The 44,659-nt window shown below is 74.2% G+C and carries 44 protein-coding genes; 26 read left to right on the top strand and 18 right to left on the bottom strand.

Going from position 1 to position 44,659, the window contains the following annotated elements; translation table 11 throughout:
* The 5 genes from KK617_RS11725 to KK617_RS11705 all read left to right on the top strand — a co-directional run.
* On the top strand, positions 1–1,254 hold a 1,254-nt coding region (locus KK617_RS11725), incomplete at its 5' end, for an MFS transporter (RefSeq protein ID WP_346813025.1).
* A 42-nt stretch (positions 1,255–1,296) separates the two neighbouring features.
* Positions 1,297–2,340, top strand: coding sequence for a tryptophan--tRNA ligase (gene trpS, locus KK617_RS11720; protein ID WP_277500201.1), 1,044 nt, complete (start codon positions 1,297–1,299; stop codon positions 2,338–2,340).
* 10 nt (positions 2,341–2,350) lie between these two features.
* Positions 2,351–2,872, top strand: a complete 522-nt coding sequence (locus KK617_RS11715; RefSeq protein ID WP_277500200.1) for a 2'-5' RNA ligase family protein — start codon at positions 2,351–2,353, stop codon at positions 2,870–2,872.
* Between the two features lies 1 nt (position 2,873).
* Positions 2,874–3,923, top strand: coding sequence for a YihY/virulence factor BrkB family protein (locus KK617_RS11710; RefSeq protein WP_277500199.1), 1,050 nt, complete (start codon positions 2,874–2,876; stop codon positions 3,921–3,923).
* A gap of 41 nt (positions 3,924–3,964) precedes the next feature.
* A complete protein-coding gene (locus KK617_RS11705) occupies positions 3,965–4,207 on the top strand; it encodes a hypothetical protein (RefSeq protein WP_277500197.1) in 243 nt (80 codons plus the stop codon).
* A 167-nt stretch (positions 4,208–4,374) separates the two neighbouring features.
* Here the strand turns inward: KK617_RS11705 and KK617_RS11700 are convergent, their stop codons facing one another.
* From KK617_RS11700 to KK617_RS11685, 4 genes are all read right to left on the bottom strand, one after another.
* On the bottom strand, positions 4,375–5,118 hold the full coding sequence (locus tag KK617_RS11700) for a succinate dehydrogenase/fumarate reductase iron-sulfur subunit (RefSeq protein WP_277500196.1): 744 nt from the start codon (positions 5,116–5,118) through the stop codon (positions 4,375–4,377).
* Positions 5,115–7,139: a fumarate reductase/succinate dehydrogenase flavoprotein subunit gene (locus tag KK617_RS11695; protein WP_277500195.1), complete on the bottom strand. Its 2,025-nt coding sequence runs from the start codon at positions 7,137–7,139 to the stop codon at positions 5,115–5,117. Before KK617_RS11695 ends, KK617_RS11700 begins: the two co-directional genes overlap by 4 nt.
* Positions 7,140–7,152: 13 nt before the next feature.
* On the bottom strand, positions 7,153–7,866 hold the full coding sequence (locus KK617_RS11690; RefSeq protein WP_277500194.1) for a succinate dehydrogenase cytochrome b subunit: 714 nt from the start codon (positions 7,864–7,866) through the stop codon (positions 7,153–7,155).
* Positions 7,867–8,016: 150 nt separating this feature from the next.
* Positions 8,017–9,108 (bottom strand): glycosyltransferase, encoded by a 1,092-nt coding sequence (locus tag KK617_RS11685; RefSeq protein ID WP_277500193.1) that lies wholly within the window; start codon positions 9,106–9,108, stop codon positions 8,017–8,019.
* 137 nt (positions 9,109–9,245) lie between these two features.
* On the opposite strand from KK617_RS11685, the gene KK617_RS11680 reads away from it, so the two are divergent.
* The 11 genes from KK617_RS11680 to KK617_RS11630 all read left to right on the top strand — a co-directional run bounded on the left by KK617_RS11680 (position 9,246) and on the right by KK617_RS11630 (position 23,644).
* Entirely contained in the window at positions 9,246–11,033 is a 1,788-nt protein-coding gene (locus tag KK617_RS11680) for a methylmalonyl-CoA mutase family protein (RefSeq protein ID WP_277500192.1), read from the top strand.
* A complete protein-coding gene (gene scpA / locus KK617_RS11675) occupies positions 11,030–13,198 on the top strand; it encodes a methylmalonyl-CoA mutase (RefSeq protein WP_277500191.1) in 2,169 nt (722 codons plus the stop codon). Before KK617_RS11680 ends, scpA begins: the two co-directional genes overlap by 4 nt.
* 6 nt (positions 13,199–13,204) lie before the next feature.
* Positions 13,205–14,185: a methylmalonyl Co-A mutase-associated GTPase MeaB gene (meaB, locus tag KK617_RS11670; RefSeq protein WP_277500190.1), complete on the top strand. Its 981-nt coding sequence runs from the start codon at positions 13,205–13,207 to the stop codon at positions 14,183–14,185.
* Between the two features lie 25 nt (positions 14,186–14,210).
* Positions 14,211–15,386: an amidohydrolase gene (locus tag KK617_RS11665; RefSeq protein ID WP_277500189.1), complete on the top strand. Its 1,176-nt coding sequence runs from the start codon at positions 14,211–14,213 to the stop codon at positions 15,384–15,386.
* A 145-nt stretch (positions 15,387–15,531) separates the two neighbouring features.
* Positions 15,532–16,584, top strand: coding sequence for a BMP family ABC transporter substrate-binding protein (locus KK617_RS11660; protein ID WP_277500188.1), 1,053 nt, complete (start codon positions 15,532–15,534; stop codon positions 16,582–16,584).
* Between the two features lie 171 nt (positions 16,585–16,755).
* Positions 16,756–18,327, top strand: a complete 1,572-nt coding sequence (locus KK617_RS11655) for an ABC transporter ATP-binding protein (RefSeq protein ID WP_277500187.1) — start codon at positions 16,756–16,758, stop codon at positions 18,325–18,327.
* A complete protein-coding gene (locus tag KK617_RS11650) occupies positions 18,324–19,454 on the top strand; it encodes an ABC transporter permease (RefSeq protein ID WP_277500186.1) in 1,131 nt (376 codons plus the stop codon). The genes KK617_RS11655 and KK617_RS11650 overlap by 4 nt, the downstream gene beginning before the upstream one ends.
* Positions 19,451–20,710 (top strand): ABC transporter permease, encoded by a 1,260-nt coding sequence (locus KK617_RS11645; RefSeq protein ID WP_277500185.1) that lies wholly within the window; start codon positions 19,451–19,453, stop codon positions 20,708–20,710. Before KK617_RS11650 ends, KK617_RS11645 begins: the two co-directional genes overlap by 4 nt.
* A gap of 71 nt (positions 20,711–20,781) precedes the next feature.
* Positions 20,782–21,147 carry a cytidine deaminase gene (locus KK617_RS11640; protein WP_277500202.1) on the top strand — a complete coding sequence of 122 codons (366 nt, stop codon included), beginning with the start codon at positions 20,782–20,784 and terminating at the stop codon, positions 21,145–21,147.
* Positions 21,119–22,351, top strand: a complete 1,233-nt coding sequence (locus KK617_RS11635) for a cytochrome P450 (protein WP_277500184.1) — start codon at positions 21,119–21,121, stop codon at positions 22,349–22,351. The genes KK617_RS11640 and KK617_RS11635 overlap by 29 nt, the downstream gene beginning before the upstream one ends.
* Positions 22,352–22,360: 9 nt before the next feature.
* Entirely contained in the window at positions 22,361–23,644 is a 1,284-nt protein-coding gene (locus KK617_RS11630; RefSeq protein WP_277500183.1) for a thymidine phosphorylase, read from the top strand.
* Between the two features lie 47 nt (positions 23,645–23,691).
* Here KK617_RS11630 and KK617_RS11625 read toward each other — a convergent pair whose 3' ends face one another.
* The 3 genes from KK617_RS11625 to KK617_RS11615 all read right to left on the bottom strand — a co-directional run bounded on the left by KK617_RS11625 (position 23,692) and on the right by KK617_RS11615 (position 25,414).
* Positions 23,692–23,871 carry a hypothetical protein gene (locus KK617_RS11625; protein WP_277500182.1) on the bottom strand — a complete coding sequence of 60 codons (180 nt, stop codon included), beginning with the start codon at positions 23,869–23,871 and terminating at the stop codon, positions 23,692–23,694.
* A 13-nt stretch (positions 23,872–23,884) separates the two neighbouring features.
* A complete protein-coding gene (locus KK617_RS11620; protein ID WP_277500180.1) occupies positions 23,885–24,865 on the bottom strand; it encodes an SPFH domain-containing protein in 981 nt (326 codons plus the stop codon).
* A gap of 96 nt (positions 24,866–24,961) precedes the next feature.
* Positions 24,962–25,414, bottom strand: coding sequence for a MaoC family dehydratase (locus KK617_RS11615; protein ID WP_277500179.1), 453 nt, complete (start codon positions 25,412–25,414; stop codon positions 24,962–24,964).
* Between the two features lie 101 nt (positions 25,415–25,515).
* Between KK617_RS11615 and KK617_RS11610 the strand changes: the two genes are divergently transcribed.
* Positions 25,516–26,622 (top strand): adenosine deaminase, encoded by a 1,107-nt coding sequence (locus tag KK617_RS11610; protein WP_277500178.1) that lies wholly within the window; start codon positions 25,516–25,518, stop codon positions 26,620–26,622.
* Here the strand turns inward: KK617_RS11610 and KK617_RS11605 are convergent.
* From KK617_RS11605 to KK617_RS11595, 3 genes are read right to left on the bottom strand one after another with little or no spacing between them, the layout of a single operon-like run.
* Positions 26,594–27,883, bottom strand: coding sequence for a hypothetical protein (locus KK617_RS11605; RefSeq protein ID WP_277500177.1), 1,290 nt, complete (start codon positions 27,881–27,883; stop codon positions 26,594–26,596). The two genes, KK617_RS11610 and KK617_RS11605, sit on opposite strands and share 29 nt — an antisense overlap.
* A 57-nt stretch (positions 27,884–27,940) precedes the next feature.
* The gene (gene deoC / locus KK617_RS11600) at positions 27,941–28,627 is read right to left on the bottom strand and encodes a deoxyribose-phosphate aldolase (protein WP_277500176.1); all 687 of its coding nucleotides are present in this window, start codon (positions 28,625–28,627) and stop codon (positions 27,941–27,943) included.
* Positions 28,628–28,673: 46 nt separating this feature from the next.
* Complete coding sequence (locus KK617_RS11595) at positions 28,674–30,353, bottom strand: phospho-sugar mutase (RefSeq protein ID WP_277500175.1); 1,680 nt, start codon at positions 30,351–30,353, stop codon at positions 28,674–28,676.
* 33 nt (positions 30,354–30,386) lie between these two features.
* On the opposite strand from KK617_RS11595, the gene KK617_RS11590 reads away from it, so the two are divergent.
* Positions 30,387–31,322: a GNAT family N-acetyltransferase gene (locus KK617_RS11590; protein ID WP_277500174.1), complete on the top strand. Its 936-nt coding sequence runs from the start codon at positions 30,387–30,389 to the stop codon at positions 31,320–31,322.
* Positions 31,323–31,325: 3 nt separating this feature from the next.
* On the top strand, positions 31,326–31,793 hold the full coding sequence (locus KK617_RS11585; RefSeq protein WP_277500173.1) for an SRPBCC family protein: 468 nt from the start codon (positions 31,326–31,328) through the stop codon (positions 31,791–31,793).
* A gap of 4 nt (positions 31,794–31,797) precedes the next feature.
* On the opposite strand, the gene KK617_RS11580 is transcribed toward KK617_RS11585, so the two are convergent.
* Genes KK617_RS11580 through KK617_RS11570 form a run of 3 tightly spaced genes read right to left on the bottom strand, consistent with a single transcriptional unit; the run spans position 31,798 to position 34,228 of the window.
* Positions 31,798–32,838, bottom strand: coding sequence for an aldo/keto reductase (locus KK617_RS11580; RefSeq protein ID WP_277500172.1), 1,041 nt, complete (start codon positions 32,836–32,838; stop codon positions 31,798–31,800).
* Between the two features lie 34 nt (positions 32,839–32,872).
* Positions 32,873–33,268, bottom strand: a complete 396-nt coding sequence (locus KK617_RS11575) for a MerR family transcriptional regulator (RefSeq protein WP_277500171.1) — start codon at positions 33,266–33,268, stop codon at positions 32,873–32,875.
* Between the two features lie 33 nt (positions 33,269–33,301).
* A complete protein-coding gene (locus KK617_RS11570) occupies positions 33,302–34,228 on the bottom strand; it encodes a LysR family transcriptional regulator (RefSeq protein WP_277500170.1) in 927 nt (308 codons plus the stop codon).
* 64 nt (positions 34,229–34,292) lie between these two features.
* Here KK617_RS11570 and KK617_RS11565 point away from each other — a divergent pair, with 64 nt between their 5' ends.
* A complete protein-coding gene (locus KK617_RS11565; RefSeq protein WP_277500169.1) occupies positions 34,293–35,219 on the top strand; it encodes an EamA family transporter in 927 nt (308 codons plus the stop codon).
* A 111-nt stretch (positions 35,220–35,330) separates the two neighbouring features.
* Positions 35,331–35,864, top strand: coding sequence for a hypothetical protein (locus KK617_RS11560; protein ID WP_277500168.1), 534 nt, complete (start codon positions 35,331–35,333; stop codon positions 35,862–35,864).
* 33 nt (positions 35,865–35,897) lie between these two features.
* Here KK617_RS11560 and KK617_RS11555 read toward each other — a convergent pair whose 3' ends face one another.
* Together KK617_RS11555 and KK617_RS11550 are read right to left on the bottom strand one after the other, a co-directional pair.
* A complete protein-coding gene (locus KK617_RS11555) occupies positions 35,898–36,443 on the bottom strand; it encodes a hypothetical protein (RefSeq protein ID WP_277500167.1) in 546 nt (181 codons plus the stop codon).
* A 33-nt stretch (positions 36,444–36,476) separates the two neighbouring features.
* On the bottom strand, positions 36,477–37,046 hold the full coding sequence (locus KK617_RS11550; RefSeq protein WP_277500166.1) for a dihydrofolate reductase family protein: 570 nt from the start codon (positions 37,044–37,046) through the stop codon (positions 36,477–36,479).
* A 224-nt stretch (positions 37,047–37,270) separates the two neighbouring features.
* Here KK617_RS11550 and KK617_RS11545 point away from each other — a divergent pair, with 224 nt between their 5' ends.
* Positions 37,271–37,807: a VanZ family protein gene (locus KK617_RS11545; protein ID WP_277500165.1), complete on the top strand. Its 537-nt coding sequence runs from the start codon at positions 37,271–37,273 to the stop codon at positions 37,805–37,807.
* A gap of 83 nt (positions 37,808–37,890) precedes the next feature.
* Here the strand turns inward: KK617_RS11545 and KK617_RS11540 are convergent, their stop codons facing one another.
* The 3 genes from KK617_RS11540 to KK617_RS11530 are packed head-to-tail and all read right to left on the bottom strand — an operon-like array spanning position 37,891 to position 40,618.
* On the bottom strand, positions 37,891–39,096 hold the full coding sequence (locus tag KK617_RS11540) for an MFS transporter (RefSeq protein ID WP_277500164.1): 1,206 nt from the start codon (positions 39,094–39,096) through the stop codon (positions 37,891–37,893).
* A 10-nt stretch (positions 39,097–39,106) separates the two neighbouring features.
* Positions 39,107–39,925 (bottom strand): NAD(P)-dependent oxidoreductase, encoded by an 819-nt coding sequence (locus KK617_RS11535; RefSeq protein ID WP_277500163.1) that lies wholly within the window; start codon positions 39,923–39,925, stop codon positions 39,107–39,109.
* Between the two features lie 27 nt (positions 39,926–39,952).
* Complete coding sequence (locus KK617_RS11530; protein ID WP_277500162.1) at positions 39,953–40,618, bottom strand: biliverdin-producing heme oxygenase; 666 nt, start codon at positions 40,616–40,618, stop codon at positions 39,953–39,955.
* A 347-nt stretch (positions 40,619–40,965) separates the two neighbouring features.
* Between KK617_RS11530 and KK617_RS11525 the strand changes: the two genes are divergently transcribed.
* From KK617_RS11525 to KK617_RS11510, 4 genes are all read left to right on the top strand, one after another.
* The gene (locus KK617_RS11525) at positions 40,966–42,033 is read left to right on the top strand and encodes an ABC transporter substrate-binding protein (RefSeq protein ID WP_277500160.1); all 1,068 of its coding nucleotides are present in this window, start codon (positions 40,966–40,968) and stop codon (positions 42,031–42,033) included.
* Positions 42,030–43,118, top strand: coding sequence for an iron ABC transporter permease (locus tag KK617_RS11520; protein WP_277500159.1), 1,089 nt, complete (start codon positions 42,030–42,032; stop codon positions 43,116–43,118). Before KK617_RS11525 ends, KK617_RS11520 begins: the two co-directional genes overlap by 4 nt.
* Positions 43,115–43,975, top strand: a complete 861-nt coding sequence (locus tag KK617_RS11515) for a heme ABC transporter ATP-binding protein (protein WP_277500158.1) — start codon at positions 43,115–43,117, stop codon at positions 43,973–43,975. The genes KK617_RS11520 and KK617_RS11515 overlap by 4 nt, the downstream gene beginning before the upstream one ends.
* Positions 43,960–44,659 (top strand): hypothetical protein (locus KK617_RS11510; protein ID WP_277500157.1); only part of this gene is annotated, 700 nt, incomplete at its 3' end. The genes KK617_RS11515 and KK617_RS11510, both read left to right, overlap by 16 nt.

Genomic DNA, 44,659 nt, shown 5'->3' with positions numbered 1-44,659 from the left:
GGCACCGTCGTCGACGCCGGCCCCGCCGGGCCCGCCGGGCCCGCCGGCCCCGCCGCGGCCGCCCCCGCGACGGACGTCGCGCTGTCCGGTGGGCGTCTCGCGCTCGCCATCGTGGCGCTGGCCATGGGCGGCTTCGCGATCGGCACCACCGAGTTCGTGACGATGGGCCTGCTGCCCGACATCGCGCGCGGCATCGACGAGTCGATCCCGACGACGGGGCACATCATCACGTCGTACGCCCTGGGCGTCGTCGTGGGCGCCCCCCTGATCGTCGCCCTCGGCGCCCGCCTGCCGCGGCGCGAGCTGGCCGTCGGCCTCGTGCTGGCGCTGGGCCTGGGCAGCGCGTTGACCGCGCTGGCCAGCGGCTACCTGCCGGTGCTGCTCGCCCGGTTCGTCGCCGGCCTGCCCCACGGCGCGTACTTCGGCGTCGCCTCCCTCATCGCCGCCTCGCTGGTGCGGCCCGACCAGCAGGGCCGCGCGATCAGCGGCGTGATGGTCGGCCTGTCGGTCGGCACGGTGGCGGGGGTGCCCGCCAGCACCTGGCTCGGCCAGGAGGTCGGGTGGCGCAGCGCCTACTGGTTCGTGCTCGCCCTGACGATCGTCACCGCCGTCCTCGTCCTCCTCGCCGTGCCCCACACCCCGGGTGACCGCACCGCCACGGTGCGCCGGGAGCTGTCCGCGCTGCGCCGTCCCGCGGTCCTGTACGCCGTCGCCACCGGCATGGTGGGCTTCGGCGGCATCTTCGCGATGTACAGCTACGTCGCGCCGCTCGTCACCGACGAGACCGGGCTGGCGGACAGCGCCGTCCCGGCGTTCCTGCTGGCGTTCGGCGTGGGCTCGGTGCTGGGCTCCTGGTTGGCCGGCGTCCTGGCGGACTGGGACGTGGAACGGTCGGTCGTCGGGGCCTTCGTCGCCTCCGTCGTCGTGCTGGCCCTCGTGGTGCCGCTCGCGGGCAGCGTGGTCGCGATGGTGGCGATCGTCTTCGTCGTCGGCCTGCTCGGCTCCGTGCTGGCGATCAACCTGCAGGTGCGCCTCATGCAGTCGGCCGGCGACGCGCAGATGCTCGGCGCGGCCCTCAACCACTCGGCGCTCAACATCGCCAACGGCCTGGGGGCCTTCCTCGGCGGCCTCGTGATCGACGCGGGCCACGGCTACCGCGCGCCGAGCCTCGTCGGCGCCGGTCTCGCGGCGGGCGGGCTGCTCATCTTCTGCTGGTCCCTGCTGGCCCGGCGCCGGGCGACGACCGCCACCTGACCCGGTGCGGGCCGCCCGCGCCCGGGTGGTTGAATCGTGCGCATGTCTGCGCAGACCCAGGAAGCATCCTCCTCGGGCGGGTCGCTGCCGCGGGTCCTCTCGGGGATCCAGCCGACGGCCGACTCGTTCCACTTCGGGAACTACCTCGGTGCGCTGCGGCAGTGGGTGAGCCTGCAGGACGACCACGAGCCGTTCTACATGGTCGTGGACCTGCACGCGATCACGGTCGAGCACGACCCGCGGCTGCTGCGCGAGCGCACCTACCGCTCCGCCGCGCAGCTGCTCGCCATGGGCGTGGACCCGGCGCGCTCGTCGCTCTTCGTGCAGTCGCACGTGCCCGCCCACGCCCAGCTGGCGTGGGTGCTCAACAGCATCACGGCCTTCGGCGAGGCGCGCCGCATGACGCAGTTTAAGGACAAGTCGGCGAAGGGTGGCGAGGGCGCGGCCAGCGTCGGCCTGTTCACCTACCCGATCCTCCAGGCCGCTGACATCCTGCTGTACCGCCCGGCGTACGTGCCGGTGGGGGAGGACCAGCGCCAGCACCTCGAGCTGACCCGCGACCTCGCGCACCGGTTCAACACGCGCTACAAGAAGACGTTCCGCCTGCCGGAGCCCTACATCCTGCGCGAGACCGCCAAGATCTACGACCTGCAGAACCCGACCGCCAAGATGAGCAAGTCGGCCTCCTCGCCCGCCGGCATCATCGACCTGCTGGACGAGCCGCGGGTCAGTGCGAAGAAGATCCGCTCCGCGGTGACCGACTCCGAGGCCGTCGTGGCGTTCGACCCCGAGGCCAAGCCGGGCGTGTCGAACCTGCTGTCGATCTTCTCCGCCCTGACGGGGCGCGGCGTGGCCGAGATCGCCGCCGACTACACGGGGCGGGGGTACGGCGACCTCAAGGGCGACCTGGCCGACGTCGTCGTCGACGTGGTGACGCCGCTGCGCGAGCGCACCCTCGAGCTGCTCGACGACCGCGCCGGGCTCGACGAGGTGCTCGCCGCCGGTGCGCGACGCGCCCGCGAGGTCGCGGACCGCACGCTCGCGGACGTCTACGAGCGCGTCGGCTTCGTGCGCCCCCTCGGCTAGGGTCGACGCCGTGCCCACGATCGGAGTAGCCCTCGCGATCCCGGAGCCCTGGGGAGCCCAGCTCCAGGACTACCGCCGCTCCCTGGGGGACGCCACCGCGGACCTCATCCCGACCCACGTCACCCTCATCCCGCCGACCGAGGTCGCCGAGGACGAGCTGGCCGCGGTGTCGGCCCACCTCGCCGCCGTGGCGACGCAGCACCACGGGTTCCGGGTGCACCTGCGGGGCACGGGCACCTTCCGGCCGGTCTCGCCGGTCGTGTTCGTGACGGTCGCGGAGGGCATCGCGGAGACCGAGCAGCTGGCCGCCTCGCTGCGGCGGGGCCCGCTCGAGGTGGACCTCAGCTTCCCCTACCACCCGCACGTCACGGTGGCCCACCACCTCGACGACGACCGCCTCGACCGGGCGTTCCAGGAGCTGGCGGCCTTCGAGTGCGTCTTCGAGGTGGCGCGGTTCCACCTCTACGTCCACGACGAGGGCACCGGCTGGCGCCGCACCGACGACTTCGCCCTGCAGCGGCGGGAGGGCTGAGGTGGCCGGCCCGAAGGAGCGGGTCGTCGTCTGGTTCGCCGAGCAGCGCACGGCCCACCCGTGGCTCGACCACGTGGTGCGGATGCAGCAGCACTACGGGGCGGTGAAGGGCAACACCCAGGCCGGCGCGGTCACGTTCTTCGGGTTCCTGTCCTTCTTCCCCCTGCTGGCGCTCGCGTTCTTCCTCGTCGGCTACCTGGCGCGGATCTACCCCGACGCGCAGCAGGACCTGGTCGACGCCATCTCGAGCATCTTCCCCGGCATGATCGGCTCGGACGAGGGCCAGATCTCCATCGCCGACTTCGAGGAGGTGGCGGGCACCGCCGGGGTCATCGGCCTCCTCGGTGTCCTCTACTCGGGGCTGGGCTGGCTGTCGGGGCTGCGCGAGTCGCTCGTCGTGGTCTTCGAGGAGCCCGCCAAGGAGCAGCCCAACTTCCTCAAGGGCAAGCTGCGGGACCTGCTCACCCTCCCGGCGATCGGCATCATCCTGCTCACCAGCGTCGCGATCTCCAGCGGCGTCAACGCCTTCTCCTCGCAGGTGCTCGACCTCGTCGGGCTCGGCGACGAGCTCTCGTGGCTGCTGCGCGTCATCACGGTCGTGATCGGCATCGGCGCCAGCTCGCTGCTGTTCTCGGCGATCTTCACGCTGCTCGCCAAGCCCGACATCCCGCGCTTCGACCTGTGGAAGGGCGCCCTGCTGGGCGCCGTGGGCTTCGAGGTGCTCAAGCAGGTCGCCGGCGTGCTCCTCAGCTCGACCAAGGGCCAGCCCGCCTTCCAGGCCTTCGGCATCGCGCTGATCCTCGTGGTCTGGATCAACTACTTCTCCCGCGTGGTCATGTACGCCGCCTCCTGGGCCCACACGTCCACCTCGGCCCGGCTGCGGCGCGAGCACCTGGCCGCGCTCGAGGAGGCGCGCCTGGCCGCCCTGCGGGTGGACCTCGACAAGGACGACGAGGTCGAGCTGACCACCAACCAGGTCGCGGCGCGCTCCTTCGCCCTCGGCGCCGGCACCGTGCTGGGCTTCCTCACCCTGCTGCGGCGCGCCCGCTGACGCGTGGGAGGATGGCCCCTCCGACGAGGTGAGGGGTCCGGGTGAGGTTCGAGCGCAAGCACGCGGTGCTGCTGCTGGCGGTGGCGGTGTGGAACGTCGTCACGTTCGGCAACTTCGCCCGCAACCTGGCCTCGGCGTGGTCCGCGGGGGAGGAGCGCGCGACCGGCTACTGGGTGGCCCACTCCGTGCTCGTCGTGGTGAACGTGCTCATCGCGGTCGTCCTCGGACGCCTCGGACTGCAGGCGCTGCGCGCCACCCGCCGCGACGCCGTGACCTCCTCGTGACCTTCGTGACCGTTCCGTGACCTGAGCGTCGCCACACGGCGGCTGTGCGCGCGCCGCACGAGGCACGCCGTACCCCACGAGGCGCCGTACCCCCCCGGGACGCCGAACGGCCCGCCCGGGGAGTCCCGGGCGGGCCGAACGTCACGTCGTACGACGGGGGAGCAGGCTCAGCGGCCCTTGACCATCGCGGTGCGGAGGTCCTTGTTGAGCTGGCTGATGACGTCCAGCGGGATCTCCTTGGGGCACGCCGCGGCACACTCGCCGATGTTGGTGCACCCGCCGAAGCCGTCGTGGTCGTGCTGGCCGACCATGCCGACCACGCGGGAGTAGCGCTCCGGCTGGCCCTGCGGCAGCTCACCGAGGTGGGTGATCTTGGCGCCGAGGAACAGCGACGCCGAGCCGTTGGGGCAGGCCGCGACGCAGGCGCCGCAGCTGATGCAGGTGGCGACGTCGAAGGCGCGGTCGGCCTTCTTCTTCTCCACCGGGGCGGCGTGCGCGTCGGGCGCGGAGCCCGTGTTGGCGGAGATGTAGCCGCCGGCCTGCACCATCCGGTCGAGCGCCGAGCGGTCCACGCACAGGTCCTTGAGCACGGGGAACGAGTCCGCGCGCCAGGGCTCGATGGTGATCTCGTCGCCGTCCTTGAAGGACCGCATGTGCAGCTGGCAGGTCGTGGTGACCTCCGGGCCGTGCGCCTGACCGTTGATCATCAGGCCGCACATGCCGCAGATGCCCTCGCGACAGTCGGAGTCGAACGCGATCGGCTCCTCGCCGGACGTGTTCAGCTTCTCGTTGAGGACGTCGAGCATCTCCAGGAAGCTCATGTCCTCGGAGACGCCATCGAGCTCGTAGGTGTGCATCGCTCCAGCGGTCGCCGGGTTGGGCTGGCGCCAGATCTTCAGGGTCAACTTCACTTGTAGCTCCGCTGCTTCATCTCGATGGCGGTGTAGATCAGGTCTTCCTTGTGGAGCACGGGCTGGCCGTCCTCGCCACCCCACTCCCAGGCGGCGACGTAGGCGAACTCGTCGTCGTGACGCAGCGCCTCGCCGTCCTCGGTCTGGGACTCCCCGCGGAAGTGGCCGCCGCAGGACTCGCGGCGGTTGAGGGCGTCGACGCACATGAGCTCACCGAGCTCGATGAAGTCGGCGACGCGGCCGGCCTTCTCGAGGCTCTGGTTGATGCCGTCCGCCGTGCCGAGCACCCTGAGGTTGCTCCAGAAGTCGGCCTTGAGCTCGCGGATCATGTCGATCGCCTTGCGCAGGCCCTCCTCCGTGCGCTCCATGCCGCAGTACTCCCACATGATGTTGCCGAGCTCCTTGTGGTAGCTGTCGGCGGAGCGGGTGCCGTTCATCGACATGAACGTGTTGATGCGGGCCTCGACCGACTCCCGCGCCGCGACGACCTCGGGGTGGTCCTCGGCGACCTTCGGGAACGGGCCGTCCGCGAGGTAGTCGCGGATGGTGTTCGGCAGCACGAAGTAGCCGTCGGCCAGGCCCTGCATGAGGGCGGAGGCACCGAGGCGGTTCGCGCCGTGGTCGGAGAAGTTGGCCTCGCCGGTCACGTAGAGCCCGGTGATGTTCGACTGCAGGTCGTAGTCGACCCACAGGCCGCCCATGACGTAGTGGACCGCCGGGTAGATGCGCATCGGCACCTCGTACGGGTCCTCGCCGGTGATGCGGGCGTACATGTCGAACAGGTTGCCGTACTTCGTCTCGACCGCCTGGCGCCCCATGCGGGCGATGGCGTCGGCGAAGTCGAGGTAGACGCCGCGGCGGAAGTCGCCCACGACCGGGCCGACACCGCGACCCTCGTCGCAGACGTTCTTGGCCTGACGCGAGGCGATGTCGCGGGGGACCAGGTTGCCGAAGCTCGGGTAGATCCGCTCCAGGTAGTAGTCGCGGTCCTCCTCCGGGATGTCCCGCGGGTCCTTGTCGCAGTCCTCGCGGTTCTTCGGCACCCAGATGCGGCCGTCGTTGCGCAGCGACTCGCTCATCAGGGTCAGCTTCGACTGGAAGTCGCCCGAGACCGGGATGCACGTGGGGTGGATCTGCGTGTAGCAGGGGTTGGCCATGTAGGCGCCCTTGCGGTGCGCACGCCACGTGGCGGTGACGTTCGACCCCATCGCGTTCGTCGACAGGTAGAAGACGTTGCCGTAGCCGCCGGTCGCGAGCACCACGACGTCGGCGAGGTGCGTCTCGATCTCGCCGGTCACCATGTCGCGCGCGATGATGCCGCGGGCGCGGCCGTCGACGACGATCAGCTCGAGCATCTCGTGGCGCGTGTACTGCTTCACCGTGCCCGCCGCGACCTGGCGCTCCATGGCCTGGTAGGCGCCGATGAGCAGCTGCTGGCCCGTCTGGCCGCGGGCGTAGAACGTGCGGGACACCTGCACGCCGCCGAACGAGCGGTTGTCGAGCAGGCCGCCGTACTCGCGGGCGAAGGGCACGCCCTGCGCGACGCACTGGTCGATGATGTTCGCGCTGACCTCGGCCAGGCGGTAGACGTTCGACTCGCGGCTGCGGTAGTCGCCGCCCTTCACCGTGTCGTAGAAGAGGCGGAACGTGGAGTCGCCGTCCTCCTTGTAGTTCTTCGCCGCGTTGATGCCGCCCTGGGCCGCGATCGAGTGGGCGCGGCGCGGGGAGTCCTGGTAGCAGAAGGACTTCACGTTGTAGCCGGCCTCGCCGAGCGTCGCGGCGGCGGCACCGCCGGCCAGGCCCGTGCCGACCATGATGATGTCGAGCTTGCGGCGGTTGGCCGGGTTGACCAGGCGGTTCTCGAACTTGCGGGTGGTCCAGCGGTCCTTGATGGGACCCGTCGGGGCCTTCGCGTCGACCAGCTTGTCGCCGAGCACGTAGTAGCCGTGGGCGTCGTCCGACTTCTGCTCGGACGCGACGTTGAGCGGGGCGAGGCCCTCGTGGAGGGTGGATCCAGCCATGGTCGGGACTCCCTTACTTCTCGATGATGCCGACGAGCACGGCGAGCGGGACGAGCGAGAAGCCGCCGGCGACGACGACGGCCAGCAGCCAGCCGGCCTGCTTCGCGCGGCGGCGCGACGCGGCCGTGTTGGTGAAGCCGAGCGTCTGCATCGCGCTCCAGGTGCCGTGGTGGAGGTGGAGCGCGAGCGCCACCATCGCGACCAGGTAGATCACCGTCAGCCACCAGACCTCGAACGACCCGACCATCAGCGTGTAGGGGTCGCCCGCGGCGCTGCCGGTCTCGCCGGTCGCCACGTTCACCTTCCCGAAGCTGAAGTTCACGAGGTGCCAGATGATGAAGAGCAGCAGCGCGGCCCCGCCCCAGCGCATGGTGCGCGAGGACAGCGAGGACGCCACGTTCTTCTTGACCTGGTAACGGGTGGTGCGGGCCCGGCGGTTGCGGTTCGTCAGCAGCACGGCGGCCACCACGTGCGCCACGAGGGCCACGAGCAGCACGGTCCGGGCGATCCAGAGGAAGCCCTCGTACGGGAGGATCGGCTCGCCGAGCTCGCGCAGGTGGTGCGCGTAGTCGTTGAACTTGTCCTGGCCGGAGAACGCCTTCAGGTTCCCGTACATGTGCGCGAGCACGTACGCGACGAAGAGGAGCCCGCTGGTCGCCATCACCAGCTTCAGCGCGATGGTCGAGCGTGTCGACCGGGGAGGAGAGACAAGGGTCGGGGTTGCCACGACCGGCACGCTACTCCCCCTACCAGGAGGGCAGTAACGAAGGTCGACCTCACCTCGTGTGACATATCCCCTGTTACCGCCACGTTAACGACGGGGTACCGGACGGGCCCTCCCGCGGGTCTCGCCGGGGCGGTGGACGGTGGCGTCCGGTCAGGCCGGCGCGAGGTGCGGGGCGGCCAGCACCGCGTCGTAGTGGTGCTCCACGAGCTCGTCGACGGCGTCGTGCCACGACCGCTGCAGGGCCAGCTCGCGGCCGTGGGCGCCCATGAGTCCCCGGTGCCGGTCGGCGGCGACGGCCTCGACGGCGTCGCGCAGGCCGCGCGGCGTGGCGGGGTCGAACAGCAGGCCCGACTCCAGGTGGGCGACGACGTCGCGGGCCCCGCCGGTCCGCGCGGCGACGACCGGTACGCCGGACGCGGCCGCCTCACGCAGGGTGTGGGCGCACGTGAGGTGCTCGCCCGGGTGCACGAGCACGTCGAGCGACGCGACGGCGGTGGTGAGGTCGCCGGCCGTCAGCGGACCGGCGAGCTTCGCGCCGGGCCCGGCGACCCCGGCCAGGCGGTGGGCGAGCCACTCCCGCTGGGAGCCCTGGCCCACGACGACGAGGCGGGTGCCGGGGACGGCGGCGACCTCGGGCAGCCGCCGTACCCCGTGGTCCTTCTCGAGCGCCCCCACGTAGCCGACGACGACCCGCGGGCCGCCCTTGGCCCGCGCCTTCGCCCACTTGTCGTGCAGCCACGCGTCGCGCAGGGCGGGAGTGAAGGCGGCGGTGTCGACGCCGGGGGACCACAGCCGGGCGTCGACGTCGAGGGCGGCGAGCCGGTCGACCATCCAGCGGGCGGTGACGAGCACGCGGTCGGCACGCTCGGCGACCTTGGCCTGCCACAGGGGCGCGGCCAGGTCGCTCACCGGCGTCTGCTGCACCACGACGGTCGGCACGTCGAGCCGCCGGGCGTGCTTGAGGGCCTTCCGGCCGATGGTCGGCCCGAGCTCGAGGCTCGAGGTGACGTGCACGAGGTCGGGCGCGAAGCCCTCCAGGGCGGCCCGCACCTGGCGGCCCGGCTTGTCCAGGGCGCGCACCCGCACGATCTCGACCCCGCGGTACGACGTCAGCCCCGGCGCCGGCGCGACGAGGCGCACCGTGTGACCCCGGTCGACGAGCCGGTCGAGGAGGTTGCGCACCGTGGTGGTCGTGCCGTCGGTGGCCGGGTAGAAGGACTCGGTCACGAGCGCGATCCGCATGGGTCCGAGGGTGGGAGGACGCCGCGACGGGGGAGTGGCCGCGGCGTGGCCGCCGGGTGAACGGGCCCGCGGGCCGCGGTGCCTGATTCGTGGGACCCGGTGTCGCGACGTCCGTCACACCTTCTATGGTTCGCAGCATGACCGAAGTGGAGGGTGGGCTCGACGAGCCGACCGAGCTGCAACCGGAGCAGGGCGCCCTCGCGCTCGCCGACGCCGCGACCGACCGGTGGACGCGCGCGGACTGGGAGGCCGAGGCCGCCCGCGTGCTGCGCAAGGCCCGCCGCCTTGGCGAGGACGACCCCGACGAGCTGGTCTGGCAGCGGCTGACGCGCCGCACCCTGGACGGCATCGAGGTCACCCCGCTGGGCACCCCGGAGTCGGTGGCCGACCTGGCGACGCAGGGCCGACCCACCCGTACCGGCCCGTGGGACGTCCGGGCCCACCTCGGAGCGGTGGGCCTCGACGCCCGGGCCGGCAACGAGACGCTGCTCGCCGACCTCGAGGGCGGCGTGACGTCGCTGTGGCTCACGCTCGAGCCCGGCACGGACCTCGCGGTCCTGCTGGCCGGCGTCTACCTCGACCTGGCGCCCGTCGTGCTCGACGCCCCGGGCGACCCGGTGGGCGCGGCCCGTGCGTTCCTCGCGCACCTCGAGGCCACGGAGCCGGCTGCCGGCACCAACCTCGGCGTGGGCGCCCTGGCCCCCGAGGACGTGCTCCTGGAGGTCGTCGGCCTCGCCCGGGAGGCCGGCGTGCTGGGGGTCGTCGTCGACGCCACCGCCGTGCACGACCGCGGTGCCTCCGACGCGCAGGAGCTGGCCTGGTCGCTGGCCGCCGGCGCCCGCGTCCTGCGGGTGCTCACCGGCGCCGGCGTGCCGCTGGCCGAGGCCGCCGGCCTCGTCGAGTTCCGCTACGCCGTCACCGACGAGCAGTTCCCCGGCATCGCCAAGCTGCGCGCCGCGCGCCGCCTGTGGGCCCGCCTCGTCGAGCTGAGCGAGGACGTCGAGGGCGAGGCCGCCGCGGTGCAGCAGCGCCAGCACGCGGTGACCAGCCGGCCGATGATGAGCCGCTACGACCCCTACGTCAACATGCTGCGCACGACGGTCGCGGCCTTCGCGGCCGGCGTCGGCGGGGCCGAGTCGGTCACGGTGCTGCCCTTCGACTCCCCGCTCGGCCGCCCGGAGGCCTTCGGCCGGCGGATCGCGCGCAACACCTCCCACCTGCTCATCGACGAGTCGCACCTGGGCAAGGTGGCCGACCTCGCGGGCGGCGCCTACGCGGTCGAGCGCCTCACCGACGACCTGGCTCGTGCGGCGTGGACGCTGCTGCCCCGCCTCGACGCCGCGCTGCAGGACGGCGGGGTCGACGGGCTGGACGCCGTCGTCGGCGAGCTGGTCGCGGCGACGGTCGCCGAGCGCGAGCGGCAGGTCGCGACGCGCAAGCGCCCGCTGACCGGGCTCACGGAGTTCCCGAACCCCGCCGAGGTGCTCCCGGAGCGCGAGCCCGACGGCGCGTGGGAGGGCGTGCGCCCGTACGGCGCGAGCTTCGAGGCGCTGCGGGACGCCCCGGCGCCGCGCCCGGTCTTCCTCGCCACGCTGGGCACGGTCGCGGCCCACACCGCCCGGGCCACCTTCGCGAGCAACCTGCTCGCCGCCGGCGGCATCCCCGTCGAGGTGGCGGGACCGACCGACGGGCCGGACGCGCTCGTCGCGGCGTACACGGCTGCGGGCAGCCCGGCCGTGGTGTGCCTGGCCGGGTCGGACGCGACGTACGCGGAGTGGGGGGAGCAGGCCACCGCGGCGCTGCGGGAGGCCGGCGCCACCCACGTCGTCATCGCGGGGAAGCCGACCGACCACACCGACGACTCCTGCGCGGTGGGCGTGGACGCCCTCGCGTTCCTCACGCGGACGAGGGAGCACCTGGCATGAGCGTTCCGAAGAGCTTCGAGGGCCTCGACCTGCGCGGCGGGCGGGCCGTCGCGCCGCCCACCGACGGCGAGGCGTGGACCTCGCCGGAGGGCATCGAGGTGAAGCCGGCCTACGGCCCCGAGGACGTCGCGGGCCTCGACGCGCTCGACACGTGGCCGGGCCTCAGCCCGTTCCTGCGCGGGCCCTACCCGACGATGTACACCACGCAGCCGTGGACCATCCGGCAGTACGCCGGGTTCTCGACCGCCGAGGAGTCGAACGCCTTCTACCGCCGCAACCTCGCGGCCGGCCAGAAGGGGCTCTCGGTCGCGTTCGACCTCGCCACCCACCGCGGCTACGACTCCGACCACCCGCGGGTGCGCGGCGACGTCGGCATGGCCGGCGTGGCGATCGACTCCATCTACGACACCCGCACCCTCTTCGACGGCATCCCGCTCGACGAGATGAGCGTGTCGATGACCATGAACGGCGCCGTGCTGCCGGTGCTGGCCCTCTACATCGTCGCGGCCGAGGAGCAGGGGGTGGCGCCGGAGAAGCTGGCCGGGACCATCCAGAACGACATCCTCAAGGAGTTCATGGTCCGCAACACCTACATCTACCCGCCGTCGCCGTCGATGCGGATCATCTCCGACATCTTCAGCTTCACGTCGGCGCGGATGCCGCGGTTCAACTCGATCTCCATCTCGGGCTACCACATGCAGGAGGCCGGGGCGACCGCCGACCTCGAGCTCGCCTACACGCTGGCAGACGGGGTGGAGTACATCCGTGCGGGCCTCGAGGCGGGGCTCGACATCGACGTGTTCGCGCCGCGGCTCTCCTTCTTCTGGGCCATCGGCATGAACTTCTCGATGGAGGTCGCGAAGCTGCGCGCGGCCCGCGCCCTGTGGGCCCGGCTCGTGCGGCAGTTCGACCCGAAGAACCCCAAGTCGCTGTCGCTGCGCACGCACTCGCAGACCTCCGGCTGGTCGCTGACCGCGCAGGACGTGTTCAACAACGTGGGCCGCACCTGCATCGAGGCCATGGCCTCGACCCAGGGGCACACGCAGAGCCTGCACACGAACGCGCTCGACGAGGCCATCGCCCTGCCCACCGACTTCTCCGCGCGCATCGCGCGCAACACCCAGCTGCTGCTGCAGCAGGAGTCGGGCACGACGGGCACGATCGACCCGTGGGCCGGCTCCTACTACCTGGAGCGCCTCACCCACGACCTCGCGGAGCGGGCCTGGGCCCACATCTCCGAGGCCGAGGCCGCCGGCGGCATGGCCCAGGCCATCGAGCAGGGCATCCCGAAGATGCGCATCGAGGAGGCGGCGGCCCGCACCCAGGCACGCATCGACGCCGGCGCCCAGAAGGTCATCGGCGTCAACACGCACCGCCTCGCCGCGGAGGACAGGCTCGACGTCCTCAAGGTCGACAACGACGACGTCTACCGCCGCCAGGTCGCCAAGCTCGAGCGCCTGCGCGCCGAGCGCGACGACGACGCGGTGCGGCGCTCGCTGGAGGCGCTCACCAACGCCGCCGGCTCGGAACCGGGCCCGGCGCTCGAGGGGAACCTGCTCGCGCTCGCCGTGGACGCGGCCCGGGCCAAGGCGACGGTCGGGGAGATCTCGGACGCGCTCGAGAAGGTCTACGGGCGCCACCAGGCCGTCATCCGTACGATCTCGGGCGTGTACCGCGACGAGTCGACGCTGGGCGAGGACGGCGGCGGGCCCGTGCGGCGCGTGCTCGACGAGACCGCCGAGTTCGAGGAGGCGGAGGGCCGCCGCCCCCGCATCCTCGTCGCCAAGATGGGCCAGGACGGGCACGACCGCGGCCAGAAGGTGATCGTCTCCGCGTTCGCCGACATGGGCTTCGACGTCGACGTGGGGCCGCTGTTCTCCACCCCCGAGGAGGTCGCCCAGCAGGCGGTGGACGCCGACGTGCACATCGTCGGCGTCAGCTCGCTCGCGGCCGGCCACCTCGTGCTCCTGCCGGCGCTGCGCGCAGCGCTCGCCGAGCAGGGCCGCGACGACATCATGGTCGTCATCGGGGGCGTCATCCCGCCCGACGACGTGCCGACGCTGAAGGAGATGGGCGCGGCCTCGGTGTTCCTGCCGGGCACGGTCATCGCCGAGTCGGCGCTCGACCTGCTGGCCCGGCTGCGCGAGCAGCTCGGTCACGGCTGAGGCGGCGTGCCCTCCGTCGAGGAGCTGCTCGAGGGCATCCGCTCGGGGCGCCGCGCCGCGGTGTCCCGGGCGATCACCCTGGTCGAGTCGTCCCGGCCGCAGCACCGGGAGCAGGCGCGCGAGCTGCTGACCGCGCTCGCCGGCGAGGCGGGCGCGGCGGGTGCGGGCGTCGTACGGGTCGGCATCTCGGGCGTGCCCGGGGTGGGCAAGTCCACCTTCATCGAGGCGCTGGGCTCGCGGCTGACCGCCGCGGGCCACCGCGTGGGCGTGCTGGCGGTGGACCCCTCCAGCGTGCGCACGGGCGGCTCCGTGCTGGGGGACAAGACGCGCATGGGGCGCCTCGCGGCCGACCCGGGTGCCTTCATCCGCCCGTCCCCGTCTGCCGGGACGCTCGGTGGCGTCGCGCGGGCGACCGTGCAGGCCATGGCCGTGCTGGAGGCGGCCGGGTACGACGTGGTGCTCGTCGAGACGGTCGGCGTCGGGCAGTCCGAGATCACCGTGGCGGGGATGGTCGACACCTTCCTGTTCCTCACCCTCGCGCGCACCGGCGACCAGCTGCAGGGCATCAAGAAGGGCATCCTCGAGATCGCCGACGTCATCGCGGTCAACAAGGCGGACGGCGACCGCGAGCAGGAGGCCCGTGTCGCGGCCCGCGAGCTCGCCGGCGCGCTGCGCCTCGTGCGGGGGCACGACGAGTGGGCGCCCCCCGTCGTGACGTGCTCCGGCCTGACCGACGTGGGCGTGGACGACCTGTGGCAGCGGGTGCTCGGGCACCGCGACCACCTGGGCCCCGACGGGCTGGGGCGCAAGCGCGCGGAGCAGCAGCTGGAGTTCACGTGGGCCCTCGTGCGCGACGAGCTCGAGCAGCGGCTGCGCCACTCGCCGGAGGTCCGGGCCGTGCGCGACGACGTCCGCGCGGCCGTCCTCGCGGGCGACCTGCCGGCCACCGTCGCGGCCGACCGGATCCTGGCGGCGTACGACGCCTGAGGGCGCGACGCTAGGGTCAGCCCTCGTGCACGCGACCTCCCAGATCCTGACGGCCCTCGCCGACGAGCTGGTGGCACTGCGCCGGGACATCCACGCCCACCCCGAGCTCTCGTGGAACGAGCAGCGCACGACCTCCCTGGTGGCCGACCGCCTGGCCGCGGCCGGCATCCGCCACGAGCGCCTGTCCCGCACGGGCGTCATCGCCGAGGTCGGCAGCGAGGGCCCCGTGGTCGCGCTGCGCGGCGACCTGGACGCCCTGCCGCTGGAGGACCGCTCGGGCCTGCCGTGGGCCAGCACCGTCACCGGCGTCGCCCACGCCTGCGGCCACGACGTGCACACCTCGGCCCTGCTCGGGGCGGCCCTGACGCTGCAGGGGCTGCACGAACGCGGCGAGCTGCGCGGCCGGGTCCGGCTGTTCTTCCAGCCGGCCGAGGAGGTCATGCCCGGCGGTGCGCTGGAGGTGGTGGCGGCGGGCGGGCTGGAGGACGTGGTCTCGGTCTTCGCGCTGCACTGCGACCCCTCCGTCGACGTCGGCCAGGTGGGGCTGCGCGAGGGGCCCGTCACCGGGGCGGCCGACTCGCTCGTCGTGCACCTCAGCGGGCGCGGGGGCCACAGCTCCCGCCCGCACCTCACCGAGGACCTGACCTTCGCGCTGGGCAAGCTGCTCACGGAGCTGCCCGCCGTCCTCTCGCGCCGCATCGACCCCCGGGCCGGGGCGAGCGTCGTGTGGGGCCACGTCGAGGCCGGCGTCGCACCCAACGTGATCCCCGTCGAGGGCCGGATGTCCGGCACGGTCCGGATGCTCGACGTGCAGGCGTGGGCGAGCGCCGAGGAGGTGGTGCGCCGCGCCGTCGGCCAGCTGGCGGAGCCGTACGGCGTGGAGGCGGTCGTGCACTACACCCGCGGCGTCCCGCCCGTCGACAACGACCCGGCCGCCACCGCCGTGCTGCGCCGGGCGGCGCTGACCGTGCTGGGCCCCGACGGGGCCGTCCCCACCGTGCAGAGCCTCGGGGGAGAGGACTTCGGGTGGTACCTGCGCCACGTGCCCGGCGCGCTCGCCCGGCTCGGCACCCGCACGCCCGGCGGGCGCACCTACGACCTGCACCAGGGTGACCTGGTCGTCGACGAGCGCGCCATCGGGATCGGCGCGGCGCTGCTGGCCGAGACGGCCGTCGAGGCCCTCGCCGCGGCCTCCGCCTGACCCCCGGCGCGATCACGGCCGGCGCCCCCAGGTAACAGTTCGATGGAGAACCCCGGATCGGTCGTGGGTGCGCTCCGCGCGCCGTTAGGGTGTCGGCGTCGCGCCCGACCCGGTGGCGCGCACCCGATCTTCAAGAGGAGGCTTCGTGAGGCGCACGAAGTTCACCGCGGCCCTGGCCGTGAGCATCCTGGCCCTGGCCGGCTGCGGTAGCAGCGGCTCGGACGACGGCGACAGCGGCAGCGGCAACGGCGGCGGCGGCGGCGAGGGCGACATCAAGGTCGGCCTGGCCTACGACGTCGGCGGCCGCGGCGACCAGTCCTTCAACGACTCCGCGGCTGCCGGTCTCGACCGCGCGGCCGACGAGTTCAGCATCTCCTCCGACGAGTCGGAGGCCGAGGACGGCGAGGCCGAGGCGGCCCGCGAGGAGCGCCTGCGCACCTTCGCCGAGAACGACTACGACGTGGTCATCGCGGTCGGCTTCGCCTACGCGACCGCCATCGGCGCCGTGGCCCCGGACTACCCGGAGGTCGAGTTCGCCGTCATCGACGACTCGACGAACGAGTTCGACAACGTGACCAACCTGGTCTTCGCCGAGGAGCAGGGCTCGTTCCTGGTCGGCGCCGCGGCCGCCCTCACCAGCGAGTCGAACCACGTCGGCTTCGTCGGCGGCGTGCAGACCCCCCTCATCGAGAAGTTCGAGGCGGGCTACACGGCGGGCGCGCAGGCGGTCAACCCCGACGTGCAGGTCGACGTCACCTACCTGACGCAGCCGCCGGACTTCACCGGCTTCGCCGACCCGGCTCGCGGCAAGACCGCGGCGCAGGGCATGTTCGACGCCGGCGCCGACGTGGTCTACCACGCCGCGGGCGGCTCGGGCGGCGGCGTCTTCGAGGCGGCGCAGGAGGCCGGCGGTCGCGCGATCGGCGTCGACTCCGACCAGTACAACACCGCCGACGAGGCGGTCCGCGACGTGATCCTCACGTCGATGCTGAAGAACGTCGACGTCGCGGTGTACGAGTTCCTCTCGGACATCGACGCCGGCGAGGACCCGAGCGGCACGGTCACCTACGACCTCGAGGCGGACGGCGTGGGCTACTCCACGAGCGGCGACTTCCTCACCCCGGAGGTGATCGAGCAGCTCGAGGGCTTCAAGGAGCAGATCATCGCGGGCGAGATCGAGGTCCCGACCGCCCCGTGACGCACCGGCGCGCCCGCCCCACCCGGGCGGGCGCGTCCGCGTCACCCGTGCCACCATCGTCCGCGCCGGTGCGCGAACGAGACCGGCACCCGTCTCCATCGCAGTGCGAACGGGCCCGTGGACGACCTGGTCGTCCACGGGCCCCTCGCCCGTCCGGAAGGCTCCAGCCTCGTGACCTCGCTCTCCAGGGATGCGTCCGCGGCCACCGGTGAGGTGGCCGTCCGCCTCCGCGGGATCGGCAAGCGGTTCCCCGGCGTCATCGCCAACGACGACATCAACATCGACGTCGCCCGCGGCTCCATCCACGCCGTCGTGGGGGAGAACGGCGCCGGCAAGTCGACCCTCATGAAGATCCTGTACGGCGTGCAGCCGCCCGACTCCGGGACGATCGAGGTGAACGGCACCGAGCTCGCGCTGTCGACGCCGGCCGACGCGATCAAGGCCGGCATCGGCATGGTCTTCCAGCACTTCATGCTGGCCGACAACCTGACGGTGCTCGAGAACGTCGTGCTGGGCGCGGAGTCGCTGCACGGCATCGGCGGGGCGGCCCGGGCGAAGGTCGCGGAGATCTCCGCGGCGTACGGGCTGGGGATCGACCCCGACCGACGGGTGGAGGACCTCGGCGTCGGGGCGCGCCAGCGCGTGGAGATCCTCAAGGTCCTCTACCGCGGCGCCCGCATCATCATCCTCGACGAGCCCACGGCGGTGCTCGTGCCGCAGGAGGTCGACGAGCTGTTCGGCAACCTGCGCGAGCTCAAGCGCGAGGGCCTGTCGGTCATCTTCATCTCCCACAAGCTCGACGAGGTGCTGTCGGTCGCCGACGAGATCACCGTGATCCGGCGCGGCACGACGGTCGCGACCGTCGACCCGCGCTCGGTGACGTCCCGGCAGCTGGCGGAGCTCATGGTCGGCTCCGAGCTGCCCACGCCGCAGACCGAGGCCTCGACGGTCACCGACGAGGTCATGCTGTCCGTGCGCGGGCTCGGCCTGCGCGGCCCGGACGGCCGCGCGGTCCTCGACGACATCTCCTTCGACATCCACCGCGGCGAGATCCTCGGCATCGCAGGCGTCGAGGGCAACGGTCAGTCCGAGCTGGTCGAGGCCGTGATGGGCATGCGCGGTGGCGCCGAGGGCGCCGTCGTGCTGTCGGGTCGCGACATCGCGGGGCTGAGCACCCGGGCGCGGCGCGAGGCCGGCATCGGCTACGTGCCCGAGGACCGCCACCGCCACGGCCTCCTGCTCGACGCCCCGCTGTGGGAGAACCGCGTGCTGGGGCACCAGACCCGCGAGCCCAGCGCCCGCCGCGGCGTCATCCGCCGTCGCGCGGCCCGGGCCGACACCCAGCGCATCATCGACGCGTACGACGTGCGCACCCCCGGCACGGAGGTGCCCGCGCGGGCCCTGTCGGGCGGCAACCAGCAGAAGCTCATCGTCGGGCGCGAGATGAGCGCCGACCCCGTGCTGCTCATCGCGTCGCACCCGACCCGCGGCGTCGACGTCGGCGCCCAGGGCGCCATCTGGGACCACATCAAGCGCGCCCGTCGCGAGGGTCTCGCCGTGCTGCTCATCTCGGCGGACCTCGACGAGCTGATCGGCCTGTCCGACCGCATCGAGGTCGTCCTGCGCGGACGGCTGGTCGGCACCTTCGACCCCTCCGCGGTCACCCCCGAGGAGCTCGGGTCCGCGATGACCGGGGCCGGCGACGCCGCGCCCACCACGACCACCGAGGAGACCCGCGGGTGAACGTGCGACTCACGAAGGTCGCGCTGGCGATCGGGGCCCCGCTCCTCGCCCTGGCGCTGGCCTTCGCCATCACGAGCCTGGTGCTCCTCGCCGCGGGGGACCCCGTGGGGGAGGTGTGGGCGCAGATCATCTCGTGGCCCGAGGCCCGCAACCAGGTCAACATCCTCAACAACGCGACGGTGCTGTTCCTGTCCGGTCTCGCCGTCTCCATCGGCTTCCGGATGAACCTGTTCAACATCGGCGTCGACGGGCAGTACCGGGTGGCGGTCTTCGCCGCGGCGGCGGTCGCCGGCGAGGGCTGGCTGCCCGGCTACCTCAACACCGCGCTGGCCATCGTCTGCGCCATGCTCGCGGGCGCGGCCTGGGCCGGCATCGCGGGCGTGCTCAAGGCGACCCGCGGCGTCAGCGAGGTCATCGCGACCATCATGCTGAACTTCATCGCGACCGCGCTCGTGGCCTACCTGCTCGCGAAGGTCGCCGTGCGCGAGGAGGGCAGCAACGTCATCGGCACCGCGCCGGTGCCGGAGGGCTCCCGCATCCCGGGCATCCAGATGTGGAGCGACATCCCGACCGAGATCTACGGGTTCATCGTCTTCGCCGTGCTCGTGGGGGTGGCCTACTGGTTCACCCTCAACAAGACGCGCTTCGGCTTCGAGCTGCGGGCCACCGGTCGCTCGGCGTCCGCGGCCGTGGCCAGCGGCATCTCGGTGCGGCGCATGACCATCACGACGATGATGCTCTCGGGCGCCGTCGCCGGTCTCGTCGGCCTGCCGATCCTCTTCGGCACGAGCCCGTACAACTACGGCTCGACGTTCCAGTCGGGGCTCGGCTTCGCCGGCATCGCCATCGCCCTGCTGGGTCGCAACCACCCCGTCGGCATCGCCCTGGGCGCCCTGCTCTTCGCGTTCCTCGACGAGCAGTCGAACCCGCTGCAGATCCTCGTGGGCGTCTCTCCCGACATCGTGGCCATCACCCAGGGCGTCATCGTCCTCACCGTGGTCGTCTCCTACGAGCTGGTCCGGCGGTACGGCGCGCGCCTCGAGCAGCGCCGCGTCGCCGCGCAGCTGGCCCGGGAGTCGGCCGCCGCGAAGGATCCGCGCCCCACGACGAAGGAGGCGGCTCGATGAGCACCGTCGACAAGGTCACCGCACGCACGCCGGTCGCCGCCCGCACGCGGCGCTGGCGCTGGGTGCTCGTGGGCGTGCTGGGCGTCCTCCTCGCGCTCTCCCTGCTCCAGGTGGTCACGGGCGCGGACGACCTCACGTCGTCCGGCGCCATCGCGGCGACCCTCATCGCGATCATGCCGATCCTGCTGGCGGGCCTCGGCGGCCTGTGGGCCGAGCGCGCGGGCGTGGTCAACATCGGTCTCGAGGGCATGATGATCCTCGGCACCTACGGCGCGGGCTTCTTCGGCTACCACTACGGGCCCTGGGTCGGCGTGCTCGGCGCCGTGCTCATGGGCGTCCTCGGCGGCCTGGTGCACGCGGTGGCGACCGTCGTCTTCGGCGTCGACCACATCATCTCGGGTGTCGCCATCAACATCATCGCGCTCGGCGCGGTGCAGTACCTGGCGGCGCAGACCTTCACCGACCTGCCCGGTGGCGGCCAGACGCAGTCGCCCAACATCGGCGACGTGCCGGCCATCACCATCGGCCCGCTGAGCGACCTGTTCGGCGACGTCGAGGGCGCGGACATCTTCTTCGTCTCCCAGGTCGCGGCGGTGCTGCGGGCACTCACGACCAACCTCTCGCTGCTGGTCGTGATCGGCTTCCTCCTCGTGCTCGCCACGTGGTGGCTGCTGTGGCGCACCGCGTTCGGCCTGCGGCTGCGCGCCTGCGGCGAGAGCCCGGCGGCGGCCGAGACGCTCGGTGTGGCCGTGCTGCGCTACAAGTTCATCGCCGTCCTCGTCTCGGGCGGCCTCGCCGGCCTCGCCGGCGGGTTCCTCGCCATCGTCGCGTCGAGCAACTACCGCGACGGCCAGACCGGCGGCCGCGGCTACATCGGCCTCGCCGCCATGATCTTCGGCAACTGGCGGCCCGGCGGCCTGCTGGCGGGCTCGGGCCTGTTCGGCTACACGGAGACCCTCGGCCTGCGCCAGGGCGGTACGTCGGTGCACGCGCTGCTGCTGCTCGTGTCCGTCCTGGCCATCGGGTTCGCGCTGTGGCAGCTGCGCCGCGGCACCGCGTCGCGCGTCGGGGTCGCCGCGATGGTGCTCGGCGGGGTCGCGGCCCTCGCGCTCTACCTCGCCATCGACGAGGTGCCGGGCGACTTCACCCGCATGACGCCGTACGTGATCACCCTGCTCGTGCTCGCCGTGGCCTCCCAACGACTGCGAGCCCCGGCGGCGGTGGGCGAGATCTACCGCAAGGGGTCGGCCGGGTGAGCCCGGACGACCCGCACGGGGCAGCGGGGGCGGACGGGCCGTCGTACCCGACCGGGGAGGAGTGGGCCGAGCTGCGGGCCGCGGCGCACGACGCGGCCGGGCGGGCGTACGCGCCGTACTCGGGCTACGCGGTGGGTGCCGCGGCGATCGTGGACGACGGGCGGCTCGTCACGGGCTGCAACGTCGAGAACGCCTCCTACGGCGTCGGCCTGTGCGCGGAGTGCGGCCTCGTCTCGCAGCTGCACCTCACGGGCGGCGGCATCCTGCGGCGCTTCGTCTGCGTCAACGGAGCGGGCGAGGTGATCATGCCGTGCGGCCGCTGCCGCCAGCTGCTGTTCGAGAACGGCGGGCGGGACCTGGTCCTGCTCACCGTGTCCGGTGCCCGCACGATGGACGAGGTCCTGCCTGATGCCTTCGGTCCCGACGACCTCGCTTGACCTGACCTCGGCCGCGCTGGTCGAGGACCCCTACCCCCTGCTCGCCGCCGAGCGCGAGCGCCACCCGGTGGCGTGGCACGAGGAGCGGGGCACCTGGCTCGCCTTCGACCACGCCGCCGTCGGCGCGGTGCTGCGCAACCGGCGGCTCGGGCGGATCTGGCGCGACCGGGAGCCGGCGGCCTACCTCGAGCCGTTCAACCTGCTCCACCGCAACCAGATGATGGAGAACGAGCCGCCCGACCACACGCGGCTGCGTCGGCTGGTCGCCGGCGCCTTCGCCCGCGGCCACGTCGAGCGGCTGCGCCCGCGGGTGCGCGAGCTCGCCGCGTCGCTGCTGGACGAGGTCGACCCGGCCGCCGGGTTCGACGTCATCGGCGCCTACGCCGAGCCGCTGCCCGTGCTCGTCATCGCCGAGCTGCTCGGGGTGCCCGTCGAGCTGGCCCCCGACCTGCGCGACTGGTCGCAGGCCATCGTCCGGATGTACGAGCCCGCCCCCGACGAGGCCACGCAGGCCGCGGCCGTCGCGGCCGCCGACGCGTTCGCCGGGGCGGTGCTCGAGCTCGCCCGCGACCGGGCGTCGAGCCCGCGCGACGACCTGCTGAGCGACCTCGTCGCGGCCCGCGAGGGCACGCAGCGGCTCAGCGAGGACGAGGTCGTCGCCTCCGCCGTGCTGCTGCTGAACGCCGGCCACGAGGCGTCCGTCAACGTCTTCGGCAACGGGCTGGTCGCGCTGCTGCGCTCGCCCGCGGCCGACGGGGTGCGTACGGCGGCCCGCGCGGGCGACGTGTCCGGCGTACCGACGCTGGTGGAGGAGATGCTGCGCTTCGACTCCGCCCTCCACCTCTTCGAGCGCACGGCGACGCAGGACGTCGAGGTGGCGGGCGTCCGGGTGGAGGAGGGCCAGCGGATCGCGGCGCTCCTCGGCTCCGCCAACCGCGACCCCGCCGTCTTCGCCGAGGCCGACGTCTTCGACCCCGCGCGGGACCCCAACCCCCACGTCGCGTTCGGGGCGGGCCTGCACTTCTGCCTCGGTGCGCCCCTGGCGCGCATGGAGCTGACCGAGTCGCTCGGCCTCCTGCTGACCCGGCTGCCGTCGCTGGAGCTGGCGGGCGAGCCGGAGTCGCGGGGCACCTTCGTGCTCCGCGGCTACGAGTCGGTCACGGTCGCGACCGCCGGCTCGGCGACGGCGACCGAGGGTGCGTAGGGTGCGACGGTGAGCAGCGCACACGACGTCATCGAGGTCATCACCACCAAGCGCGACCGCGGCGCGCTGAGCGACAGCCAGATCGACTGGGTGGTCGACGCCTACACGCGCGGCGCGGTGGCGGACGAGCAGATGTCGGCGCTGGCGATGGCGATCCTCCTCAACGGCATGGACCGCCGCGAGATCGCCCGCTGGACCGGCGCGATGATCGCCTCGGGGGAGCGGATGGACTTCTCGTCGCTGTCGCGACCGACCAGCGACAAGCACTCGACCGGTGGCGTCGGCGACAAGATCACGCTGCCGCTCGCCCCCCTCGTGGCCGCCTGCGGCGTCGCCGTCCCGCAGCTGTCGGGCCGCGGGCTGGGGCACACGGGCGGCACGCTCGACAAGCTGGAGGCGATCCCGGGCTGGCGCGCCTCGCTGTCGAACGAGGAGATGCTGGCGCAGCTGGAGTCGGTCGGCGCCGTCATCTGCGCCGCGGGCGACGGCCTGGCCCCCGCCGACAAGAAGCTGTACGCGCTGCGCGACGTGACCGGCACGGTCGAGGCGATCCCGCTCATCGCCAGCTCGATCATGAGCAAGAAGATCGCCGAGGGCACCGGTGCGCTCGTGCTCGACGTCAAGGTCGGCAGCGGGGCGTTCATGAAGTCGGTCGAGCGCGCCCGCGAGCTCGCCGAGACGATGGTGGCCCTGGGCACGGACGCGGGCGTCCGCACGGTCGCGCTCCTCACCGACATGAGCACGCCGCTGGGCCGCACCGCCGGCAACGCGATCGAGGTCGCCGAGTCGGTCGAGGTGCTGGCCGGCGGCGGTCCCGCGGACGTCGTCGAGCTCACCGTGGCGCTCGCCCGCGAGATGCTGCTGGCCGCGGGCGTCGACGACGTGGACCCCGCCGACCGGCTCGCCGACGGCTCCGCGATGGACGTGTGGCGGGCCATGATCTCCGCCCAGGGCGGCGACCCCGACGCCCCGCTGCCGATCGCGCGGGAGCAGCACGTCGTCGCTGCGCCGCGCTCCGGCACGCTGACCCGCCTCGACGCGATGGCCGTCGGCCTGGCGGCCTGGCGCCTCGGCGCGGGCCGCGAGCGCAAGGAGGACCCGGTGCAGGCCGGCGCCGGCGTCGTCTGGCACGCCCGCCCCGGCGACCGCGTCGAGGAGGGTGCGCCGCTGTTCACGCTCCTCACCGACACCCCGGAGCGCTTCGACCGCGCGCTGGCCGCCCTGGAGGGCGGGTACGACGTGGGGGACGGCCCGTTCGACCCGTCTCCCCTCGTCATCGACCGCATCGCCTGAGGCGCGCCGCCCGAGCCGCTCCGCCCGAGTGGCGCGGCCCGAGCAGGTCAGTCCTGCTCGGGCAGGCGCCCGGCGCGGCTCAGCGCCTCCCGCAGGGCCATCTCGATCTGGGCGTTCGTCGAGCGCATCTCGTCGGCCGCCCAGCGCCGGAGGGCGTCGGCGACCCGGGGGTCGATGCGGAGCAGGATCTGCGCCCGCTCGCGCTTGCCGGACGGCTCGCGAGGCACGGTGTCCGCCGACTCAGCTGTAGAGCGAGCCGACGTTGACGACCGGCTGCACGCCCGCGCCGCCGACGATGACGGTGAGCAGGTTCGAGGTCATCGCCGCCCGCCGCTCGGGGTCGAGGGCGATGTCGGTGTCCTCCTCGAGCCGGGCCAGGGCGTCGCCGACGATGCCGACGGCGCCGTCGATGACGACGCGCCGGGCGTCGAGCACGGCCTGGGCCTGCTGGCGCTGCAGCATGGCCCCGGCGATCTCCGAGGCGTAGGAGAGGTTCGACAGCCGCACCTCCAGCACGTCGAGCCCGGCCAGGTGCACCCGGGCGTTGACCTCCTCGGCGAGCTCGTCCGCCACCTTCTCGCCGTCCTCGCGCAGGGTGACCTCGTCGCCGTCGACCGGCAGGGCCTCGTCGTCGGCCAGCTCGGGCGAGACGATCGCGGCGATGCGCTCGGTCTGGTGGTCGTAGGGGTGGCGGGCGACGACCTGGCGCAGCGCCGACTCGGCCTGGCTCTCGATGAAGTCGCGGTAGTCGTCGACGGCGAAGTGGGCCTTCGCGGTGTCCTTCACCTGCCACACGACGATCGCCGACACCTGCACCGGCGAGCCGTTGCGCTCGTTGACCTTGAGCGTCTCGGTCTCGAAGTTCAGCACCCGCACCGGCACCTTCGGGCGCAGCGTGAACGGCACCGTCCACGCCAGGCCCGTCCGGCGGATCGTGCCGAGGTAGTTGCCGAAGAAGACGACCACCCGGGTCTCGCCCGGCGCGACGACGGCGAACCCGGTCGACACGACGAGCGCGGCCAGGAGCACCAGGGCGCCCAGCCCGGTGAGCGCGGCACCGGCGACGCCCGGGTCGTCGGCGAGCCGGACCAGCCCGGCGACGAGTGCCGCCGTACCGCCCGCCAGCATCAGCACGAACAGCGCCAGCACCGGCCAGCCGCCGACGGCCGGGCTGCGCCGCTCGTCGATGTCCAGCCGCGTCTCGTCCTCGGTGATCGCCATGGTCGTCCCCCTCCCGGCCGGCGTCCGTCGCCGGCCCTCAAGGAGAATGTAGCAGAGTGATATCACTTTGCTAGTTCCCCGTGGCGGGCGAGGAGGTCAGGGCAGGAGGAGGACGACGGTCTCGGCCACGCACGCGGGCTTGGCCTCGCCCTCGATCTCGATCGTGTAGCGCAGCAGTGCCTGCTTGCCGGCCGGCAGGTCGGCCACGTCGCCGAGCGCGACGTGGGCCCGCACGCGGCGTCCGACCAGCAGCGGCTGGGGGAAGCGCACCTTGTTCACGCCGTAGTTGAGCTTGGCGCCGGGGGTCTCGAACGCGAAGACCAGGCTGCCGAGCCACGGAACGAGGGAGAGGGTGAGGTAGCCGTGGGCGATGGTGCCGCCGAACGGCCCCGCCGCCGCGCGCTCGGCGTCGACGTGGATCCACTGGTGGTCCCCGGTGGCCTCGGCGAAGGTGTCGACCCGCTGCTGGTCGATGGTGACCCACTCGGAGGTGCCGAGTTCCTCGCCGGCGGCGGCGGCGACCTCGTCGAGCGTGGTGAACGTGCGCATGGTGACTCCTGTCGGCGGTGGTGCGGGCGGGTACGGGCGGGCGTGGGGCGGGGTCGTGCGTCGATTCCCGCTCGGGACCCTAGCGGCTGAGAGGATGAGCCATGGCCGAGACCACACCCCCCTCCGCCCCCGCCCCGCTGACCCGGGAGCTGGTGCGCCGCGCCCCCAAGGTGCTGCTCCACGATCACCTCGACGGCGGCCTGCGCCCCGCCACGATCGTCGACCTCGCCGCCGAGATCGGTCACGAGCTGCCGGCCGGCGACCCCGCCGGTCTCGCCGACTGGTTCGCCGAGTCGGCCGACTCCGGCTCGCTGGTGCGCTACCTCGAGACCTTCCGCCACACGGTGGCGGTGATGCAGCGCCGCGACGCGATCACCCGCATCGCCCGGGAGTGCGTCGAGGACCTGTCCGAGGACGGCGTCGTGTACGCCGAGATCCGCTACGCGCCCGAGCTGATGACGGAGCAGGGCCTCACGCCCGACGACGTCGTCGCCGCGGTGCAGGCGGGCTTCGACGAGGGCATGGCGCTCGCGGCCGAGGCCGGGCGCCCGATCGTCGCCCGCCAGATCCTCACCGCCATGCGGCACCAGGCGATGTCGCGGGAGATCGCCGAGCTGGCCGTCGCGTGGCGCGACCGGGGCGTCACCGGGTTCGACATCGCGGGCGCCGAGGCCGGCTACCCGCCCACCCGCCACCTCGACGCGTTCGAGTACCTGCGCCGCGAGAACGCGCACTTCACCATCCACGCCGGCGAGGCCTTCGGGCTGCCGTCGATCTGGGAGGCGCTGCAGTGGTGCGGCGCCGACCGCCTCGGCCACGGCGTCCGGATCATCGACGACGTCGAGGTCGGCCCCGACGGCCAGGTGCGCCTGGGCCGGCTCGCGAGCTACGTGCGCGACAAGCGCATCCCGCTCGAGATGTGCCCGAGCTCCAACGTGCAGACGGGCGCCGCGTCGTCGATCGCCGAGCACCCCATCCGACTGCTCGCCGACCTGCGCTTCCGGGTCACGGTCAACACCGACAACCGGCTCATGAGCCGCACGTCGATGACCGAGGAGATGTGGCTGCTGCACACGGAAGCCGGCTTCGACCTCGGCCGGCTCGAGTGGCTGACGACGAACGCCATGAAGTCGGCGTTCACCCACTACGACAAGCGGTACGCGCTCATCACCGAGGTCATCAAGCCCGGGTACGCGGCACTGCGGTGACGCCGGCCCGGCGGCGCGCCAGGGGGAGGGCGCGCCGTACCGGGGCCCGGCGGGGATCACCACCGGCGGTGAGCGTCGGCAGCACGCCGCCCCACACGTGCGGCCACCCCAGCGCGCGGGCCTCGCTGCGGGTGACCTCCCCGCGGGTGACGCGCACCGTGCCGCCGCGCCCGGGCTGGTAGGCCACGAGGTGGTCGTCGGCCGCGTCGAGCACGAGCACGACGTGGCGCGGCAGGAGGCGGGTGCCGACGTAGAGCGGCACCGGGTGCCCCGCGTCGAGCGCCGCGGTCATCCGCTCCCAGAAGTCGTCGCCGCGCGGGGTCCAGGCGTACGTCGTGCCCGGCCGCCCCGAGACCAGCCGCAGGTGCCGCGCGAGGGCCCAGGGCGCCGTACCGAGCCGGGTCGGCCACGGCACCTGCGTCTCGCCCGCGAGACGGGCGCCGGCCGTCACCCGCTGCACGGCGAGCGCCTCGGCGTGCAGCCGGGGGAGGAGGTCGGCGTCGCCGAGCACCGCGGCGGCGTACGCCGGGGAGTGGTGCAGGTGGGCGGCCACCAGGCAGCAGGACCCGCAGGTCGTGCCGTCGGGCTGGCGGAACAGCTCCAGCGCCGCCCCGAGCGACGACCGCGCCGCCGGCGGGCGGGAGTCGGTGGCCGCGACGAGGTCGCGCAGGGCCGCGAACGCGTCGTGCGTGGAGGCCGGCGTCGCGCCCCGCGCCACCGCGTGGGCGACCACGTCGCGCTGGGCGCGGGCCAGCGCCATGCCCCGACGCAGCAGCACCAGCGGCGGCTTGCGCCGCTCGTGCAGGTCGCGGGTGAGGCGCCGCCAGAAGGTGACGGCGGGCGGCTGGGTGAGGCAGTACGCCGCGGCCAGCAGCCCCCGCTCGGCGCAGGCGGCGATGACGTCGGCGGCGAAGATCCCCTCCGCCACGAAGAGGGGCGACCCGCCGAGGTCGAGCACCCGGGAGCCCGTGCGCCCGTTCGCCGCGATCTCGTAGACGGGCACCTCGGCCCGCCCGTCGCGGCACAGGGCCTCCAGGGCGGCCATGGCGTCGTCGGGCAGCCACGAGTCGGGGTGGTCCCAGTCGACGAGGCCGGCGTTCGCGCCCTCGGTGATGTGCGGCAGGGCGGGGTCGTCACCGTCGCGGTAGAAGTCGTCGAGCCGGAGGACGGGCAGACCCAGGCGCTCGGCCAGGCGCGACTTGCCCGACCCGGAGGGACCGGCGAGCACGACGACCCGGGCGGACGGGGGAGCGGTGGTCACGGGCGGGCGGTGCGGGGGCGGAGGGGTGGTCGGCCGGTCGTCGTCGGTCGGCGCGACTCAGTAGGAGCCGGTGGACGGGCCGCCGCCGAGCAGCGCGCGGCTGCCGGAGACCCCGAGGCGCGTCGCGCCCGCGGCGACCATGGCCCGCGCCTGCTCCAGGGTCCGCACGCCGCCGGACGCCTTCACGCCGACGCCCGGGCCGACGGTCTCGGCCATCAGCCGGACCGCGTGCTCCGTGGCCCCGCCGGAGGGGTGGAAGCCGGTCGAGGTCTTCACGAAGTCGGCGCCCACGCCGGCCGCGACGGTGCAGACCGCGACGATGGCGTCGTCGGGCAGGGCCGCCGACTCGATGATGACCTTGAGCACGGTGGGGGCGGGCACGGCGGCCCGCACGGCCGCGATGTCGGCCCGCACGTCGTCGTACCGGCCCTCGATCGCCGCGCCGACGTCGATGACCATGTCGACCTCGTCGGCGCCGTTGGCGACGGCCTCGGCCGCCTCCGCGGCCTTCACGGTCGAGGTGTGCTTGCCGCTGGGGAAGCCGCAGACGACGGCGACGGCCAGGTCCGCGGGCACCTCGAGGGGGAGCATCGAGGGGGAGACGCAGACCGAGTAGGTGCCCAGCTCGGCGGCCTCGGCCACGAGCGCGTCGACGTCGGCGCGCGTCGCCTCCGGCTTGAGCAGCGTGTGGTCGATGAGGCGGGCGATCTCGGCGGGGCTCGCGGCGGGGGTCTCGGCGGTCACCGGGTCAGCATAGGTGCCCGCGCCGTCGGCCCCGCCGGTCGGGCGCTCAGAGCCCCGCGGCCTCGCGGACGCCCTGCTTGAGCGCGTCGAGACGCTGCGTCGCGACGATCCGGGCGGCCGCGACGCCGTCGCCGGCCCCCTCCTCGACGGGGACGACGACCTCGAGGTAGCACTTGATCTTCGGCTCCGTGCCGCTCGGGCGGACGATGACGCGCGCGCCGTCGGCGAGCCGGTAGCGCAGGCCGTCGGTGGGCGGCAGCTCCGCCGTACCGAGGGACAGGTCGGTGGCCTCGAGCACGGCCAGCCCGCCCAGCTCGACCGGCGGGGTGGTGCGCAGGCGCGCCATCGCGTCGCGGATGACGGCCAGGTCCGCGACCCGCACGGAGAGCTGGTCGGTGGCGTGCAGCCCGTGGGTGCGGGCCAGGTCGTCCAGCGCGTCGAGCAGCGTGCGGCCCTCGGCCTTGAGCGCTGCGGCGAGCTCGCAGAGCAGGAGCAGGGCCGAGACGCCGTCCTTGTCGCGCACCGACGACGGGTCGACGCAGTAGCCCAGCGCCTCCTCGTAGCCGTAGGCGAGCCCCTCGAGCCGGCCGATCCACTTGAAGCCGGTGAGCGTCTCGGCGTGCGGCTGGCCCGCGGCGGCCGCGATCTTGCCCAGCAGCGACGACGAGACGATCGAGCACGCGAAGACGCCCTCGACGCCGCGGGAGAGCAGGTGGGCGGCCAGCAGGGCGCCGACCTCGTCGCCGCGCAGCATGCGCCACGAGCCGGAGCCGGTGCCCGGCACGGGTACGGCGGCGGCGCAGCGGTCGGCGTCGGGGTCGTTGGCCACGACGAGGTCCGCGCCGACGCGCACGGCGAGGTCGAGGGCCAGGTCCATGGCGCCCGGCTCTTCCGGGTTGGGGAACGCCACCGTCGGGAACGCGCCGTCGGGCTCCTCCTGCGCCTCCACCACCGACGGCTCGTCGAAGCCGGCGGTCTCGAGCACCTGGCGCACGGGGACGCCGCCGACGCCGTGCAGCGGCGTGTAGACGATCCGCAGGTCGCGCGGGCCGTCGTCGGGCAGCTGCGCGACCGTGTCGAGGTAGCGGTCCACGACGGCGTCGTCGAGCACCCGGCCGGGGCCCCCGCGCGGCACGTCGGCGAGCGCCCCGACCCGGTCGATCTCGGCCGCGATGCCGCTGTCGGCGGGCGGCACGATCTGCGAGCCGTCGCCGAGGTAGACCTTGTAGCCGTTGTCCTCCGGCGGGTTGTGGCTCGCCGTGACCATCACGCCCGCGACGCAGCCGAGCTCGCGGATCGCGTACGCCAGCAGCGGGGTCGGCAGGGGGCGCGGCAGCAGGAGCGCCTTGAGGCCGGCGCCCGTCACCACCTCCGCGGTGTCCCGGGCGAACACGTCGGAGTTGCGGCGCGCGTCGTACCCGATGACGACCGAGTCCTCGTTGCTGGCGCCGTTGGCCCGCAGGTACGCCGCCAGGCCCGCAGCGGCGCGCAGCACGACGACGCGGTTCATGCGGTTGGGTCCTGCGCCCAGGGCGCCGCGCAGGCCCGCCGTACCGAACTCCAGCGTGCCGTCGAAGCGGTCCGCGAGGTCGGCGGTGGCCGCGGCGTCGCCCTGCTCCGCGGCGTCCAGGACGCCGGCGAGCTCGGCGCGGGTCGCCTCGTCGGGGTCCTCGGCCATCCAGGCCCGGGCCCGGTCGGCGAGGTCGGTGGGGAGCGGCGTCGTCATGGGCGGCACGGTAGCCGGTGCCAGGATGGGCCGGTGCCCTCCTCGACACCCGGTCCCGAGCTCGCCGCCCTCCAGGCCGCCCACGAGGCGCGCCTGGCGGAGGTGGACCCGCTCGTGCGGGTCGCGGAGCTGCCGGAGGGGCGGGTGCTGGTCGACGGCGATGTCGGCGCCGTCGCCACCACGACGACCACCGACTCGCTGTGGGTCGCCCGGCGGAGCCACGCCCTGCACGTGCGCGCCGCGGCCCCTGACGGCGCGGCCTGGGGGCGGGTGCTCGACGCCTGGCTCGCGGAGCTGGCCGGCGACCCGGCCGCCACCGACGACGAGACCGCGGCCGCGGTGACGCTGGCCAGCCGCGACTCCGCCCTCGTGGCGCCGCTCGTGCGGCGCCACTTCGGGCCGGCCTCGGTCCTCGCCGTGCGGATCCTGGACCGGCCCGACCCGGCGGGCTGGCGCACGCCGCCCGACGGGGTGGTGGTGCGGCCGGCCGGCGAGGCGGACGTGCCCTGGCTCCTCGAGCGGACTCTCGACCTGCACCGCTGGGAGACCCGGTTCGGCTCCGTGCCGGAGCGTCCGGACGCCCGGGCCTCGCTGGCCCCCGAGCTCGCGGAGGCGCTGGCACGGGACGAGGGGTGGACGTGGGTCGCGGAGGTCGACGGCTCGCCGCTGGCCTTCTGCCAGGTCAACCCGCCCGAGCCCGCCGCGTGGGCGACCGGGGCCACGTGGCTCGCCCCGGCCGGCTACCTCGTGGGGGCGTACGTCGACCCCGCCCACCGCTCGGCGGGCCTCGGGCGGGTGCTCGCCGCGACCGCGCACGCCCGCGCCGTGGACGAGGGTTGGGCCGCCCTGCTGCTGCACCACGCCGGCGTCAGCCCGTGGTCCGCGCCCTTCTGGGCGTCGGTGGGCTACCGGCCGCTGCTCACGACGTGGCAGCGGCGCCCGGCGCTGCGTCCCGGGCGGGAGGGCTGAGGCGTGGGCGCCTACGTGTTCACCGAGCGGTGGCACCTGCCGCACGCCCCGGAGCGGGTGGCGGCGGTGCTGGGCGACGTCGAGGGGTACGCCGCGTGGTGGCCGCAGGTGCGCGCCGTCGTCCCGCGCGGCCCTGACGACGCGGACGTCGTCGCCCGCTCGACCCTGCCCTACGAGCTCCGCCTGCACCTGCACGCCCGCGTCCGCGAGCCCGACCTGCTCGCCGTGGACGTCGACGGCGACCTCCGGGGCGAGGCGCGGTTCGCGCTCACCCCGGAGGCTGCGGTCGGTGGCGGCCCGGGGTGCCGGGTGGACTACCACCAGGAGGTCGACCTGGCCGGGCGGCCCGGGCGGGTGCCCGCCCCGCTCGTGCGCCTGGCCGACCCGCTGCTGCGGTGGAACCACCACCGGATGATGGAGGGCTGCCGACGGGGCCTGCTGGGACGCCTGTCGGGGACGGACGCGGCCTGAGCCGTCAGGCGTCGATGGTGGACATGTCGCCGTACCGCTGGCCCACGACGGCGTCGCGGGGGACGGCGGCCTCGAGCTCGGCGACGAGGTCGGGGGTCAGGTCGACGGACAGCGCGGCGGTGTTCTCCTCCAGGTAGCGGACCCGCTTCGTGCCCGGGATCGGCGCGACGCCCACCTCGGGGCCCGAGCGGGCGAGCACCCAGGCGAGCGCGAGCTGGCCGGGGGTGCACCCCAGGCGCTCCGCGACCTCCCGGACGCGGGCGACGAGCACCAGGTTGGCGTCGAGCGCGCCGTCGGCGAAGCGGGGGAAGTAGCCCGAGCGCCGGGAGTCGTCCGCCGGCAGGTCGTCGGGGCGCGCGATGGTGCCGGTCAGCAGGCCGCGGCCGAGGGGGGAGTAGGGCACGAGGCCGATGCCGAGCTCGGCCAGGACCGGCCACACGGTGTCCTCGAGGTCGCGGGTGAAGAGGGAGTACTCGCTCTGCAGCGCGGTGATCGGGTGCACGGCGTGGGCGCGGCGGATGGTCTCGGCGCCCGCCTCGGACAGGCCCAGGAAGCGGACCTTGCCGGCCTCGACGAGCTCCTTCATGGCGCCGACGGTCTCCTCGATCGGCACGGAGAAGTCGACGCGGTGCTGGTAGTAGAGGTCGATGTGGTCGACGCCGAGGCGCTGCAGGGAGGCGTCGCAGGCGGCGCGGACGTACTCCGGGCGGCCGTTCACGCCGAGCCCGGTGCCGTCGGGGAGACGCTCGTTGCCGAACTTCGTGGCCAGCTGCACGGCGTCGCGCGGCTGGGGCGCGGAGGCCAGGGCGGCGCCGACGAGCTGCTCGTTGGTGAAGGGGCCGTACATGTCGGCCGTGTCGAGGAACGTGACGCCGAGGTCGAGCGCGCGGTGGATGGTGCGCGTCGCCTCGGCCTCGTCGCCGGTGCCGTAGAACTCCGACATGCCCATGCAGCCCAGGCCGAGGGCGGAGACGGTCAGGGGCGCGGCGGTGCCCAAGGTGGTGAGGGGCGGCGTGGTGGTGGACGGGGTGGTGTTGTCGCTCATGTCCTCCAGTGAAGACCTTCGAGCGCGCTCGAGGTCAAGCGTCCTGCTCGAGCCGGTCGACGTAGATGCCGATCTTGCGGTCGATGGCGCCGAGGTGCTCGGTGGTCTCCGCGAGCTGGCGGAGCACGGCACGGCGGTGGGTGCGCAGCAGCTCGAGCCGCTCGGCCTCGTTGCCGTCGCCGGCGCGCACCAGGTCGGCGTAGCGCCGCACCTCCCGCACGGGCATCCCGGTCGAGCGCAGCCGGGTCACCATCTCGATCCAGCGCAGGTCCTCGGGCCCGTAGCGGCGGTGCCCGGTGCTGGCCCGCCCGACGGGCACGAGCATCAGCCCGTCGCGCTCGTAGTAGCGCAACGTGTGGGTGGTCAGGCCGCTCAGGGCGGCCGCCTCCGCGATCGAGTACGACGTGCTGGTCTCCGGCAGGGCGCTCACCGGCCCAGTGTCGACCTTCGAGTGCGCTCGAGGTCAAGGGCCGACACTCGATCCGTCCTCACCGGCGGGGCCCAGGGTGCGCAGCAGGGCGGCGAGGGGCGGCCAGGTCGCCCGGCCGGTCCGTGTGACCGCGTAGGCCTGGAGCAGCACCTCCGGGTCGCGCAGGGGCACGACGCGCACACCCTCGCGCAGCACCGAGTCCTCGGGGAGCAGGGCGACGCCGAGCCCGGCGGCGACCAGGTCCTGGACGAGGTCGAGGTTGTCGGCGCGGTGGGTGACGTCGGGGAGGAACCCCGCCATCGAGGCGAGCGTGCGGACGACGTCCTCGTCGGCGGTGCCGCGCGAGTTCACGATCCAGGGGGTGGAGCGGAACGCCGTCACGACGTCGGTCGCCGACCCGGTCGGGGGCGCAGTCTCCGCAGGCACGCCGAGCCCCCAGGTGGTCGACCACAGCCGGTGTGCCACGAGCGACCGGTCGAGCGTCGTCGGCGCCAGGTTGTAGTCGTAGGTCAGCGCCAGGTCGAGGTCGTCGCTGAGCAGGAGAGCGTGCGCCTCGCCCGGCTCGTACTCGCTGACGAGGAGCCGCACCCGCGGGCACGTGTCCGCCAGCGTGTGCAGGGCGGGCAGGAGGCTGCGCCGGACGGCCGTCGCGAACCCCCCGGTGCGGAGGGTGCCCGCCGGCTCCGCACCGGGATCGAGAGCGGCCCGTGCCGCTTCGACGGCCGCCAGGATGGTCACGGCGTGCTCGACGAGGCGCCGGCCGGCCGGCGTGAGCCGCACCCGCCGGCCGTGCGGTTCGAGCAGGGGGGCGCCCACCTCGTGAGCGAGCGCCGCGAGCTGCTGCGAGACCGTCGACGTGGTGGACCCGAGCTCGTCGGCGACCTCCCGCATGGACCCCAGGCGGGACAGCGCGACCAGCAGCTCGAGACGGCGTATGTTCACCCACCGATTGTCAGGCATGGACGGACGGTCCGTTCATGATTCTCGCGTGGACGCGGACGGACCGGCTGGATCTACTGGGCGCGTGTCCACCGCTCGCACCGGCGCCTCGCTCGCCCTCGCCTCCATGCTCTGCGTCCAGCTCGGCATCGCCGTCTCGGTCGGCCTCGCCGGGCGCGTCGGTCCGGACGGAGCCGCGTGGCTGCGGCTCGTGTGGGCCGGGCTCATCACCCTCGTGGTGCTGCGCCCTCGGAGGGGATCGATGTCCGGGCGCGCGCTGCGGACCTGCGTCGCGCTCGGTGTCATCACCGCGGGCGTCACGATGCTCTTCATGGTGGCGGTCTCGCGGCTGCCGATGGGCACGGCGAGTGCTCTCGAGTTCCTGGGTCCGCTCTCGGTGGCGGTGCTGCGTGGTCGCGGCGTGGTCGCCCGGCTGGCCTGGCCGCTGCTGGCCGGGGCCGGGGTCCTGCTGCTGACCGAACCGTGGCGCGGCGACGTCGACGTGTTCGGCGTCGCGGCGGCGCTCGCGGCGGCTGCCTGCTGGGCGGGCTACATCGTGCTGACCCAGCGCGTCGGCGACGAGGTCGAGGGCGTGCAGGGCCTGGCGGTCTCGATGCCGGTCGCGGGACTCGTGGCGACCGGCACCGTGCTGGTGCTGCCGGGCAGCGACCTCGCGGGGGTGCTGACCTGGGAGGTCCTGCTGCTCGGCGCCGGCCTGGCCGTCCTGCTGCCGGTGGTGCCCTTCGCGCTCGAGATGGTGGCGCTGCGCCACCTCACCGCAGCGGCCTTCGGCACGATCATGTGCCTGGAACCGGCCATCGCCCTCGTCATCGGACTGGTCCTGCTGGGGCAGCTGCCCGGCCCGGGGGCGGTCGTGGGCCTGGTGCTCGTCGTGGCCGCAGGCCTCGGGGCCGAGCGGTCGGGTGCGCGCGCCGCCGCCGGCGAGGACGACGCAACGGAGCAGGTCGTGGTCAGCGCCTCGGGCGACGAGCCGGGCACCGTCCCGCGGTGACCCGGCGGGGTGCCCGGCGGGATTTCCGGCCGTGGCCCGGCCGACGCGACGCTCATCGATCCACGTCGAGGTCCGCCCGCTCGTCGGGGCTGGTGATGGTTGGATGCCCCGGTGGGCTGGAACTCGCGAGGAGGACTGCTCGTCGTCGCGGCACTGGTGCTGGTCGCGCTCGGCGGGTGCGGGGTCCCCAGCGTCGGGGAGGTGGCCGTCACCCGAGCCGCCGACGGCACGTACGTCGCCCACGTCAAGATCTGCGAGGGCTCGGAACCGGTCGACGGCCTCACGCTCTACGCACTGCCGCAGGACGGCACCGAGGTCGAGGCGGCGGGCGACGGCGCGGAGCTGCAGCAGGAGTCCGACACCCGGGAGCTGGCCGACGTCGACGCGCCCGGCGAGGTCGCCGACGGCAGTTCCTGGCCGCTCCAGGTCCGGGACGACGTCGTGCTCGGTCCGGACGTGGCCTGGGCCGTCTACGGCTGGACCCACACGAACGAGCGGTCGCTCGACGGCCCGTACGCGCGAGCGTCGACCTGGGCGGACCTCGAGGGCGACGAGTTCCTGCACCTGACGTCGACCGGCGACACCGCTGCCGCTCCCGTGTCGCGCCTGGCGGCGTGGCAGCGCGCCCCCTGCTGGTACCAGTGACGGGCGCACCGCCGGCAGCGACCGCCGGGGGCGTCAGGGGCGCTCCGTGCGACCGCCGAGGTAGGTGACGGCGTGGTCGAGGCCGACCTCCTCCTGCAGGCGCGCCGCGATCGCCAGACCCTCCGCGCGCCACGCCGCGGTGCCCGCCGTACCGGCCCGTGCGTGCAGCCGTGCCCGGCGCCACTGGACGATGCGCCGGTGCGTGGTCGTCGACCTGCTCACCTGCCGCAGGGGCACCGCGACGGGTCGACCGGCCACCGTGCGGGCCAGGTCTGCGCCCTCGCCCTCACCGGCCAGGACCAACGGTCGGGAGCCGGGGCCGTCCAGGCGCCAGACCTCGTGCTCGTCGCCGAACTCGAGCTGCACCAGGCGGGCGAGCTCGAGGGCCCGGACGTGGTGGTCCAGGAGGCCGCCGCGCATCGGGCCGCCGCTCGCCTCGACGCACCACGCCCTGAGTCGGGCCAGCAGACCGTCGCTGAGGCCCAGCTCGGCGGTGTCGGCGGGACCGACGTCGCCCGGGCCGGGCCCGTGCTGCCACAGCGGTTCGTAGTTGTCGTCACTGAAGAACTCGAGGTACATCTCCGCCCTCCCCGGTACGTCAGGCCGGGGACGTCAGGCCGCGGGGCGCGCGGGCCGGTAGCGCACGACGACGGCACCCGAGGCGAGCTCGCGACGGTCCACCAGCTCGAGCCGGATCCGTTCGCGCAGACCACCGAGCAGGCTGGGGCCGTGCCCGGCGAGGACCGGCTGCGCGAGGAGCTCGTACTCGTCGATGAGCCCCAGGTCCGCCAGCGCGGTGGGGAGCGTCACGCCGCCCACCCACAGGCGCCCACCCGGCTGCTGCTTGAGCCGCCGGACGGCCTGCCCCACGTCGCCCCGCACCAGCTCGGCGTTCCAGTCGACCTCGCCCAGCGTGCTCGACACGACGTACTTCCTCGCCCCGTCGATGGCCTCGGCGAACGGGAGCTCCCACGCGGCCACCCCGTCGGGCCACGCGCCCGACCCCGGCCGGCGCCACGCCGACTCCATCATCTGATAGGTCACCCGGCCGAGCAGCAGCGCGTCGGCCCCCGCCATCTCGGCGGCCCAGTAGCGCATCGACTCCTCGTCCGGGGGGATCCCCGCCTCGTGCGAGACCGAGCCGTCCAGCGTGACGTTGATCGAGTAGCGGAGCGGTCTCATGGTTCTCCCCGGGTGGACGGTGTGAGTCGGACGGTCATCAGACGGCTGCCGGTGACGTTTCTCATCGGTGACGCCCCCGTGCCCCCGTCGGACGACGCCGCCGCCGGACCCGAGGGGCTGCACGGCCCTCGCCGCCGCAACCGAGCAGGACTGCGGGATAGCGTCCACGACGCGTGCTTCGACCACGCGTCGGCGTCGGCGCGTCTGAGACCAGGAGACCACCGGTGTTCCGTCACGTCCCCGTCCTGCCCGTGGTGGTGCCCCTCGGCGTCATCGTCCTCGTCGCGCTCCTGGAGAGCCTGCGTCGCCGCCGCAGCCTCTCCCTGCCGCGAGCGACCGTGGCCGTGGCGTTGTCCGTGTACGTCGCCGGAGTGGTCGCCAACACCGTCTTCCCCATCTACCTGGACAAGCCCGGCCGTGACGCGTCGTGGGACGACTTCCTCGTCCTCGTACCGCTCGCCGACTACGAGGTCGCCGACGCCGCGATGAACGTCGCCGTCTTCGTGCCCGTGGGGGTCCTCGTGCCGCTCGTCCTCGTCGGGGCCTCGTGGGGGCGCGTGCTGGCGATCGCCGCGGCGTCCAGCCTGGGCATCGAGGTCGTCCAGTACGCGACGGCCCACCTGCTGAGCGGTGGCCACATCGCCGACGTGAACGACCTGCTCTTCAACGTCGCGGGCGCCCTGGCCGGCTTCGGAGCACTCCGGCTGCTCACGCGGATCTCGACCGTCGTCGCTCTGCGCGACCGGTTCAGCTGGCACTGAGGGGTCGCACGAGCGGTCGCGCCAGCTGCTCGGTCACGACACCGAACCGGGCCGTCGCGATCCACCGCAGGGTCCGCGCGGCTTTACGGAACCTTGACGCCCCGTCGCCGCCGCGTCGCGAGCACGACGGCGGGGCCGACGGCGAGCAGGGCGGCGAGGGCGACGTACCCCAGGGAGAGGCCGGCGACGGTGGCCACGGCGGCGACGAGGAGCGGCCCGCCGGCGTCGCCGAGCTCGCGGCCGAGCTCGGCGGTGCCCATCGTCTGCCCCATGCGTTCCGGCGGGGTGGACGCGGCGAGGGCCGCGAACCCCAGCGGCGTGATGACGCCGGTGCCCGCACCGACGAGCACCGCCGCGAGCAGCAGCCCGGCCACGTCGGGCACCAGCGGCGCGAGGAGGCCGAGGGCGGTCACGAGCAGCCCCACCCCCAGACCGGTGCGCACGTCGAGGCGCCCCGCGTCCAGCGCGCGACCGGCGCGCGGCTGCACGACGGCGGCCGTCGCGGCCAGCAAGGAGACGGCGGCGCCGGTGACGACGGGACCGAGACCGGCGTCCGCCCCGGTGACGGGGAGGAAGCCCACCCCCACCGACAGGGCTGCGGTCGCACCGGCGAGCGCGGCCGTGGGGACGAGGAAGCCGCCGTCCCCCAGGCGCCGCGCGAGGTCGAGGACCGTCTGGCGCGTGCGGGGCAGCGGGGGTACGGCGGGCACCGCGAGCAGGGCCCACACCGCGACGGCGAGACCGAGCGCGGCGGTCACCGCGAAGAGCAGCCGCAGCCCGCCGACGTGGATGAGCACGCCGCCGAGCAGCGGACCGAGGGTGTAGCCGACGCTCTTGAACGAGCCGTAGGAGCCGAACACCCGCCCGCGGCGGGCCGCCGGGTTCAGCCGTGCGACCAGGGACGAGGCGGCCGGGGAGAACGCCGACGCGGCGGCGCCCTGGCCGAGGCGAGCCGCCCACAGCCAGGCGGGGTCGTCGGCGACCACGAAGACCGCCGACGCGGCGGCGAAGCCGACGAGACCCGCCACGAGCACCGGTCGCGCCCCGACGCGGTCGGCGACCGTCCCGAACACCGGCTTGAGCAGCACCTCCGCGCCGTCGTAGAGGGCCAGCAGCAGTCCGAGCGTCAGCAGGGAGGGCACGACGCCCCCGGAGCCGGTCCCGAGGCTCGCGGCGACGGCGTGCGCCCCGAACGCCGTCGTGAACCCTGCGGCGTAGAGCGGCCACATGCGGGGGTCGCGCCGGGTCGACGGCGGGGCGGAGGCGCCCTCCGCGGGTGCGGTCGTCACGGCCGGGGGCTCAGAGAGCGGGGCGGTAGTACGTCTCGGTCGCGAACGGACCGCCCACGCGGGCGTCCTCCACGGCGTCCTCCGGTCGCGTCGGCAGCCGGTCGGCCCACGCCTCGGCGTCGTCCAGCGGCTCGTAGCCCAGGGCCCGCCCGGGCGCCAGGTCCCACCAGCCCCGGGTGTTGGCGGACACGCCGTACAGCACGGCGAAGCCGGGAGCGGGTGCGGTGAGGGCGGCGAGGACCATCCGCACGCAGTCGTCGGGGGACAGCCACGTCGCGAGGTTGCGGCGCGTCGCCGGCTCCTCCAGGAACGAGCCGATGCGGCACGCCACCGCGTCGATGCCGTACCGGTCGGCGTAGAGGGCCAGCACGGCCTCGGCCGCGACCTTCGCGACGCCGTAGAAGGTGTCGGGACGGGGCGGCGTCGTGACCGGCAGCGGGTCGGCGGGGGAGTACGGCGCGTGCGGCGTGCCCCCGACGGCGTGGTTGGAGGACGCGTAGACGATGCGGTCGACGCGGTGGGCCCGCATGGCGTCGAGCAGCGCCGCGGTGGTCGTCGTGTGCGACGTGAGCGCCTCGACGAGACCGTCCTCGTCGGGGTTCCCGGCGAGGTGGACGACGGCCTGCACGGGGGCGCCGGCCTCCGCCTGGGCGTCGAAGGCGGCGAGCACGGCGTCGGCGTCCGCGCACTCCAGCGTGTGCCAGGGCAGCGTCCAGCCCTCGGGCTCCGGGGCGCGGTCGGCGCCCACGACGTCGTGGCCGGCCGCGGTCAGGCCGCTCACCACCACCCGACCGATGCTCCCGGCCGAGCCGGTGACGAGTACGCGCACGGCGCCCACCCTAGGGGCGGCCCCGCCTCAGCGGCGGTACGACGCGAGGTCGGCGCCCAGCTCGCGGAAGAGCGCCTGGTTGAGGTCGAACGCCACGCGGACCTCGTCGACGACGCGCTGCTTCTCCTCGACGGTCAGGTCGAGCGCGTCGAGCCGGGCGCGGTAGGCGTCCTTGTACGGCTTCGGCTTGGGGATCGCCGGGAAGGCGTAGAAGGCCGTGCCGACGCCCGCCTCGAGGTCGAAGGCCCGCGACAGGATGCGGCCGATGGCCTGGCCGCCCGAGAGGTCGCCGAGGTAGCGCGTGTAGTGGTGGGCGACCAGCAGCGGCGCCCAGGCGGCGCCGGCGCGCACGCGGGCGGCGTACGTCGCGGCGGCCGGGCTGTCCACGGTGCGCGGTCCGCCCGGCGCCCAGTGGTCGAGGTCGGCGTCGATGGCCGCGAGGCGCTCCAGGTCGGTGTCGAGCACGGCGGCCACGGCCGGGTCGTGGGCGTGCGCGCACACCGTCTCCTCGATCGCGGCGTAGACCTGCCGCAGGCGCAGCAGGTAGGCGGCGTACCCCGCCTCGTTCACGCGGCCGGCCAGCAGCTCCGACATGAAGGACGAGTTCTCCGCCGCGGTGTGCTCGGCCTGCGAGCCCTCCCGCATGACGGTGGACAGCGGGGCGTCGAGGTCGGGACGGGTGAGGACGGTCATGGCGGGCTCCCGGGTGGGGCGGTGGGCGGTCGGGGCAGGGGGTGGGACGCGGCGCTGCGTCCGGAGGAAAAGATGCTGACAGAGTGTCGACATGTTCTCGACAGTCTGTCAAGATGTCGCCCGGCGGTAGGCAAGGCTAGCCTCACTTCGGTTAGGGTAACCTAAGTCGACCGCTCGGGGTCGGCACGTTGCCACGTCCCCGTCCTCGACCACGAGAGCCCGCGAGAATGCGCCCTGTCCTGCGACCCCGCCCGTCGCGTCGCCCGTCCCGTCGGCCCTCCCGTCGGCCGGCCGGCCGGACGGCGCTCCGTCCGACCCGCGGGGGCGTCACCGCCGCCCTGGCGCTCGTGCTCGCGGCGGCGCTCGGTGGGTGCGGCTTCGACGGCGTGGGCACGGCGGACGACGGCCACGCCGGCGCCTCCGGGCCCGCGGCGCCGCCGCTCGCCGACGTCACGCCGCTGGACGACGTGCGCGACTGGGAGGGCGAGGTCTCCGCCGTCCTCCCCGAGACGCCGGTCGAGCCGGTGGGGGACCCGACGCCGGAGCTGCCCGTCACCGTCACGGACGCCCAGGGCACGGAGGTGGAGGTCACCGACGTCAGCCGGGTTCTCGCGCTCGACGTCTACGGCACCCTCTCGCGCACGGTCTTCGAGCTCGGCCTCGGCGAGTCGCTGGTGGGGCGCGACGTCAGCACCCAGTTCGCCGAGGCCGCCGATCTGCCCCTGGTGACTCAGAACGGCCACGACCTCAACGCGGAGGCGATCCTCGCCCTCGACCCCACGCTGATCATCACCGACACCTCGCTCGGCCCCTGGGACGTGATGCTGCAGATGCGTGACTCCGGCATCCCGGTGGTCGTCGTCGACTCCCACCGTGGCCTCGACAACCTCGCCAGCCTCACGGGTGAGGTCGCGACGGCGCTGGGCGTGCCGGGGGAGGGGGAGCAGCTCGCGGAGCGCGTCGAGGCCGAGGTCGCCGGGGTGACCGCGCAGATCGCGGAGGTCGCCCCGACGAGCCCCGGCGAGCAGCTGCGCACCGTCTTCCTCTACGTGCGCGGCACCTCGGGGATCTACTACATGTTCGGCGAGGGCTCGGGCGCCGACGCCCTCATCACCGCCGTCGGCGGGTACGACGTGGCCGAGGAGATCGGCTGGGCCGGCATGCGGCCCGTCACGGACGAGGGCATCATCGCCGCCCAGCCGGAGCTCGTGCTGATGATGACGGACGGCCTCGACTCGGCCGGCGGCGTCGACGGCCTGCTCGAGCGGTTGCCCGCCCTGGCCGCCACGCCGGCCGGCGAGAGCCGCCGGTTCGTCGACATGGCGGACGCCCAGATCCTCGGCTACGGCCCGCTCACCGCCCAGGTCCTCAACGCCCTCGCCGTCGCCGTCTACGCGCCCGGGGAGGTGGCGTGACGACGACGCTGCAGCGCGAGGTCGCGGCCACTCCTCGCGGCCGGGTCCGCTCCGTCACCGGAGGCATCGGTCTCATCGGTGTCCTCGCGGCGGCGCTCGTCGTGGCCTGCGTGCTGTCCGCGGCCACGGGCCAGTTCCCCATCCCGCCCGGCGAGGTGCTCGGCTCGGTGCTCCACCGGCTCGGGCTCGACCTCGGCCCGCTGCCCACCCACCCGCAGGCCGAGAACAACCTGTGGAACGTGCGCTTCCCGCGCGTCGTCATGACCGCGATCGTCGGCGCCGCTCTCGCCACGGCGGGCGCGCTCATGCAGGGCGTGTTCGGCAACCCGCTGGCCGAGCCGGGCGTCGTCGGGGTCTCCTCCGGCGCCGCGGTGGCGGCCGCGACCGTCATCGTCTTCTCGCTCGACTTCGCCGGCAGCTGGACGATCGCCGTCTGCGCGTTCGCCGGGGGGCTCGTCACCACGCTCGTCGTCTACGTCATGGCCCGCGACGACGGACGCACCGAGGTGGTGACCCTGGTGCTCACCGGGGTGGCGGTCAACGCCATCACCAGCGCCGGCTTGTCGTTCCTGCTCTTCCTGGCCAACACCTCGGCCCGCGAGGAGATCGTCTTCTGGACCCTCGGCAGCCTCAACGGCTCCCGCTGGGCGGAGGTGCAGGTCGTCACGCCGCTCGTCGTCGTCGGCGTGGTGGCCGCGCTGGTGCTCGCCCGCCAGCTCGACCTCCTGGCCCTGGGGGACCGGGCTGCGCGCCACGTGGGCGTCGACGTCGAGCGCCTGCGCATGATCTGCATCGTCCTGGTCGCCCTCCTGACCGCGGCCGGGGTCGCGTTCTGCGGCGTCATCGCCTTCGTCGGCCTCGTGGTCCCGCACCTGGTGCGGCTCGTCGCCGGGCCGGGCCACCGCGTGCTCGTGCCCGCCAGCGCGCTGGGCGGCGCCGTGCTCCTCGTGCTCGCCGACCTGTGGGCCCGCACGGCGATCGCCAACGCCGACCTGCCCATCGGCATGCTCACCTCGCTGGTCGGCGGCCCCTTCTTCTTCTGGCTGCTGCGCCGCGCCCGTCGTACGGCGGGGGGCTGGGCGTGAGCGCCGGCCTGCGGGCCCGCGGGGTCGGGGTCGTCATCGACGGCACCCCGATCCTCGACGGCGTCGACCTCGACGTCGCCGCGGGCGAGGTCGTGGTGCTGGTCGGCCCGAACGGGGCGGGCAAGTCGACCCTGCTCTCCGTGCTCACCGGCGACGTCGCGCCCACCACTGGCACGGTCGAGCTGGACGGCCGCCCCGTGGCGTCCTACCGGGCGCGCGAGCTGGCCCGGCGCCGCGCCGTGCTGCTCCAGCAGCAGCGCCTCGCCTTCGGGTTCCGCGCCCGCGAGGTCGTCGAGATGGGCCGGGCGCCGTGGCACCGCTCCGCCGAGGCCGAGCGCGACCTCGAGGTCGTCGCCGCCGCCGAGGAGCGCGCCGACGTCGCCCACCTCGCGACCCGGCTCTTCCCCACCCTGTCCGGCGGGGAGCAGGCGCGCGTCTCGATGGCGCGGGTCCTCGCCCAGTCCACGACGCTGCTGCTGCTCGACGAGCCGACGGCGGCGCTCGACCTGCAGCACCAGGAGGCGGTGCTGCGCGTCGCCCGCGAGGAGGCCGCTGCCGGGGCCGCCGTCGTCGTCGTGCTCCACGACCTCTCGCTCGCCGCGGCGTACGCCGACCGCGTGTGCGTGCTCGCGGCTGGCCGGCTCCGCGCGAGCGGCACCCCCCGCGAGGTCGTCACGCCGGCGCTGCTCAGCGAGGTCTACCAGCACCCCGTCGACGTGGTGGAGCACGCCGGCCACCTCGTCGTCGTCCCCGTCCGCCCGCCCCGGGCGCCGGCCACCGCGCCGGCTGCGGCGGCGCCCGCCGTACCCGTCCCGTCCGCCGACCCGCACCAGGAGCAACCGTGCCCGGCCACCTGACCGTCGCGTCCCGTCGCGCCCCCGCCGCCCTGGCCCTCGTGCTGGCGTCCGTGGGCGTGCTCGTGCCGCTCGCCGCCGCCCCGCCCGCGCAGGCCGCGGCGCGCGTCACCGTCGCCAACCCCGACGGCGACGCCGTCGTCGACGCCACCTACGCGACCACGCTCACCGTCTCGGGCCGCGGCTTCCAGTCGGTCGCCGGCGGCCACGGCGGCGTCTACGTCTTCTTCGGCACCGTCGCGGACGGCTGGCAGCCCACCCGCGGCGGCCGCACCGGGGTCGACTACTTCTACGTGCCCGACTCCGAGAGCCGCGACAACCAGGGCTTCCAGAAGTTCGTCGCCTTCCCGGGCTCCGACACCGCGTCGTCCGCCAACGGCGGCACCATCGCCGCCGACGGCTCCTGGTCGACCTCCCTGGTCGTCCCGGGGGCGACCTTCACGGCCTACGACCGCGCGAGCGGCGAGCGCACCGTCGACTGCCGCGAGGTCACCTGCGGGATCATCACCGTCGGCGCCCACGGCGTCGCCAACGGCACGAACGAGACCTTCACGCCGGTCCGCGTCGCCGACCTGTACGACGAGCAGCCCGCCGCCGCGGCCCCCTCCGCGTCGGAGGGGTCGGCGGGGGCGGGCACCGGCACCGCGCCGGGTGCGGCCGCCACCCCGGGGACCCCCGCCGCGGCCG

This window comes from Nocardioides sp. ChNu-99 (assembly GCF_029493445.1).
Lineage (GTDB): Bacteria > Actinomycetota > Actinomycetes > Propionibacteriales > Nocardioidaceae > Nocardioides.
The sequence above is the reverse complement of the archived record's forward strand: the minus strand, read 5'-3'. Positions and strand labels throughout refer to the sequence as shown.

Bases quoted from the DNA above. Each gene is read 5' to 3' on its own strand.
- KK617_RS11645 (WP_277500185.1), top strand. From the start codon at position 19,451: ATGAGCACCGTCGACAAGGTCACCGCACGCACGCCGGTCGCCGCCCGC.
- KK617_RS11595 (WP_277500175.1), bottom strand. From the start codon at position 30,353: ATGACGACGCCGCTCCCCACCGACCTCGCCGACCGGGCCCGGGCCTGG.
- scpA (WP_277500191.1), top strand. From the start codon at position 11,030: ATGAGCGTTCCGAAGAGCTTCGAGGGCCTCGACCTGCGCGGCGGGCGG.
- KK617_RS11570 (WP_277500170.1), bottom strand. From the start codon at position 34,228: ATGCCTGACAATCGGTGGGTGAACATACGCCGTCTCGAGCTGCTGGTC.
- KK617_RS11610 (WP_277500178.1), top strand. From the start codon at position 25,516: ATGGCCGAGACCACACCCCCCTCCGCCCCCGCCCCGCTGACCCGGGAG.
- KK617_RS11555 (WP_277500167.1), bottom strand. From the start codon at position 36,443: ATGTACCTCGAGTTCTTCAGTGACGACAACTACGAACCGCTGTGGCAG.
- KK617_RS11680 (WP_277500192.1), top strand. From the start codon at position 9,246: ATGACCGAAGTGGAGGGTGGGCTCGACGAGCCGACCGAGCTGCAACCG.
- KK617_RS11620 (WP_277500180.1), bottom strand. From the start codon at position 24,865: ATGGCGATCACCGAGGACGAGACGCGGCTGGACATCGACGAGCGGCGC.
- KK617_RS11530 (WP_277500162.1), bottom strand. From the start codon at position 40,618: ATGACCGTCCTCACCCGTCCCGACCTCGACGCCCCGCTGTCCACCGTC.
- KK617_RS11615 (WP_277500179.1), bottom strand. From the start codon at position 25,414: ATGCGCACGTTCACCACGCTCGACGAGGTCGCCGCCGCCGCCGGCGAG.
- KK617_RS11580 (WP_277500172.1), bottom strand. From the start codon at position 32,838: ATGAGCGACAACACCACCCCGTCCACCACCACGCCGCCCCTCACCACC.
- trpS (WP_277500201.1), top strand. From the start codon at position 1,297: ATGTCTGCGCAGACCCAGGAAGCATCCTCCTCGGGCGGGTCGCTGCCG.
- KK617_RS11685 (WP_277500193.1), bottom strand. From the start codon at position 9,108: ATGCGGATCGCGCTCGTGACCGAGTCCTTCTACCCGGCCACCGACGGC.
- KK617_RS11635 (WP_277500184.1), top strand. From the start codon at position 21,119: ATGCCTTCGGTCCCGACGACCTCGCTTGACCTGACCTCGGCCGCGCTG.
- KK617_RS11550 (WP_277500166.1), bottom strand. From the start codon at position 37,046: ATGAGACCGCTCCGCTACTCGATCAACGTCACGCTGGACGGCTCGGTC.
- KK617_RS11695 (WP_277500195.1), bottom strand. From the start codon at position 7,139: ATGGCTGGATCCACCCTCCACGAGGGCCTCGCCCCGCTCAACGTCGCG.